Here is a 52,502-nt window from a genome sequence, read left to right on the forward strand (position 1 = left end):
CAGGGATCCGGCTGACGGCGGACTGCCGCGACGGGCAGAGGGCTCGGCGACGGGCGGCACGGCGCGCATCGACTCCGCGGGGGATACGGGAGCGGCTGCGGCGACGGACCGCTCCGCGACTCCGGACCGTTCCGCCTCCTCGGACCGTTCCGCCTCGACGGACCGCTCCGACTCCGCGCACTCGGTCCCCGAGCACCGCGCGCCCGTCGACCCCGACTCCGCCGAGGCGAAGCAGGCCCGTGCGGCCGCGCGCAAGGACATCCACCAGCGCGAGCGCGACCGCTTCGGCGGCTTCAAGATCGGCTGCGCCTTCTTCGGCTGGCTCGCCGCCACCGGACTCGCCGTCCTCCTGACCGCCCTCGTCACCGCGATCGGGGCCGCCGTCATCGGCACCCAGGACGTCACCGGCGACCTCGCGGCCGACCCCGCCGCGTTCGGCTGGGCGGGCGCGATCGCACTGCTGGTCATCCTCCTCGTCGCCTACTACTGCGGCGGCTACGTGGCAGGCCGCATGGCCCGCTTCAGCGGAGCGAAGCAGGGCGTCGGAGTGTGGGCCTGGGCGGTCGTCGTCGCGATCGTCGTGGGCATCGTCTCGGCGATCACCGGCGGCAGCCAGGCGCTCTCCGCGGTGAGCGGCTTCCCGACGATCCCCCTGGACGCCGGCGACGCCACGGCCGCGGCGGTCGTGACGGCGCTCGCCGCCCTGGTCGTCGCGCTGGTCGGCGCCGTGCTCGGCGGTCTCGCCGGCATGCGCTTCCACCGCCGCGTCGACCGCGAGGGCCTCTCCGGCCTCTCCGTCTGACGCTCCCGTCCCTCCTCCCTCCGCGAGACGCCGCTCCGGTACGCCACGCACGCCGTGCCGCGCACCGGAGTGGCAGCTCGCGGAGGGGGGTAGGGTCCTTCGCGTGACGGGGGAGCGAGGGACGCGGCTGGCGGGCGAGCTGCGGGAGTGGGACGCGGGCGCGCTCGCGGACCTGCGGGACGAGTACCTGGCGTTCCTCGAGCAGCGCGGCGAGTCGGCGCTCGAGCGCGACGGCGGCCCCGAGCACGTCACGGCGAGCTGCTTCGTGCTCTCGCCGAATCTGGCGCAGGTGCTGCTCTGCTTCCACCGCAAGGGCCGGTTCTGGGTGCAGCTCGGCGGTCATGTCGAGCCCGGCGACGACTCCACGGCCGACGCGGCCCTCCGCGAGGCGCGGGAGGAGAGCGGAGCGGCACGGCTGCAGCCGCTCGGCGTCCTGCCCCTCGACCTCGACCGGCACGCGCTCGGCGACGGCTTCGGCCGCTGCTCCCGCCACTGGGACGTGGGCTACGGTGCGATCGCCGACCCGGACGCTCCCGTGAGCGTCAGCGACGAGAGCGACGACGTGGCCTGGTGGCCGGTCGACGCGCTGCCCGCCGAGGTGCCGCCGGGGTTCGCCGAGCGGCTGGCCGGGGCGCTCGCCGCGGCGCGTCTCCTCCGCGGTGCAGGATCGCTCGGCGGCTGATCGAGGCCCGCCTCCACCCACTCCGCGTCCCGGCAGCGCGCCTGCGACGAGTCCTCCCCGTGACTCCGGCGCCGTGCGGCACGATGGGGCGATGAGCAGCACCGCTGACCCCGTCGTCGTCCTCGCCGGTGCGAGCGGATTCCTCGGGACGGACCTCGCCCGCCGCTTCACCGCCGACGGCTGGACGGTGCGGAGGATCGGCCGCTCCGGGCCGGACGCGCGCTGGGGCGACACCGCCGGCATCACCCGGGTGCTCGACGGTGCGCGCCTCCTGGTGAACCTGGCCGGCAAGAGCGTCGACTGCCGGTACACCGCGGCGAACCGCGCCGAGATCCTCCGCTCGCGCGTGGCGACCACCGGGGAGCTGCACCGGGCGGTCGCGGCGGCCGCGACTCCTCCGCCGGTCTGGATGAACGCGAGCACGGCCACGATCTACCGGCACGAGGAGGAGCGGGCGAACACCGAGGACGAGGGCGTGCTCGGCGAGGGCTTCTCGGTCGACGTGGCGCGGGCGTGGGAGTCGGAGTTCTTCGCCGGGGAGACGCCCGGCGTGCGGCGCGTGGCGCTGCGGATGTCCATCGTGCTCGGAGACGGTCCGGCGACGGCGATCCTGCTGCGGCTGGCGCGGCTCGGCCTCGGCGGTCCGCAGTTCGACGGGCCGTGGCCCTCGACGCGCGCGCGCCGCGAGGCCGGTGTGCACCACGAGCACCGGCGCACCCGCGGCCGTCAGCACTTCAGCTGGATCCACGTGGAGGACGTCCACCGGTCGATCCGCTTCCTCGAGGAGTCGACCCTCGACGGGCCGGTGAACCTCGCGTCGCCGAATCCGAGCGACAACACCGAGCTCTCCCGGCTGCTCCGCGCCGCCGTCGGCCGCCGGATCGGCGTGCCGGCTCCGCGCTTCGTCCTCGAGCCCGCGACGCTCCTGCTCCGCACCGAGTCCGAGCTCCTGCTCAAGTCCCGCTGGGTCGTGCCCGCCCGCCTCGAGGACGCCGGCTTCACCTTCGCGCACCCCCACCTCGCCGAGGCCCTCCGCACCCTGGCCTGACCCGCCCCCCGCGAGACGACCGACCTCCGCCGCGAGCCCGTGTCGCGGAGGTCCGAGTCCGAGCGCGGATCCTCACACCCCCGGCCACCCTCGAGGCGTCGACCGGAACGCGTGCCGAGCGTTTCGGACGCGCCGAACGTGACCGGCTCTACGAGACCCGGCCACTTTCCCAGCCGACCGCGCCACGCCGCGCAGGGATCGGCGTGGCCGACATCACGTCGGAGGTCGCGCTACTGCGCGACCTTCGCCGCGATGTCGCTCCGATACACCCCGCCGTCGAGGTGGATCAGGTCGAGCGCGCGGTACGCCCGCTCCCGCGCCTCGGCGAAGTCGGCGCCGCGTGCGACGACGTTGAGCACGCGGCCGCCGGTGGCGACGAAGCTCCCGTCGACCAGCTGGGTCGCCGCGTGGGCGATGGTGACGCCGGGGACGTCCGCCGCCGCGTCGAGTCCGGTGATGGTCCGTCCGGTGACGGCGTTCTCGGGGTAGCCCTCGCTCGCGAGGACGACGGTGACGGCGACCTCGTCCGTGAACGCGGGCCACGGGACGGAGGCGAGCGCGCCGGTGGCCGCCGCGTGCAGCAGCGCGGACAGCGGGGAGGCGAGGCGGGGGAGGACGACCTGGGTCTCGGGGTCTCCGAAGCGGGCGTTGAACTCGATCACGCGCAGGCCCGCGTCGGTCACGATGAGGCCGCAGTAGAGGAGTCCGACGAAGGGGGTGCGCTCGCGCTCGAGCTGGCGGATGGTCGGGATGGCGACCGTGTCGATCACCTCGTCGACGAAGGCGCGCTCGCTCTCCCAGCGGTCGGCGAGCCAGGGGAGCGGGGAGTAGGCGCCCATGCCGCCGGTGTTCGGCCCTTCGTCGCCGTCGCCCAGGCGCTTGAAGTCCTGCGCGGGGGAGAGAGGGACGACGTCGTGGCCGTCGGAGAGGAGGAAGAGGGAGACCTCCTGGCCGGCGAGGAACTCCTCGATGAGGACGTCGCCGGACTGCAGCCAGAACTCGGCGTGCGCGATCGCGGCGCTGCGCGACTCCGTCACCAGGACGCCCTTGCCCGCGGCGAGGCCGTCGGCCTTGACGACCGAGGGGAGTCCGTACTCGTCGATGGCGCGGGTGGCGTCGACCAGGGTGGAGACGCGGGTCGCGCGGCCGGTGGGCACGCGGGCCATGTCCATCACGCGCTTCGCGAAGGTCTTCGAGCCCTCGAGTGCGGCGGCGGCCCGGTCGGGGCCGAAGGTGGGGATGCGGCGCTTGCGCAGCGCGTCGGCGACTCCGGCGACCAGGGGCGCCTCGGGGCCGATGACGACGAGCTCGATGCCCTGCTCCACGGCGAAGTCGCTGACCAGCCGGGGGCTGTTCGTGTCGAAGTGGATGACCTCGACGTCGCGCGCGATGCCGGCGTTGCCGGGCGCCGCGATGATCTCGTGGTGCTCCTCCTCCGCGAGGAGAGCCGTGATGATGGCGTGCTCACGGGCACCGGAACCGAGGACGAGGATCTTCACCCTGACAGGATAGGGCGCCCCGCCCCGGGGCTGGTCCCTGTGACGTCCTCCTCCGCAGGGCGGCGCTGCGGACGCCGACACGCCGGGTAGGGCCCCGCGGGAGGCCTCCGGGAGCGAGCGGCGGCGGCAGGATGGATGCATGGCCAAGGGCAGGATCGACGAGGCGAGCGGGCAGTCCGCGGTGCGGGCGGCGCTCGCCGGAGGAGCGGACCGGAACACGACGGCGACGGCGGTGCGGTTCCTCCTGCAGATCATCGAGACGAACGTCCCCGGGCGCAGCGTCGAGGTGCGCGTTCCGCCGTTCGGCGCGGCCCAGTGCGTCGAGGGCCCGGGCCACACCCGCGGGACGCCGCCGAACGTGATCGAGATGGACGCGGCGACCTGGCTGCCGCTCGCGACCGGCTCGCTGCCGTGGAGCGAGGGTCTCGCGAGCGGGCGGATCCACGCCTCCGGAGTGCGCGCGGACCTCACGCCGTTCCTCCCCATCCTGCGCGTCGGCTGAGCGTCGGCGAGTTAACTTCTCGTAAACGCGGCGGCGAGCCGTCGTCAGAACGTTTGACCTGGGCTCCGCCGTCGGGTTGTCTGGGAATAACCCCCTCACGCGGCACGAATCCTCTCCGGATCCACCGCTCGATGCTTGGAGTCCCCTTCACGATGCGCAGTACTTCCCCGGGCCGACGCGGCCTCACCCGACTCCTCTCCGCGACCGCCGTCGGCGCCGTCGCCGGAGCGGCCCTCCTCGGCGCCACGCCCGCCGCGGCGGCCGAGGGCGATGTCGCCATCGACATCCTCTCGATCAACGACTTCCACGGGCGGCTCGCCGCCGACCGCGCCGTCGCCGGAGCCGCCGTGCTCGCCGGCGCCGTCGACTCCTACCGCGCCGCCAACCCGAACACGCTGTTCGTCTCGGCCGGCGACAACATCGGCGCCTCGACCTTCGTGTCGAAGGTGCAGGGCGACATCCCCACGCTCGACTCGCTCAACGCGATGGGCCTCGACGTCAGCACGCTGGGCAACCACGAGTTCGATCAGGGCCGCGCCGATGTCGACGGCCGCGTCGTGGACGCCTCGGCGTTCCCCTACGTGAACGCGAACCTCTACGACACCGCGACCGGCGAGCGCGCCTACTCCCCGTACGTGATCACCGAGCAGGACGGCGTCTCCGTCGCCTTCATCGGCGCGATCACCGAGGACCTCGGCAAGCTCGTCAGCCCTGCCACGATCTCGACGCTCTCCATCGAGCCCATCGCCGAGAACGTCAACGAGGTCGCCGCGCAGCTCCAGGACGGCGACGCCGCCAACGACGAGGCCGACGTGGTCGTCCTGCTCCTGCACGAGGGAGCCGACGCCGACGCGGCCGAGCTGAACACTCCGGAGGCGGACCCCAAGTTCGGCGCGATCGTCAACGCGGTCGCCCCGAACGTCGACGCGATCGTCTCGGGCCACAGCCACCAGGAGTACGACGCGGGCATCGACGCCGGCCGGGCCTTCCCGACCGTCGTGTCGCAGACCGGCAGCTACGCCGAGAACATCGGCCGCATGTCCCTGACCGTCGACCCGGCGACCAAGCAGCTCACCTCGCTCACCAGCGAGGTCGTGCCGATGACGAAGGTCGTCGACGACCCGGCCTCGGACGACCCGGCCAAGACGATCGTCGTCGGCGCCTTCGAGACCGACCCCGAGGTCGAGACCATCGTCGCCGACGCCCAGGCCGTCGCCGTCCGCGAGGGCAGCGTGAAGGTCGGCACCATCACCGAGGACATCTCGCGCGCCTACCGCCCGGACGGCACCACGACCAACCGCGGCTCGGAGTCGACCCTCGGCAACCTCGTCTCGGACGCCCAGCTGTGGGCCACCCGTGAGCTCGGCACGCAGATCGCCTTCTCGAACGCGGGCGGCCTGCGCGACGACCTCTCCTACACCGCGACTCCGGACCAGCCCGGCGACGCGGACGGCGTGGTCACCTACGCCGAGGCCTCCGACGCCCAGCCCTTCGCGAACACCCTGGTGACCCTGCAGCTGACCGGCGAGCAGATCTCCGACCTGCTCGAGGAGCAGTGGGTGGGCAGCTCCAGCCACCCGCAGCTGAACCTCTCCACCTCGAAGGACCTCACCTACGTCTTCGACGCCACGGCACCCGAGGGCTCGCGCATCTCGCAGGTGTTCTTCCAGAACGAGCCGATCGACCCGGCCGCGACCTTCACCGTCGTGACCAGCAGCTTCCTCGCGAGCGGCGGCGACGGCTTCAGCACCTTCACCGAGGGCACCGGCACGGCCGACTCCGGCCGCATCGACCTGGACGCCTTCGTCGGCTACATCCAGGACCTCGGCACCGTCAGCCCCGACCCCGTGCAGCGCACGATCGGCCTGACCGACAACGTCCCGGACTCGGGCGAGTACGCGGTCGGCGACACGATGACCGTCGACCTCTCCTCGCTCCTGTTCAGCACCGGAGCCGCGGCTGACACCACCGTGACCGCGAGCGTCGACGGCACCGTCGTCGGCACCGCGACGATCGACCCGACCCGGGCCGTCACCGACGACTCGACCGGTCGCGCCTCGTTCTCGGTCCCGATCGACGAGAGCCTGGCGGGCGGCGCGCACACCGCGACGTTCGTGCTCGACACCACCGGCACCGAGATCAGCGTCGGCTTCGCCGTCGCGGCCGGCGCCGGAGCGGGCACCCCGACTCCCGGACCGACCACGGAGCCGACGCCCGCGCCGACCACGCCGCCCACCACGGGCCCCGCGCCGACGCCGACCACTGCTCCGGTCGCCGGCTCGCACCACCTCGCCGAGACCGGAGTGGACGCGACCCCCGCGTTCGCCGCCGGGATCGCCGCTCTGCTGCTCGGTCTGGGCATGACGGTCGCGCGCCTGCGTCGCCGCACCGCCGCGAAGTAGCCGCACCGCACACGACGACGGGCCCTCGACTCCGGTCGGGGGCCCGTCGTCGTGTGCGGGGCGAGCCGATGGTCGACCCCCGGGAGCCGCGGCGGGGAGGCGCTCCCCGAGGAGCGGCACCAGCCCCCGGAGACGCGAGAACGCCGCCTCCCGGTCGGGAGACGGCGTTGGAACGCGATGAGGTGCTGTCGCGGAGCGGCGGGGCTCAGTGCTGCGCGGGGACCTGACGGTAGCCGTCGCGGCTGGCGACGAGCACCGTCGACACCGTGCCCCATGCGGCGAGGCCACTGAGGACGACGAGGATTGCGATGCTCATGAGTGTTCTGCCTTTCGTTGCGGCGGCTTCTGATCCATCCGCCGGGATGCTGTGTACAACGTCCAGTGTCCGGCCCCGTGTTCCGTAGGACAATCGAACTGTTCTTGCCTTGACATGTAGTTTCTCTACATGGACGTGCGACGGCTGGAACTGCTCCGCGAGCTCTCGATGCGCCGCTCGATCACGGCCGTGGCGGAGGCGACGCACCGCACGCCCTCCGCGGTCTCGCAGCAGCTCAAGGTGCTCGAGCGCGAGGCCGGCGTGCCGCTGATCGAGCGCTCCGGCCGCGGCGTGGTGCTCACGGCGGCGGGACGCGAGCTCGCCCGGAGCGCCACCGAGATCGCGATCGCGCTCGAGCGGGCCGACGCCGTCTGGCAGACGTTCAAGAACAACCCGATCGGCGAGGTCACCATCGCGACCTTCCCCACTGCGGGCCAGATGCTCCTCCCGAACGCGCTGGTCGCGCTCCGCAGCGTCGAGGGACTCGTCGTGCAGTGCGAGGACGCGGACCCCGGCACCGACGAGTTCGCCGACCTGACCGCCGACTTCGACATCGTGCTCGCCCACTCGCCCACCGGCAGAAGCGCCTGGGCCGGTCGCGGCCTCGCGATGGCGGAGCTGATGATCGAGCCCCTCGACATCGGCCTGCCGGCCGGGCACCGCCTCGCGGACCGGGCGACGGTGTCGGCGGCGGATCTGGTCGGCGAGACCTGGATCGGCGTCCCGGACGGGTTCCCGTTCGAGCGCGTGATGCAGGACATCGAGACCGCGTCCGGCGAGGCGGTGCGGGTGGAGCAGCGCTTCGCGTCGACCCGCGTGACGGAGGCGTTCGTCGCGGCGGGCCTGGGCATCGCGGTGCTCCCGCGCTACACGGCGGGCGGCGCGGGAGTGGTGGTGAAGCCGCTCCGCGGGGTGAACTCCGTGCGGCACATCGTCGCGCTGATGCGGCCGGACCGGGCGGAGCGGCTCTCGGTCCGCACCGTCGTCCGCGAGCTGCGCGCGCAGGCGGGCCGGCTCGTGCACGCGCTCTGAGCGATCACGGTGCCGTGCCCTCGCCCGCGCGGGGGAGAATGGAGACATGAGCTATCCCGCCCGCCCCGAGGTCACCCGCGAAGAGGTCGACGTCCGCCGCTCCCCGCGCGTCTGGCGCATCCTGACCCTCGGCGTCGGGCTCGGAGCGATCGCGGCCTTCGTGCTGACCTTCGCGCTGCCCGAGACGCAGGGCTTCTCCCGCGGGCAGGTCTTTGGCTTCAGCCTGCTGCTCTTCGTGACGCTGTTCGGCGCTCTCGCGGGGCTCGTCGTGGTGCTGCTCGACCGGGTCGTCGGCCGGAAGGTCGTCCGGACCACCGCCGAGCGGATCGTCGAGCGCGAGGACGCGGCCGAGGAGCCCGTGGCCGAGGAGGTCCTGCCCGACGCGCGGACGACGTCCGACGAGGACGACCCGCGGACGGGGTCCGACCGGGTCTAGCCGGCGGAGGCGGGCCGCCCTGCGGCCGCTGCACTCCGCCCTGCGCTGAGGGTCCCGCCCGCGGCTGGCGCTCGCGGACGGGACCGCGGCGTCAGCGTCCCCGGCGCGACGAGGAGCGGCGGCTGCTGCTCGCGCTGGACGTCGGGCGCTTGGCGGCGGCGCGCTTGGCCTTCTGCGACTTCGAGATCTTCTTGGCCACGAAGGTGAGCAGGAACGGAAGGATTCGGTAGATCACGGGGGACTCCTCGGGTGCATGCGCGCGGGGCCGCGCACCCTCCGATCATGGAGGGGCGCACGGATCCGCGGCACCCGTTGCGCCGCGCCCGGCGCTGTGCAGAGCTCAGCTCAGCTGCGTGCGCTCCACCCAGTCGAGGTACTCCGGGGTGACGGTGCCCGTGACGTACTCGCCGGTGAAGCAGCTGGTCTCGAGGTCGGTGACGTCCGAGCCCTCGAGGATCGCCGCCTTCATGTCGGCGACCTCCTGGTAGATCAGCTGGTCGGCGCCGATCGCCTCCGAGATCTCGGGGATGCGGCGGTTGTGGGCCACGAGCTCCTGGCGCGAGGGCATGTTGATCCCGTACACGTGCGGGTAGCGCACGGGAGGCGCGGCGGATGCGAAGGTGACCGTGTTCGCGCCGGCCGCGCGGGCCATGTCGACGATCTCCTTGGAGGTGGTGCCGCGGACGATCGAGTCGTCGACGATCAGGACGTTCTTGCCCTTGAATTCGCTCGACATCGCGTTGAGCTTCTGCCGCACCGACTTCTTGCGGACCGCCTGCCCGGGCATGATGAACGTCCGGCCGACGTAGCGGTTCTTGTAGAAGCCCTCGCGGTACTCGATCCCGAGCTTCTGCGCGACCTGCATCGCGGCGGGGCGGGAGGAGTCGGGGATCGGCATGACGACGTCGATCGCTCCGCCCGGGGTGTACTGCGCGATGGTGTCGGCGAGGCGGTCGCCCAGGCGCAGGCGCGCCTCGTAGACCGAGATGCCGGACATCACGGAGTCGGGGCGGGCGAGGTAGACGTACTCGAACGAGCACGGGATGAGTCGCGGGTCCTTCGCGCACTGGCGGCTGGTCATCCGGCCGTCGGGGGTGATGAAGACCGCCTCGCCGGGAGCGACGTCGCGGACGATCTCGAAGCCCTGCGCCTCGAGCACGAGCGACTCGGAGGCGACGACCCAGTCGTCCGGCGCCCCGGTGTTGCTGCGGCGGCCGACGATGAGCGGGCGGATCCCGAAGGGGTCGCGGAACGCCAGCAGCCCGACGCCGGCGATCAGCGCGATGGTGGCGTAGGAGCCCTCGACGCGCTCGTGCACGCGGGCGACGGCGTCGAACACCTCGTCGGCGTCGAGGTCGCGGCCCGACATCGAGGCCTGCAGCTCGTTCGCCAGCACGTTGACCAGCAGCTCCGTGTCGGAGGTGGTGTTGAGGTGGCGGCGGTCGATGCGGAAGAGCTCCTCGGTGAGCTCGCGCGTGTTCGTGAGGTTGCCGTTGTGGACGAGGATGATGCCGTACGGCGCGTTCACGTAGAACGGCTGGGCCTCCTCCTCGCGCTCGGCGTTGCCCTTCGTCGCGTAGCGCACGTGGCCGAGGCCCATGGATCCGAGCAGCGAGCGCATGTCGCGGGTGCGGAACGCCTCGCGGACCTGTCCCGCGGCCTTCTTGATGTGCAGGGTGCTGCCGTCGGCGGTCGCGATGCCGGTCGAGTCCTGGCCGCGGTGCTGCAGGAGGGAGAGGCTGTCGTAGATGGACTGGTTGACCGGTCCGGAGGACACGATCCCAACGATTCCGCACATGCCGGAGGGGCTCCCAAGGGGATAGCAGGGGGGTTTGACGGTCCATCCTGGCACGCGGGGGACTCATCCCCTAATGGTTCGCCGTGGGCGGATCCGTGGTCGCGGGAGTGCTCGGGGCGGCGCCGACCGGCGGATCGGCCGGGCCGTCGTCGCCATCCGACCGGAGCGCGCGCGACCAGGCGACCTCGCGGCCGAGCTGCCCCGACTCGGTGAACAGCCGCACCTGATGGGTGGCGGCCAGGGCGGCCGCGAGCTCGTCGCGATCGGCGGGCTCGAATCCGAGCGACCGCCAGAAGGGGCCGGATCTGCGGGAGAAGAGCCAGGCGCGTCGGGCACCGCTCCGAGCGGCGTCGGCGAGAGCGTGGCGGGCGAGGCGGCTCCCCGCGCCGGACGCTCGGCGGTCCGAGGCCACCGCCACGCTGCGGATCAGAGCGTGGCTTCCGTCGGTACTCGGCTCCCAGCCGGTGCTGCCGACGACGCGACCGCTCCGGTCGCGCTCGAGCCAGAGGCGCACGGAGGGGGAGTCGATCCCGGCGAGCGTGAGGTCGGCGGCCGCGAGGAAGGCGCGCGCTGCGTCGACGTCCGCCGGTCCCGCACGCTGCAGCTCCACCCGTCCGATGCTGCCGCAGAGGGGCCCTCGGAGGAGTGCGCGGCTGCGGAGAGGCGGAGATCCCGGGCCGGGATCCGGATCCGCGCCGCGGCGGGAGAGGGCAGTCGGTAGGGTCGTCGCGTGAGTGATGAGACGAGCAGCTACGCCCGCGCAGGAGTCGACACGGCGGCGGGGGACCTCGCCGTCGAGCTGATGAAGTCGGCGGTGTCGGCGACGCACGACAGCCGGGTCCTCGGCGGGGTCGGCGGCTTCGCGGGCCTCTACGACGTCTCCTTCCTCCGCGACTTCCGAGCCCCCCTCCTCGCGACCTCGACCGACGGCGTCGGCACCAAGGTCGCGCTCGCCCAGGCGATCGACAAGCACGACACCATCGGGCAGGACCTCGTCGGCATGGTCGTCGACGACATCGTCGTGGTCGGCGCCCGCCCCTTCTTCATGACCGACTACATCGCGTGCGGCAAGGTCGTCCCGGCCCGCATCGCCGACATCGTCGCCGGCATCGCGCGCGCCTGCTCCGAGACGGGCACCGCGCTCGTCGGCGGCGAGACGGCCGAGCACCCGGGCCTGCTCGGACCCGACGACTACGACGTGGCGGGCGCGGCGGTCGGCGCGATCGAGGCCGACCAGGTGCGCGGCGCCGACCGCGTGCGCGACGGCGACGTCGTGGTGGCGATGGCCTCCTCCGGACTGCACTCGAACGGCTACTCGCTCGTGCGCCACATCCTCGCCGAGCGCGGCATCGGCTTCACCGACCGCTCCGAGGAGCTGGGCGGCGTGGTCGGCGAGGTGCTGCTGGAGCCGACCCGCCTCTACACCCGGCCCCTCCTCGACCTGCTCGACGACGCCGAGCTCGGCCCGGCCGTCCACTCCATCAGCCACGTCACCGGCGGCGGGATCGCGGCGAACCTCGCCCGGGTGCTGCCGCGCAGCTCCTGGGTCGAGGTCGAGCGGGCGAGCTGGAGCCCGTCCGACGTGTTCCGCGCGCTCGCCGGGATGTCCGGCGCGACGCTCGAGAGCACCGAGGGCACCTGGAACCTCGGCATCGGCATGTTCGCCGTGGTCGCGGCGGAGGCGGCCGACGGCGTGATCGCACGCCTCGAGCGCTCGGGCGTCCCGTCGTGGGTCGCGGGCCGCGTCTCGACGGCCACGCGCGGGTTCGAGGGCTTCGAGCAGGGCGCGAAGGGCGTCGACGGCGGAGCGGTCCGCCTGGTCGGGTCCTACGCGGGCTGACCTCCGGAGGCGCCGCGGATCAGCGCGGTACGGCGTGCGCGCGCTCCCAGGAGTGCTCGTGCCGGGTCAGCAGCCACGAGCCCGCCGCGCAGAGGGCGCAGGCGGCCGCGGTGGCGAGCAGGGCGGTCGCCCAGGTCGGGGCGTCGCGGCTGACGAGCAGGTTCGCGCAGGCGACCAGCACGCCGAGGCCGGCGCCCGCGCTGGTGCCGAGCACGAACGGGCCGTCGCGGCGGCTCGCGACGCGCACCGCGACCATGCCGGCGACCGCTCCCGCGCCTCCGACGACTCCGATGCCCGCGCCGGAGGCCGCTCCCATGAGCAGACCGAAGCTCACCAGCCCGGGCGGGCCGTCGGCGGCGAGGACGCCGGGCAGGTAGAGGACCAGGGCGACGGCGGCGCCGACCGCGCCGCCCACCAGGATCGCGCCGACCAGCAGGGCGGCGGTGACGTAGCCGACCCGCGCGACAGGCCGCGCGGATCCTCCGGGTTCGAACATTCGCGACTCCATCGACGCGGGCCCGCGGGGCAGCGGGCGGTCCTCGGACAGTACGCCCGAACGCCCCTCGGCGGAACCGCCGTCGGGGATCGGCGGGACTAGCGCCGGAGGGTCTCGCTCGGGAGCTCGCCGAACCGCGTCGCGTAGTGCTGGGCGAAGCGGCCGCCGCTGATGAACCCCCAGCGTGCGGCGACGTCGCCGACCACCAGCGAGCCGACCGATCCGGCCGAGAGCTCCTCGTGCGCGCGCTCGAGGCGGACGTCGCGCAGGTAGTGCCGCGGGGTCTCGCCGAAGGCGCGCTGGAACGCCAGCTGCACGCCGCGGACCGTGAGCCCGGCCGCGTCGGCGATGTCGGCCACTCCGAGGGGCAGGTCGGCGTTGGCCTGCACGAACTCCACGGCCCTGCGGAGGCGCCGCGCGCTGACCGAGGGCGGCACGGCCGGCAGCGGGGCGATTCGGTGGGTGAAGGTCTGCAGGGCGGCGAGCGCGGCGATGCGGGCGACGCCGTCGCGCTGCAGCACGGTGGGCGTGTGCGGGGAGGCGAGGGTGTCGCGCAGGAGCCGGATCGCGGCCCACCAGGCGGTCGTGTCGCGCGCCACGGGGGCGAACCGCAGCGGGCCGGGCTCGGTGCCGTGCAGCTCGGCGGCGATCGCCTCGAGGTGGGCGGCCTCGAAGTGCACGAGCGCGTCGCGGTACTCGAGGGCCTCGAAGCCGAAGGGCCGGCCGCTCGGGAACATGGCCGGGCGTCCGACGACGAGGCGGTGCTCGTCGCGCCCCAGGTCGAGGGAGGCGCGCCCCGCGGTCAGCCAGAGGGCGACGTAGACGTCGCTCGGGGCCACCGTGCCGCGCACCCGGCCGAGGAAGGAGGCGGAGTGGAGGCTCACGGGCCCGGGCCCGGTCGTCGTGTAGCGGAACGCGAACGGCACGACCGAGCGCTCGGCCCGGAAGCCGGAGCCGTTGTACGAGCCGGCGTAGAAGTCGCGCGCCTCGTCGAGGTCGCTCCCGCGACGCTCCGACTGCCACACGGGCAGCCGTGCGGGCGGGGAAGTGCTCATCGGGTCAGTGTCCCAGGGGGCACCGACATTCTGCACTCAGTGGCGGAAAGCGGGAGAACGTGCTCAGCCGAGCGACCCGCGCTCCAGGTCGGGTTCCTCACCCGCCGGATCCCCGCCCGCACGAGAAACGGGGCCGCCCCGAGGGAGCGGCCCCGATTCACGGGAGGAGTCACGCACGCTTCTGGTGCGGCTCCTCGACGAGGTCTGTGTCGTCGCCGTCGTCCTCGGCGTCGATCCACTTCGAGTAGTCCGGCTCGTCCGGGTGGCTGAGCTCGCGCTCGAGCGCGCTGTAATCGACCGCCGGGCTGAACGACTTCAGCTCACGGGCGATCTTGGTGTTCTTCGCCTTCTGACGGCCGCGCCCCATGGGTGACCCCCTCACGATGACAGGCCAGACGGGCAGTGAGCCGGCTGGGGAAAAGAGCAGACAGGGAAAGTTGAAATCTACGCGGTAGTTTAGCAGACGGGGGACACGCCACCCCGGGCCTCGATCTGCCGGACGGCCGCCCATCCTCGACCGCGTCAGGAGCACCGTGGACAGCGTCGCCCCACCGCGTCCCGTCGTGGTGATCGGCGCGGGCCAGGCGGGTCTGTCCGTGGCCTACTACCTGCGCCGTCTCGGCCTCGTCCCCGGGCGCGACCTGATCGTCCTCGACCGCGGTCCGGAGCCCGGCGGGGCCTGGCAGTTCCGCTGGGAGGCCCTGCGGCTCGGCTCCGCGCACCGCGTGCACGATCTCCCGGGCATGGAGCGGATGGGGCTCTCGTTCCGCACGGCCGATCACCGGCGACCGGCACGGGACGTGGTCCGCGAGTACTACGGGCGCTACGAGGAGGAGCTCGGTCTCGAGATCCGCCGTCCGGAGTCGGTGCGGCGCGTCACGAGTGCGACGCCGCACGACACGGGGTCGCCGCTCGTCGTCGAGTCCGACCGCGCGGTCGAGCGCGCGAGTCTGCTCGTCAACGCGACCGGCACCTGGGGGTCGCCCTTCGTCCCGCACTACCCCGGGCGCGACCGCTTCCGCGGCGTGCAGATCGACCCGACCGAGTACGTCCGCGCCGAGGACTTCGCCGGGAAGCAGGTGCTCGTGGTCGGCGGCGGCACCTCGGCGATCGGCTTCCTGCTGGAGCTCGAGCGGGTGGCGCGCTCGCTGACGTGGGCGACGCGGCGACCGGTGGTCTACCACGACGGCGAGCAGCTGGCGATGGAGTCGGCGGTGGAGGCGGTGGCCGAGCAGGACCGCGCCGCCCGCGCCGGCCTGCCCCTCCCGAGCATCGTCGGCGGCACGGGCGTGCAGCGCACCCGCCGGGTGGTCGCCGGGATCGAGCGCGGGCTCCTGCACGAGCGGGGGATGTTCTCGTCGATCGAGGAGGAGGGCGTGCGCTGGCCGGACGGCTCCTTCACGCGCGCCGACGCGATCATCTGGGCGACGGGCTTCCGGCCGGAGCTGCGCCACCTCGCTCCGCTCGGGCTGCGCGAGCGCGAGGGCGGCATCGCGGTCGCCGACGGAGCCTCGCTGACGGATCCGCGCGTCTTCTTCGCCGGCTACGGCCCGACGGCCTCGACCATCGGGGCGAACCGCTCGGGCCGGCGCATCGCGCGCGCGGTCGTGGCGCGCCTGCCCTGAGCGCGCCTGCCCTGAGCCGGCCTGATCTGAGCCGGTCCGCCCTGAGCGGCGCGGCGCCTCAGATCCTGCCGTCCCAGTCCACCGGCACCACGGAGCCGCGGTAGCGGATCCCGTCCACGCGGATCGGCCCGGCGAGCGCGGGCGAGAGCGGCGCGACGACCAGGGTGTCGCCTCCGGGAGCGAGGCCCAGCGCCGCCGACAGCACGGCGACGGAGGCGGCCGCCGACCAGGCCTGCGGTCGGCAGGCCGCCGGGTACGGCACCGGCGCGTGCACCTCGGCGGCGGGGTCGCCCGAGTGCAGCTCGGGCATCCGGTAGCCGAAGCCCTCGGCCGCGGCGATCAGTCCGCGCGAGAGGGTCGTCGCCGCCGCCCCGAAGCCCTCCCGGGCGAGCCCGGTGACGGCGATCGCGGTGTCGTGGGCCCAGACCGAGCCGCCGTGGTACGACAGCGGCCAGTAGCCGCCCGAGCCGGTGTCCAGGGTGCGCAGGCCGAAGCCCGAGTCGAGCCCGGGGGAGACCAGCAGCTCGGCGACCCGGGCGGCGTGCTCGGGGGAGAGGATGCCGGTGCCGAGGAGGTGGCCGAGGTTGCTGGTGATCGTGTCGACCGGGCGCCCGGCCGCGTCGAGCGCGATCGCCGGGTAGCCGCCGTCGGCGTCGTCGATCCAGAACGCCTCCGCGAAGCGCGCCTTCAGCGTCGATGCCGCCTCGCGCCACTCCGAGCCGTCACGGCCGAGGTGCTCGAGCAGCGCCGCTCCGCCGACCATGGCCTCGTGGGCGTAGGCCTGCACCTCGCAGAGCGCGATCGGACCCTCCGCGAGCGTGCCGTCGCGCCACTGGATCGAGTCGCCCGAGTCCTTCCAGCCCTGGTTGGCGAGGCCGTGCCCCGTGGTGTCGACGTACTCGAGGAACCCGTCGCCGTCGGAGTCGCCGTCGTCGCGGAGCCAGCGCAGCGCCGCCTCCAGAGCGGGCAGCAGCTCCTCGACCTCGTCGTCCGGGAGCCCCCAGCGCCAGGCGTCGTGGAGGAGGCAGACCCAGAGCGCGGTGGCGTCGACCGTGCCGAAGTAGAGCGGGGGCAGCGAGACGCCCTCGCCGGGGATCTCGAGGGTCGTGGCGCGCAGCTCGTGCATGATCCTGCCCGGCTGCTCGGCGGTGTCCGCGACGTGGCGGGTGCCCTGCAGGCCGGCCAGGACGCGGAGGGTGGAGGCGGCGATCCCGGTCCCGAGGGGGAGGAGCATCCGCGCCGCCCAGATCGAGTCGCGGCCGAAGAGGGTGAAGAACCACGGCGCTCCCGCGGCGAGGAAGGGCTCGCCGGGGCGCTCCACGGTGACCATGCGCAGGGCGTCGAGGTCGTCGAGCGCGGCGCGGCACCAGGAGGCGAGGCGGGAGTCGCCGGTCTCGAGCGCGGTCCCCGCCCATTCGGCCGGTCCGGACGCGGCGGCGACCACGGCGGAGGCGTCCTCCGCGGCGACGCGCCACACGACCTCGACGCTCCCGCGGGCCGGGACCACGACGCTCCAGGTGAGCACCGTGCCCGAGATCGAGGCGCCGGGCGCGCGCAGCTCGGCGCGGACCGGGCCGTGGGTCCAGTCGAGGCCGCCGTCCACCGGAGCGGTCGCGAAGGAGGGCTCGTCGCGGAGCCCCGCCTTCACCACGTGCACGAGCGAGAAGTCGGGGTCGAGGGTCAGCTCGACGGTGGTCGCGACCTCGTCGGGGAGCGCCGACTCGAGGCGGATGCTCTCGCGGACGCCGCCGGCGGAGACCTCCCGCGAGCGGACCACGCGGATCCGCGGGTCCGCGGCGGCGTCGTCGAGATGGCGGGCGAGCGCGGTGAAGCGGGCGGAGGAGGCGCCGTCGCGGCCGGTCGCGATCGCCTCGAGCGCCGCGCCGCCCACGCGGAGCGAGGCGCCCGCGAGCACGCGCACGTCGCCGAGGTAGAGCCCGTGCACGGGGCGGGAGCCGACCTCGCCCGCCTCGTCCGACCACAGCTGCACGGGTGCGCGGAGCAGGACGAGGGAGTCGTGGAGGAGGGGCTGGCGGGGCGGGGTCTGTCGGTCGTCGCGCTCGGTCGTCATGGTCGACTCCTCACTGGATCGTCGGTGCTGGGGGCGTGCCGCCGATCGTCCTCCGCCGGCCCCGGGAGTGCCGGAGCGTGGCGGACGGTTGACAGCGGCGTCGTCGGAGGTAACCTTACCGAAGGATTTGATCGATCAAACCGGTGGATCCCGCCGGGTTGGAACGATCAAGAGCACGTCGAGGAGGACGCATGGCACTGCCGACCGTCGAGGACGTCGCCCGTGCCGCCGGCGTCTCGCGCCAGACCGTGTCGAACGTGCTCAACAGCCCGCACATCGTCCGCGACAGCACCCGCGAGCGCGTCGAGAAGGCGATCGGTGACCTCAACTACCGGCCGCACGCCTCGGCCCGCCGCCTCCGCACCCGCAAGTCCGGCACCATCGGCGTCCGGATGGACCGCGTGCTCGACGGCATCTCCGGCAGCCTGCTCGACCGCTTCCTCCACGCCGTCACCGAGCAGGCCGACGCGCGCGGCATGCGCATCCTCCTCTACACGGCGAAGAGCCCGGAGGAGGAGATCGAGCGGATCGGGCGCCTCCGCGACGGAGCCGACGTCGACGCCTTCGTGCTCACCTCCACCTTCTACGGCGACCCCCGGACCGCCTGGCTGATCGAGCAGGCCGTGCCCTTCGTCACCTTCGGCCGTCCCTGGGGCGTCGACGACCGCAACGACCCGCAGCACCTCTGGGTCGACGTCGACGGCGCCGCCGGGCTCGCCCAGGCCACGGCGCACCTCGCCGACAGCGGCTGCTCGCGCATCGGCTTCCTCGGCTGGCCGAGCGGATCCGCGACCGGCGACGACCGCCGCAGCGGCTGGGAGCGGGTGCACCGCGAGCGGTTCCGCGACGCGCCACTGCTCGCCGCCTCCTCCGAGGACGACGTCCAGCAGGCCCGGATCGCGGCCATCGAGTTCCTCCGCGCGACCCCGGAGCTCGACGGGCTGGTCTGCGTATCCGACTCGCTCGCGCTCGGCGCCTCGATGGCCGCCGTGGCCGTCGGTCGGCCCTCCCTCCCGATCGTCGGCTTCGACAACACTCCCGTCGCCGCGGCCGTCGGCCTGCCGAGCATCGAGCAGGACCTCGACGCGGTGGCCGCGGGCGCGCTCGAGCTCCTGCTGGGCGAGCGCGGCGACGACGTCGTCCACCGCTCGCTCGCTCCGGGCGAGGCCCACCGTCTGATCGAGCCCCACCTCGTGCTCCGCACACCCCTCCACCACCCCGCCGACTGAGGCGCCGTCACTCCGACCGGCGCCCCTCCCCACGAAAGGCCAGACCATGACCCCCACCCACCGCGCGGCACGCTGGGGTGCCGCGATCCTCGCCGGAGGCCTGCTGCTCCCGCTCGCCGCCTGCTCGAGCGGCTCCGACTCCGGTGACGCGGGCGGCGACTCCGCCCTCACCGTGATGATCGGCTCGTCCGGTGACGCCGAGACGACCGCCGTCACCGACGCCGTGAACGCCTGGGGCGAGCAGAACAGCACGACGGTCGACGTGGTCGCCGCCAGCGACCTGACGCAGCAGCTCGGCCAGGGCTTCTCCGGCGGCAACCCGCCCGATCTCTTCTACATGAGCTGGGACCAGTTCCAGACCTACGCGAGCAACCGCTACCTGGAGCCGTACGCCCAGGACGCCGGGAACGCCGGCGCCTTCTACCCGGCGCTGCGCGACGCGTTCAGCTACGACGACCGGTTCTACTGCGAGCCGAAGGACTTCTCCACGCTCGGCCTCGTGATCAACACGGACCTCTGGGCGGCGGCCGGCCTCACCGACGCGGACGTCCCCACCGACTGGGCCTCGCTCGAGGCGGCGGCGACGAAGCTGACCGCGAACGGAGTGACCGGGCTCTCCTTCGGCGCCGAGTACGCGCGCATCGGCACCTTCATGAACCAGGCCGGCGGATCGCTCCTCTCGGAGGACGGCACCACCGTCACCGCGGACACCCCCGAGAACGTCGCGGGCCTGACCGAGGTGAAGACGCTGCTCACCGACGGCGTGCTGAAGTTCCCGGCCGCGCTCGACTCCGGCTGGTCCGGCGAGGCGTTCGGCAAGGGCGCGGCGGCGATGGTCATCGAGGGCCCGTGGATCAACGGAGCGCTCGCGGCCGACTACCCCGACGTGAACTACCGCGTCGCCGAGCTCCCCGCCGGCCCCGGCGGGAAGTCGACCTTCACCTTCAGCAACTGCTGGGGCATCCCCGTCGGCAGCGCCACGGCCGAGAAGACGGAGTCGCTCGTGTCGGCCCTGACCTCGGACGAGCAGCAGCTCGCCTTCTCGGACGCCTTCGGAGTCATCCCCTCCACCGAGACCGGAGCCGCCGAGTACGCGACGAAGTACCCCGAGAACGCCGCCTTCGTCTCCGGCAACGACTACGCGGTGAGCCCCGTGGCCTTCGCCGGCGCGGCGACCGTCATCACCGACTTCAACTCGGCGCTCGAGGGCCTCGCGACCGGCGACCCGGAGTCGATCCTCGGCGACCTGCAGACCAACCTGCAGGACGCGCTCGACACCGCGAACGCGAAGTAGCCCGGCCGGGAGGCGGCGGACCCGACCGCCGCCTCCCCGTGCCCGACCGGCACGCCCCACCCCGCGCACGTGAGTCGAAGGAGACGCATCGATGAGCACCACCGCCGCCCCCCGGAGCCGCCGCTCCGGCATCCGCGGGCACGAGGCCCGCTACGGCTGGCTCTTCACCCTCCCGGCGATCGTCGTGATCGGCGTGTTCCTCGTCGTCCCGATCGGCCTCGCCCTCTGGGTCAGCGTGAGCAACTGGAACGGGCTCGGCTCGCCCCTCGGGCCGACCGCGCAGTTCGTCGGAGCCGACAACTACCGCGCGGTGCTCACCGACTCCGGCCTGGCGCAGAAGGACTTCGGCACCGCGATCCGCAACAACGTCTACTACGTGCTGCTCGTGGTGCCGCTGCAGACCGCGCTCGCGCTCTTCCTCGCCGTGCAGGTGAACCGGCGGATCCTGCGGGGCCGGGGCTTCTTCCGCACCGCCTTCTACTTCCCCTCCGTCACCTCCTCGATCGCGATCACCGTGATCTTCCTGTTCCTCTTCTCCGCCTCCGGCGTCGTCAACGCGGTGCTCGGCTGGTTCGGCGCCGACGGGCCGACCTGGATGGCCGACCCGACCGGCGTCCTGCACTCGCTCCTGGGCGCCGTCGGCGTCGACGGCTCCGGGCCGCTGGCCGCGGGCGCCCCGCTCGGCCTCACCTGGTGGGACTGGCTGTCCGGCCCGTCCGTCGCGATGTGCGTGCTGATCACGATGGCGATCTTCACCACCTCGGGCACGTTCATGCTGCTGTTCCTCGCGGCGCTGCAGAACATCGGCGCCGAGATCGACGAGGCGGCGCTCATGGACGGCGCCGGCCCGCTCCGGAAGTTCTTCTCGGTCACCCTGCCGATGCTCAAGCCCACGCTCTTCACCGTGCTGACCCTCGGACTGATCGGCACCTGGCAGGTGTTCGACCAGATCTACCTCACCGGAGGAGGGGCGCCGGGCAAGACGCTGCTCACGCCGGCGTACCTCGCCTACGAGTCCTCGTTCACGGACCTCCGCTGGGGTCAGGGCGCCGCGATCGCCTTCATCCTCTTCTTCATCATCGTCGTGCTGACGCTCCTGCAGCGGGCGCTCCTCCGCGAGAAGGGGGAGCCGCGCCGGCGCCCCCGCCGCGCCGCCCGCGCCGACGCCGCGACGACCCTCACCGCGGGAGGCATCCGATGAGCGCGCTGACCGAGCCCGGCACCCGCGCCCCCGAGAGCCCCGAGCCCGCCGCGCCGGTCCCGCACCGCCGCATCCGCCTCGGCGCCCGCGGCCGCGCGTCGCTGATCGGCGGCTACCTGCTGCTGATCGCGCTGGCGCTGGTGTACATCTACCCGTTCCTGATCTCGGTCGCCTCGTCGTTCAAGTCGGACGCCGACGCCACCGCGAACCCGCTGTCGCTGCTGCCCGCGACCTGGTCGTTCGCCTCCTACGAGCGTCTGTTCACCGACGTGCCGCTGCCGCTGTGGACGCTCAACTCGGTGATCGTCACCGTGTTCGTCACGGTCGGCCGGGTCTTCTTCGACTCGCTGGCCGGCTACGCGCTGTCGCGGCTGCGCTTCCGCGGACGGGGCCTGCTGTTCGCGCTGTTCATCGGAGTGATGAGCGTGCCCGCGGTGGTGCTGCTGATCCCGCGGTTCCTGATCCTCAAGCAGCTCGGCCTCTACGACAGCTACGCGGGGATGATCGTCCCGCTGATCGTGGACGCGGCGGGGATCTTCATCATGAAGCAGTTCTTCGACTCGATCCCGCTCTCCATCGAGGAGGCCGCGCGGATCGACGGGGCCGGGGTGTTCCGGACCTTCCGCTCGATCGTGGTGCCGATGGCGCGTCCGGCGATCGTGACGCTGTTCATCCTGTCGTTCCAGGGCTCGTGGAACGAGTTCTCGCACTTCGTGGTGTCTCGGCAGTCGCCGGAGCTCAACACGCTGACGACCGGAGTCGCGTCGCTCGTGTCGGGGCAGCTGGGCACCGGCAACCAGTACCCGCTGCAGCTCGCGGCCGCGGTGCTGATGTCGATCCCGGTGGCCGTCCTGTTCTTCGTCTTCCAGCGGCGGATCATGAACACGACCGAGGGCGCGGAGAAGGGCTGACGCGGGGGCTCCGGCTCCTGCTGAGCGAGCATCGCGCGTGGGTGACCGGTTCCTGCTGATCGAGCAGCGCACAGGGCGCGTATCGAGATCCGTGTCCGTGCGACGGGCCTCGATACGCCCCTGCGGGGCTGCTCGACCAGCATGCGGGAGTGCCGCCGCTACTTCGCGAGGAACTCCAGGACGACGCGGTTCCACTCCTCCGGGTGGCTCACGGTCACTCCGTGCGGGGCGCCGTGGACGACGTGCAGCTCGGAGCCGGGGATCGCCGCGTGGGTGCGGGCGCCGGAGCCCTCGAACGGAACCGTGCCGTCGCCGTCGCCGTGGATGACGAGCGCGGGCACCGACACGTTGGGCAGGTCCTCGCGGAAGTCGGTGGTCGCGAACGCCGTCATGCAGGCGAGGGCCGCGTGCTTGGCCGACTGCTTCGCCAGAGCGATCGCCTCCTGGCGCTGCTCCTCCGTCACCTTCAGCACGCCGTCGACCGAGAAGAAGTCGGTGGTGAACTGGTCGTAGAAGTCGTCCTCGCTCTTCGTGAGGCCCGCGGTCATCTGCGCGGCCTGCGCCTTCTCGAGCGGGCCGTCCGGGTTGTCGTCCGTCTTCATCAGGTACGGCGGGACGGCCGAGGCGAAGACGACGCTGTGCAGGCGATCGGCGCCGTACTTCGTGAAGTAGCGGGCGACCTCGCCGCCGCCCATCGAGAAGCCGACCAGGGTGACGTCCTGCAGGTCGAGCTCGGTGAGGAGGGTGTGCAGGTCCTCGGTGAGCGTGTCGTAGCTGTAGCCGGTGAGCGGCTTGTCGCTGCGCCCGAAGCCGCGGCGGTCGTAGGTGACGACGCGGTAGCCGGCCTCGGCGAACGCAGGGACCTGCTCCTTCCACGACTCGCCCGAGAGGGGCCAGCCGTGGATGAGGACCACGGGGCGGCCCGATCCGCCGGTGTCGTCGACGTGCAGGTCCGTGTCCTTGAAGAGTCCGTGGTGGGCGGTGATCTCGGCCATGGCGAGTGCTCCTTCCGGCGCCGACGATCGGCGTCACTCGATGTTCGAGGACGTCCCTGCGAGTGGATGGCCGGGGCGGGGAGGGTTGACAGCTCCCGTCAGTCCGCGACGACGGCCGCGGCGAGGCCCCGCAGCGCGGTGTGCAGCCCGGGGCTCATGGGCAGCCCGGCGTCGAGCACGGCGTTCGCGGCGGCGACCAGCAGCGGTGCCGCGGGGGAGGAGACCACGGTGAGGCCGACGGGCGGATCCGTGTCGCCCGAGGGCCGCACGACCAGGACGAGCCGGGAGCTGGGAGCGCTCGTGCTGATCGTCGCTCCCGATCGGGCGGGCAGCACCGCGAGGGTGCCGCGGCCGACGAACTCGCGCTCCTCCCGACTGGCGACGGTGAACGCGCCCTCGAGCGGGAGCAGGAGCACCACCGACCCCGGGTCGGCGCGGGGGCTCGGGCGGAAGTCGATCGTGCCGGCCGTGTGCCAGATCCGCCGGAGGAGCACGCCCTCGGCGGCCGCCTCCTGCCCGGTGACGGCGAACGCGGGGTCGGGCCCGGCCTCGGCGTGGCGGGCCCGCAGCCAGTGCCGGGCGGAGTCGCCGCGGAGGGGCATCGGGCGGATCAGCGGATCGGACACGGCGGCTCCCGAGGAACGCGGACCTGAATCGGCCGAGACAGTGAGGAACCATCATCCTAGGAGCGGCGGGAGGCGTGGTCTCCGGAGTGGCGCGTCCTCACATGCCGATGCCGCCCCGGCCGCGCTGAGCGCGACGCCGGAGCGGCATCCGAAGGGTGGTGCGGACTACTGGAATCCGCCGCCACGGTCCTCCGGGTCCTCGATCGGGTCGGAGTCGGGCGTGTCGATCGAGTAGGTCACGTGGACCGCCTCGCCGACCTCCTTGGCGGAGACGGCGTTGTAGACGAGGTGCGTCTCCTGGCCGTCGACGGCGGCGTAGACGTCGACCTCCTTCTCGTAGCCCCCCTCGGTGCTGACGCGGTTCTCGGTCTGGCCGTCGAACGGCCCGCCCTGGAAGAAGGCGAGGTAGCTCTCGCCCTCGGCGAGTGCGCGGATGTCGTTGCTCATGCCCCCAGGTCTACCACTCGGCGCCTCCCCGCCGCTCGGCCTTGCGCTCGGCGGGCGGAGGAGGGCCGGGAGCGGCGGCGGCCGTGCCGCGAGGTGGCACTGCTCGACGGGATCTCTCCGCACGCGCCGTCAGGGCACGAGCCGCTGCGTGATCGAGGCCGTCGGCCCGCTCAGCGCGATCTCGGCGAGCGCGCCGTTGACCAGGGGCATCTGCGGCGGCTGGTGCCCGGTGTCGACGTCGAGGATCACCGGCACGCCGAGATCGCCGAGAGCGCGCCGCACCGCGTCCTCCTGGCTCAGCTCGGGCAGGGACGCGCCCTCGGTCCGGCCGATCAGGACGCCGGTCGCCTGCTCGAACCACCCCGCGAGGCGGAGGGAGGTGAGCATCCGGAGCACCGAGACGGAGTCGGACCCGGCCGCCTCCAGGTAGACGACGGTGCCCTCCGGCGCGTGCCGGCGAGCGAAGCCCGGAACGTCGCCGTAGGGCGTGCCCGCGAGCAGGGACACCGTCTCGAGGCATCCGCCGATCAAGCGGCCGGACATCGCCGCGTCCGCTGACCCGTCGAGCGAGCGCCAGCGGGTCGGCTCCTCGTAGGCCCGATCGCGGTCGAGCGGCTCGTCCGCCCACGCACCCCACGGACGGCTCCGGCGTCGCGGCGCGGCGTGCTGCGTGAACGCGGCTCCGGGCTCGAGGCCGGCGACCTCCGTCCAGCGGTGGAACCCGACCGGCAGCTCCCACGGCTCGTCCATCAGATTGGCGCCGTGGATCGTCGCGAGCCCGGTCGTCGTCGTCAGGGGCAGGAGCAGCGTCGAGACGTCCGACCAGCCGACGAACCAGGGCCGGGCCTCCGCGAGGGCGTGCCAGTCGAGCCTCTCCAGCAGCTCGACGGCGAGCTCGCCGCCCCATGGAGGAAGGACCGCGTCCCCGCTCCGGAAGGCGTCGTGCAGGTCGGCCGCCCGATCCGCGGCGGACGCCGGAGCGAGTCCGCCGAGGAGGGCGTGCGGCCGGACCCGGACGTCGTATCCCGCCGAGCCGAGTCGGCGCGCAGCGTCCTGCAGCCGGTCGTGCAGGTGCGCGGGGACTCCCATCGAGGGCGCGGGCACCTCCACCCGGCCTCCGACGCGAAGGGGCGCGGGGTACGTGATGCTCGCCATCCGACGACGCTAACGCGCCTCGCGGTGACGGGCCGCGGATGCACCGCGGCGTGAGGGCCTACGCGCCCTTCCCGCCCGGTTTCGCCAGCCGACCGCCGAGCGCGATCGCGAGGAGGGTCAGCGCGAGTGCCGAGCCGCCCACCCACCCACTCGCGCGCAGCGCCGCCCGCCGGGAAGAAAGATGGGGACGGGAGGCGCATCGGAACGTGACGTCGCGGTCTCGCCCAGGCGTCTCGGCTCCGCTGCTGCCGGCGGAAATCAGCGCCACGCGGCGCCCCTCAGCTCGTGAGGCGGCCGATCTCGTCCTCGGAGAGGAGGCGGTCGGAGGAGAGCACGATGCGAGCCGCGGGGTCGGGGCTGTGCGCGTCGGGCCCCGCCCACCTCCGTTCGAGACCGAGTCGAGCGACCGTGCGGTGCGATCGCTCGTTCCGTTCCGCGACGACCGCGGTCACGGGGAGCTCGGGTCGGAGCCGCCGCGCCCGCGCGATGCCTGCGGAGGCGACCTCCTGGGCGTACCCCCCTGCCCCAGTGGTCCGGATGGACGGTGAACGCGACGTTCCAGGCCGTGTCGGCGAGGAGGGTGCATCCGCCGATCCCGATCGCGCCGTCCGCGCCGCCCTCGGGACCCCGCAGCCGGACGACCCAGCTGCTGAGGTCGTCCCGTGCCCACTGCGCCGTCCGGCGGGCGAGCACCGCCCGGTCTGCTCGACGGAGCCGTGTCGGAGGAGGGGGTCGCCCGCCGCGATCCGCTCGTCGGAGTACAGCCGCCACAGCTCGTCCAGATCGCCCTCGGCGGGACGGAACAGCCGGAGCCGCTCGGTCGTCTCGTCGGGGCGGTCACCGGCTCCGATGCTGCTGCCGCTCGCTCGGGGAGGGACTCGGGACCATCGGGGCGGTCGCCGAGGAGTGAGGCGAGCGCGGTGACCACGCCAGGACGTCCACCCGTTCAGCTCGTGATCAGGCCGGTGAGGCGGTCGGCGGCGGCTCCGACGGTCGAGACCGCGCTGACCGTGACGAGGCAGGCGACGCCCCAGAACCAGGTGCGGCCGGGTGCCCCGGCGCTGCGCCGCTCGAAGGCGAGCCACCAGGCGCCGACCACCGAGACGCACGCCGCGACCACCGAGCCGAGCGCCATGCGGACGTACTCCTCCGGTCCGGGGGAGGACCAGGCCGTGGTCGCGAGGACGATGAGCAGCGGGACCACGATCATGCCCAGCGCGCCGAGCAGCACCGCGTGGAGGTGACCGCGGGGAGGGGCCCCGGCCGTCGTCGTCGCGGTCCGCGTCCGTGTCGTGTCCATGCCGCGTCCCCCGTCGCCGCGGCCCGGTCCGCGCTGCCCCGACGCTATCCGCTCGCCGTCCCGCCGTCCCGCCGTCACCCCGCACCTCGAAGCGGGCCGCGTGCCAGGGTGGCGTCAGCACCACGCCGCCCGCGCCGCCCCGGCCGAACGCCGAGAACGTAGGATGTCCGGGATGACGATCGGACGCCGCCTCTTCCTCTCGGGAGCCGCCACGGGAGTCGGGCTCCTGGCCCTCGCGGGCTGCACGCCGTCGCGTCCGACGCCGACCCGCTCCGTCACGAAGGCCCCCGTGCCCACGCCGAGCACCACTGCCGTCCCCGCGCCGGCCGCCTTCGTGCGCTCCGCCTGGGCCGAGGATCCGTACGCGCTCGGCTCCGTCTCGTACCTGCCCGTCGGCGCGACGCCGCAGCACCGCACCGACCTGGGCACCGCGGTCCTCGACCGCGTCTTCCTCGCGGGCGAGGCCACCGACACGGAGGCGCCCGGCACGCTCCAGGGCGCCTGGAGCTCCGGGGTCCGCGCGGCCGCCGAGATCAGCGCCGTCGCCGACGAGGGCGAGCGGATCGCGATCGTCGGGGCCGGCCTCGCCGGAGCGGTCGCCGCGCGGCGCCTGGCCGACGCGGGCTTCGACGTCACCGTGGTCGAGGCGCGCGAGCGCACCGGCGGCCGCATCGCCACCGCGACTCCGGACGGCTGGCCGATCGCCGTCGAGACCGGAGCCTGGGCGCTCACCGGCGCGGGAGCCGCCCTGCGCGAGAGCATCGCGGACGCGGGCGTCGTCACGACCGCGGTCGACCTCGCCGACGTCCGCTCGAGCGACGCCGACGGCGCGGCTCTCGACACCGGCACCACGGGTGCCGACGCCCTGACCCGTGCTCTCGAGTGGGGAGCGGAGCAGCCGGAGGACCTGGCGCTCGCCGAGTCGTTCGCCGGCTCCGGAGCGCCCGATCCCGCCGAGGCCGAGCCGGGCTCCGGCGACGGCGACGCCGCCCGCGTGGCGGCGCACCTCGCCGGGACGACCGCGCTGCGCACCGGCGCCGCTCCCGAGGAGCTCTCCTCCTGGTACGGACTGGGCGACGCCTCCGCCGCCACGACCGCGGAGGAGCTGAGCGACGACTCCGGCGACGCGCTGCTGACCGACGGGCTCGCGCCTCTGGTCGACACGCTGCTCGCCGACGTCGAGGTCTCGCTGCGCGCCGTGGTGAGCGGCATCGGCTACACGGACACCGGCGTCAGCATCCGCCTGGGCACCGGCGAGTCGTTCACAGCCGACCGGGTGCTGGTCACCGTGCCGATCGGGGTGCTCCAGACCGACGCGATCGCCTTCGACCCGCCGCTCCCGTTCGCGCAGCGCGCGGCCGTCGCGGCCCTCGGCTCCGGCGTCGTCGAGACGCTGTGGCTGCGCTTCGACGAGGCGTTCTGGGAGGCCGACGCCCCCGCGCGCTGGTCGCTCGTCGGCTCCGAGGCGGGCATCACCGAGTGGCTCAATCTTCAGCCGTCGACCGGCGAGGCGGTGCTCGTCGGGCTGGTCGGAGCGGATCAGGCCCTCTCGCTGCAGGATCTCAGCGACGACGAGCTGGTCACCCTCGCGCAGACGGCGCTCGAGCCGTTCGCCGTCGTCCCCGGCTGACGAGCTCGCGGAGCCGCGCCAGCGGCCCCCTCCACTCCGACGCGTGCGCCGCCCCGAGCGGCCGCACCCGGCTGAGCGCGAGGACGAACGCGGCGATGCCGGAGATCAGGCTCAGCACGATCACGTCGTAGAGCACGAACATCACGGGTCCGTCGACCTGGCCGGGGTCGAGGAAGAAGTACGGGTACCAGCCGATGAGGGCCCCGCGGACCAGGGTGATGACGCCCCAGACGATCGGGAAGCCGAGCACGGTCAGCGCCCCGCGCCAGGCGACCGGGCGGCGGCCGGGTCCGAGGATCCAGTCGAGGATCGCGAGCGTCGGGATCACGAAGTGCAGGAGCGCGCTCGACCAGGGCACGTCGACCCGCACGCCGCGGTTGTTGGCCTCGACCGCGATCAGCCCGAAGACGATCCCCGACACGACAATGTAGGTGAGCACGAGCGCCCGCACGGTGCTGAGCCAGCGCGGCTCCCGCTCGCGCGCGAGGGCGACCAGGCCGGACAGGCCGAGCACCACGACCCCGGCCATGTTCGACTGCGTCGTGAAGTAGGCGAAGAAGTTGTCGATCTGGAACGCGCGGAAGCCCAGCGTGTAGAAGAAGTCGCCGACGAGTCCGACCGCGCCCAGCCCGGCGAGGGCCAGGCGGAGGATCGCGAACGCCTTCCGCACACCCGCTCCGATCCGTCGCCGCTGGGCCCGGAGGGCCGGACTTCCGGACGATTCTACGGTCGCCGCGCTCGGAGCTCCCCGAGCGCGCGGCTCCGCCGGACGGGGGAGGCGGGCCCCGCGGAGGCGATCTAGCGTGGAGGGATGGCGCGCGCACAGGACGGGAAGGGTTCGGGTCGGATGTCGTCGGAGGAGGCGTCCCGGCGCTGGAACGCGGTCACGGGTCCGCTGTTCCTCGCGGCGGGAGCGGTCTTCGCGGTCCTCGGGAATCCGGTCTGGCCGGTGTTCCTCGTCCTGGGGATCACGTTCCTCGGGCTGACCGCCGGCCCCGGGAGACCGACGAGCCGGAGCGGAGCGCAGGAGCCGGACCGCGATCGGTGACCCGCGCTTCGCGACGCGGACACTCGCCGGTCGCGTTGCCGGGATAGCGTGCGTGTCATGCCCTTCACGCCGAGCCACGCCGTCGTCGCGCTCGCGTTCTCGAACGGCCGGATCCCCGCCGCGGCCGTGGCCATCGGCGCGATGGTCCCGGACATCGGCATGTACCTCCCGATCGCCGTCGCCCGCGAGTCCACCCACTCCCTCCTCGGCGTCGTCACCGTCGACCTGCTGCTCGGGATGCTCGGCCTCGCGCTGTGGAGCGCGGTCGTCGCTCCGGCCTGGCGCGACCTCGCGCCCGCGCTGGTCCGCTCGCGCCTGCGTCCCCGGCGCACGCCGCCCCGCGGGGCCGCCGCGTGGATCCGCGTGCTCGTCTTCGCGGCCGCCGGCATCGCGATCGGAGCCGCCAGCCACGTGATGTGGGACGGCTTCACTCACCGGGGCGGCCTCTTCGTCTCGGCGATCCCGCTGCTGCAGAAGGAGCTCGGGCCCTTCCCCGGCTTCCGATGGGCGCAGTACGCGAGCGGTGTGCTCGGGCTGCTCGGGCTCGGGATCGGCGCGGTGGTCTGGTACGTCGGTCGCCGTCCCCGGAAGCTCCGCTCCGACGGCCGGCAGCCGGTGCGCATCGCGGCCGCGGCCGTGGTGCTCGCGGCCGCGGTGGTGCCCGCCGGGATCGTGCTGGCGGGTACGGGCATCGATCCGCTCGACGCCGCCTACCGGGCCCACGTGGTGCGGGCGGCGATCCTGCTCGTGGGCGGCGGCGCGGCGGCCGCGGTCGCCGTCGCGGCGGTCTGGTGGCTCACCGGCCGACGGGTGCGCGGGGCCGTCGTCTGAGACGACGGAGGACGAGCCTGTCGTCTCAAGGGAGCACGGGCATCCGTCGCGAGGAGGATGCGCCGGTGCATAGCCCACCGATAGCGTCGGACACGGCCCGTTGGGGCGGGCCGCCTTCGGGGGAAGGCACTAAGGGGAAATCGGGGGCTCGCGGCACACGCCGCGGGCCCTCTACCCGTTTCCGGGCCCCCGCCGGCTCGGAGTTCCCGCCGCCTCAGCGCCGCTTCGAGCGCGGCCGGTTCTGCGCGGCCGGGCGCTGCGGGATGCGCGGAGCGCCCTCGCCGGCGGCACCCTGGGGGAGCGAGGACGCGGGCGGGATCGGGCGGCGGGTCACCGGGCGCACCGGCTCGCCGCGGCGCGTCTGGCCGGGGATCGGCCGGGAGCGGCGTCCGTAGATCAGCTCGGACGAGTCGAGCAGCCACGGCACCAGCGCCACCGTCACTCCGTGCACCAGCAGGAGCTTCTGGCGGATCCGCCGCGACTTGTGGTTGTGGAGGAACGCCTCCCACCAGTGCCCGACGATGTACTGCGGCATGTAGACGGTGGTGATCTCGGAGCCGTGCTCGAGGCGGTGGGCCTTGATGTACTTGATCAGCGGGTACGAGATGTCGCGATAGGGAGAGGCCACGCAGCGCAGCGGCACCTCGATGTCCATCTGCGCCCAGTCGGCCTTCAGCTGCGCGGTCTGCGCGTCGTCGATGGAGGAGTGCACCGCCTCCAGCGTCTCGTGCCGCGCCGCGATGGCGTAGTCGAGCGCCTTCAGCGTGGGCTTGTTCATCCGGCCCACCAGCACGATCGCGTGGTCGCCGTTGGCGCCGAAGGTCGTGGTCGGGTCGACCTCGATCTCCTTCTCGACGTCGCGGTAGTAGCGGTAGACGCCGGCCATCAGGACGCCGAGGATCGGCATCACCAGGTAGACGAGCCAGGCGCCGTGGGTGAACTTCGTGATCGTGACGACGACGAGCACCGCGAACGTCAGCGTCGCGCCGAACAGGTTGATGGCCAGGCTCGTGTAGACGGTGCGCGAGCCCTCGCCGTTGCGGATCATCCGCACCCAGTGCTTGACCATGCCCGACTGCCCGAGCGTGAACGAGACGAAGACGCCGATGATGTACAGCTGCACGAGGCTCGTGAGCGAGGCCTGGTAGACGAGCAGGATGATCGCGGCGACGAGCGCCAGGATGATCACTCCGTTGGAGTAGATGAGGCGGTCGCCGCGGGTGTTCAGCGACTTGGGCGCGTAGCCGTCGCGGGCCAGCACGGAGCCCAGCAGCGGGAAGCCGTTGAACGCGGTGTTCGCCGCGAGGAGAAGGACGGCGGCGGTCGCGGCCTGGATGATGAAGAACAGGATCGTGTTGTTGCCGAACGTGGCGGCGGCGACCTGCGCGATCACGGAGCGCTGCGGGGTCGTGGCGCAGTCGGCGAAGCCCACCAGATGGCAGGCGTTCTCGGCGTAGTGCACGTTCGAGAGCAGGGCGAGGGCGGTCAGGCCGACGAAGAGCACGATCGCGATCGTGCCCATCGCGACGAGGGTGCGCTGGGCGTTCTTGACCTTCGGGGCGCGGAACGCGGGCACACCGTTCGAGATGGCCTCGACGCCCGTGAGTGCCGCGCAGCCGCTGGCGAAGGAGCGCAGCAGCAGGAGGACGACGGCCGCCTGCGTGAGCTGCTCGCCCTGCACGGTGAAGCCCGCCGACTCCGCGACCGGGGTGTCGCCGAAGGCGGTGCGGACCAGGCCGACGACGACCATGACGAAGACGCTCGCGACGAAGAGGTACGTCGGGACGGCGAAGGCGCGGCTCGACTCCGAGACGCCGCGGAGGTTCACGGCCGCCAGCAGCACCACGAAGAGGATGGCCAGCTCGACCCGCAGCGGCGCCAGCTCGGGTACTGCGGAGATGATGTTGTCGACTCCGGAGGCGACCGACACGGCCACGGTGAGCACGTAGTCCACGAGGAGGGCGGCGGCGACCGTGAGGCCCGCGGTCTCGCCCAGGTTGGTGCGGGCGACCTCGTAGTCGCCGCCGCCGGACGGGTAGGCCCGGATCAGCTGGCGGTAGCTCAGCACCACCACGACGAGGAGGACGACCACGCACGCGGCCACCCAGGGGGCGAAGGTGAGGAAGGAGAGTCCGCCGAGCAGCAGGATCATCAGCAGCTCCTGCGGCGCGTAGGCCACGGAGGAGAGCGGGTCGCTGGCGAAGATGGGGAGCGCGAGCCGCTTCTGCAGCAGCTGTCCCTCGAGCTTGTCGCTGGGGAGCGGCTCGCCGATGAAGAAGTGCTTGGCGGTACGCAGCTCGGTCGCGTCGGCCGATGATCCGTCCGCGGCGGACGGGGGGCCCTCGTGTGTCACGAGCGATGACACTACTCCGTGCGAGGGGGCAGTCAAGACGGCCGGGAGCAGGCCGAGCGGAGGCTGATCCCGCGCTGTGACCGGGAGTTTCCCGGTGCGGCGGGGAGCGACGGCCGGCGTCCTCGCGGCCGGCGCCCCGAGCGGGGGGTCAGCGGCCGTCGCGGGTCGCGGCTCCGATCAGGCCGGTGAGGCTGTCGCGGAGCGCGGTGAGCTCCTCGAGGGGGACGTCGAGCCGCTCCACGATCTGCGGAGGAACCTGCAGGGCCTGCTCGCGGAGGGCCGCCCCGGAGGGGGTCAGCGCGACGTCGAGTCGGCGCTCGTCGTCGCTGCTCCGGGCGCGCGTGACGTGGCCGCTCGCCTCCAGGCGCTTCACGAGCGGGCTGAGCGTGGCCGGCTCGAGGCGAAGGGCGGAGCCGAGGTCGGCGAGCGAGCGGGGGCTGCGCTCCCAGAGCGCGAGCATCACGAGGTACTGCGGATGCGTGAGTCCGAGCGGCTCGAGCACGGGGCGGTACAGCCCGATGACGGTGCGCGCCGCGACGGCGAGGGAGAAGCAGACCTGGTTCTGGAGGGCGAGCGGGTCGGATTCCACGACGTCATCCTCTCATCGTGCCCTGATGGTTAGTACACTAAGGATATGACGCGGAAGAAGACCGGCTCCCTCTACCAGCGCTTCAACGCGCGGCTGTTCCCCTGGATCGGCCCGCCGCCGCTCGGCCCGTACGACCAGCCCGAGCAGGAGGCGCCCGCGGGGCAGGCATGCCCGCTCTGCGGCCGGCCGATGTCCGAGCACGTCATCGACCGCTCCGGTCCGCGCACCCAGCTGTACTGCCCGAGCGACCCCTCCTGAGTCGCACGCCCCCGTTCGGGGGTCAGGGGCTTCGGGCGGCGGGGGCGGATGATGAGCGCATGTCCCGTCTGAGCCCCACCGCCGCCCGCGTCGTCCAGTACAGCCGTTTCGGCGACGCGGACGTCCTCGAGATCGCCGAGGTCGAGCGGCCGAAGCCCGGGGCGGGCGAGGTGCTGGTCGAGGTGCTCTCCGCCGGGGTGAACCACATGGAGGCGTTCATCCGGCAGGGCCAGTTCGACTCCGACCACTCCGCGGCCTTCCCGATGCGCCAGGGCACCGACTTCTCGGGCGTCGTCGTCGCCCTCGGCGAGGGCGTCACCGACATCAAGCTCCGCAGCGACGTGGTCGGCCACGCGCTCGTCGGCTCCCACGCGACCCACGTCGTGGTGCCGCGCCGCAACCTCGTCGCCAAGCCCGCCTCCGTGAGCTGGGAGGTCGGCGGCGCGCTGTTCCTCGCCGGAGTGACCGCGTGGCGCGCGCTCGAGGCCACGCACGTCGGACCGGACGACACCGTCCTCGTCTCCGCCGCGGCCGGAGGAGTGGGCAGCCTCGAGATCCAGCTGGCGAAGCTCCGCGGCGCGACCGTGATCGGCACCTGCGGCGAGCGCAACTTCGACTACCTCCGCCAGATCGGCGTGAAGCCGGTGGTCTACGGCGACGGGATCGCCGACCGCATCCGGGCCGCGGCGCCCGGCGGGGTCACGGTGTTCCTCGACAACTTCGGCGGGGAGAACGACGCCCTCGCCGACGAGCTCGGCATCGCGGCGGGCCGCTTCCACTCCAGCGACGACCGCAAGGAGATCGAGCTGCGCGCCGTCTGGCCCGACGCCGAGACCGCCCAGCGCGACACCGAGATCCTCGGCGAGCTGGTCGGCCTCGTCGGCGAGCAGAAGCTGCGGGTGCTCGTCTCGGGCTTCTACCCCTTCGACCAGGTGCAGGACGCCTTCGACGACCTCGAGAAGCGCCACTCGCGCGGCAAGATCGTCCTCGGCATGAACCCAGTGGACCCGGCGAAGGTCACCAAGGCGCGCGACATCCACGAGGCCGGCCGCTAGCCGCACCCTCCCGGCGGCTGTCCGGGCTGCTCTCCGGGCGGCCACAATGGGGCCGTGGCGCGCGGACGCCCGGGAGGAGTGACGCGATGGAGGAGCCCGTCGTCGCGATCGTCTGGATCGTCTCGTTCGTGGTGGTGACCGTCCTGGTCACCGGGCTGTCGGGGCGGGTGAACTGGTCCGCTCCCGTGGCGCTCGTCGCCGTCGGAGCCCTCGCCTCCTTCGTCCCCGGGATCCCGGAGGTGGTGGTCGAGCCGGACGTGGTGCTGTTCGGGATCCTGCCGCCGCTGCTCTACGCGGCTGCGATCCGCACCTCCGTCCTCGACGTCCGCGCTCGTGGCGACAGCATCCTCCTGCTGTCGGTCGGGCTCGTCGTCTTCACGGTCGCGGTGGTCGGCGCGGTGGCCTGGATGGTCGTCCCGGCGATCACGGTCGCCGCGGCCCTCGCGTTCGGCGCGATCGTGGCGCCCACGGACGCGGTGGCGGTCACGGCGATCGCGGGGCGGCTCCGCCTGCCGCGGCGCATGCTCACGGTGCTCGAGGGCGAGAGCCTCCTCAACGACGCGACCGCGCTGGTGGCGCTGAACGCCTCCCTCCTGGCGATCGTCAGCACGGTGACTCCCGGGCGCATCGCGCTCGACTTCGTGCTGGCCGTGGCGGTGGGCGGCGGGGTCGGGATCGGCATCGCCGTGCTGCTCGGGTTCGTGCGCAAGCAGGTGCAGTCGTCCGTCCTGGACACGAGCCTCTCGCTGGTGACGCCCTACGTCGCGTTCATCCCGGCGCAGCTGCTGCACGGCTCCGGTGTGCTGGCGGTCGTGGTCGCGGGGCTCTACCTGGGCTACCGGGCGCCGGTCATCCAGTCGGCGCAGGCGCGGATCGCGGAGTCGCTCAACTGGCGGACGATCCAGTTCCTGCTCGAGAACGCGGTGTTCCTCTTCATCGGGCTCAGCCTGTCGTCGGTGGTGGGGGCGACGGCCGACTCGGGCATCGGGGTCTGGCAGACGGTCGGCATCGGCGCGGCCGTGCTCGCGGCGCTGGTCGGGAGCCGCGTGGCCTGGATGTGCATGACGACGCTGCTGTTCCGGCACGGTCCGCGCCGGCTGCAGCAGCGCGGGTGGACCTGGCCGACCGCGATCGGGGTGTCGTTCGCGGGCATCCGCGGCGTGGTCACCCTCGCCGCCGCGTTCCTCCTGCCCGCGGAGACGCCGCAGCGCGCGTTCCTGCAGTTCCTCGCCTTCATCGTGGTGGCGGGGACGCTCGTCGAGGGGCTCGCGCTCCCGCGGCTCGTCCGCGCCCTGAAGCTCCCGGCCCCGAACGAGATGCAGGAGCACGTCGAGAAGCAGATGCTGCTCGCCGAGGCGCAGGCCGCCGGCCTCGCCCGGCTCGACGCGGAGCCGCAGGACGGAGTGGAGGACCGCGTGCTCGACCGGCTGCGGCGGAACGCGACGTTCCTCGCCGACGCCCTGGAGAACCCGCCGGAGGGCGAGGGCGTGGAGCCGCTCCCGCAGGCCTACAACCGGCTCCGGCGCGTGATGATCGCGGCCGAGCGGGAGGCGGTGCTCCGCGCGCGCTCCGAGGGGCGGTACCAGGAGCCGGCGGTGGTGAGCGCTCTGGCGTTCCTCGACGTGGAGGAGGAGGCGCTGGCGGTCGGGCGGCAGTAGCGCCGGGAGGGCGGGGACCCCGGGCTGGATCCCCGCCCTCCCGGCGGTACGGTGTCCGGGCTCAGTCCAGGGTGGAGCGGACCGAGGCGCGGGCCTCGTCGAGCGCGGCGCGCAGGGCGTCGACGCTCGCGGTCGTCACGGATCCCGAGGAGGCGGCGGTGCGCAGCTCCGCGCGCAGCTCGTCGCGGAACTCGGTGAGCAGCACCTCGGCGTCGCGCAGGGCGATCCGCGAGGCGGTGCGCGCGTCGGGCGAGGCGGGCGCGGCCTGCTCCGGCGCGGGCTGCTCGGAGGGGGTGCCGGACGTGTCCTGCGGGCGCGGCTCCTCGGCGGAGTGCTCCGGTCGGCGTCCGGGCTCCCGCGAGTCGCGCGCGGCGCTGGCCAGGTCGGCGCGGAGGCTCTTCATCGCCTCCGCGACGCCGAGGCGGACCTCGTCGGCGAGCCGGCGGACGGAGTCGGTGAGCTCCTCCTCGATGTCGCCCAGGTCGGTCGCGCGGTTCGCGAGCTCGGCGCGGCCGGCGTCGGTGATGGAGTAGACCGTCTTGCGGCCGTCGGCCTCCTTCGTGACGAGTCCTTCCTCCTCCAGCTTCGCGAGGCGCGGGTAGACGGTGCCGGCGCTGGGCGCGTAGGTGCCGCCGAAGCGCTCGCTGAGGGCCTGGATCAGCTCGTAGCCGTGGCGCGGCGACTCGGCGAGGAGGTTGAGCAGGTAGAGGCGCAGGCGGCCGTGCGCGAAGACGGGGCTCACAGCGAGCTCCCGTCCATCGGGCGGCGGTCGTCGGCCGGGCCGGTGCCGGGGGAGCCCCAGCCCTCGCCCACCGAGGCGGAGGACGCGGCGACGGACCGGCGGACGACGACCACGTCTCCCGAGACGGAGTTGGCGGCGACGTCGACCCACTTCGAGTCGAGCGAGCCCGTGGTCGAGGTGAAGCCCCGGCCGAAGGTGCCCTTGACGACGGAGCCGTCGAGCTGGAGCGTGCCCGAGACGGTGTTGATGCGGTAGCGGGCGCCGAGCCCCTCGTCGACGCGGATCGTGAGGTCGCCGCTGACGGTGTTGGCCTGGATCCGGTCGGGGGTGCCCTCGGCGTCGACGAACACGCTGCCCGAGACGCCGTCGACGGTGAAGCGGGTGAGCTCGCCGGTCGCGGTGACGTCGCCGGAGACGGTGCGCGCGGTGACGCGGCCGGTGTGGCTGCGGACCGAGAGCTCGCCGTGGACGGTGTTCACCTCGATGTCGCCGTGCAGGCCGTCGACGACGATGTCGCCGCCGACCGTCGAGACGCGGGCGTCGCTGTGGAGGCCCGAGACCAGGCCGTCGGCCGAGACGGTGTCGAACTTCAGGTCGACGCCGCGGGGGACGAGGAGGCTGATGTCGGCGCGGTCGCCGCGGCGGCCGAGGCCCTTCACGACGTCGACGATGGTGTCCCAGCGGAGCTGGACGTGGTCGATCTCGAGGCGGTCGCCGTCCATCGAGACCTTGAGCGGGCGGCCGTCGACGCTGTGGACCTCCACGCGGGCGGTCGGCTCGTCGTGGGCGATGACGTCGATCTGGCCGCCGACGAGGGCGACCTTGACCGAGCGGACGACGTCGAGGTCGATGACCTTCGTCTCGCCGGCCTGTACGAGCCATTTCTCGAGGGACATGAGCTCCTCCTCCTGCACCGGGGTGCCTTTCTGAAACGCGATACATCGCGAGTGGACGAGAGTCACGATATATCTCGATCGTTGCGGTCGGCAACGGGGCTCGGCCGGTTCCCAGCGTCGAGCGGCCGGGACCGGGGGCGGGGCCGCGGCGCGGCGAGGCCGGGGGCCGGAGCCGGCGCCGCCGTCGAGGGGGTGAGGGCGCGGCGGGCGCCGTGGTAGACCGGGCGCATGGACCCGATAGCGGCACTCGAGGAGATCGCGGCACTGCTCGAGCGGGAGCGGGCCTCCCGCTACCGGGCGAAGGCGTTCCGCCGCGCGGCCGCGGTGCTGGAGGGGATGGCGTCCGCCGAGCGGGACGACCTCGCCCTCGTGCGGCGGGCCTCCGGGATCGGCGACACGACCTTCACGGTGATCGAGCAGGCGCGGTCGGGCCGGGTGCCCGACTACCTCGCGGAGCTGCGCGGCTCGGCTCCTCCGCCCGCGAGCGCGCTGCGGGGACGGCTGCGCGGCGACCTCCACAGCCACAGCGAGTGGTCCGACGGGGCGACGCCCGTCCTCGCGATGGCGGACGCGGCCCGCGCGCTCGGCCACGAGTACCTGGCGCTCACCGATCACTCGCCGCGGCTCCGGGTCGCCCACGGTCTCAGCGCGGAGCGGCTGGAGGAGCAGCTGGCCCATCTCGCGGGCCTCGACACCGGGCCCCTGCGGCTGCTCAGCGGGATCGAGGTGGACGTCCTCGAGGACGGCGCGCTCGACCAGACGGACGAGCTGCTGGACCGCCTCGACGTGGTCGTCGCGAGCGCCCACTCGAAGCTTCGGCTGCCCTCCCGTGAGATGACGGCCCGGCTGGTCGCGGCTGCCTCGGATCCGCGGACCGACGTCCTCGGCCACGTCACGGGGCGGCTGGTGTCGGGCGAGCGCGGCACCCGCCCGCCGTCGACCTTCGACGCCCGGGCCGTGTTCCGCGCGTGCGCCGACCACTCCACCGCGGTCGAGATCAACGCCCGCCCCGAGCGCGAGGACCCGCCGGACGAGCTGATCGCGCTCGCGCTCGAGGAGGGCTGCCTGTTCTCGATCGACAGCGACGCGCACGCTCCGGGCCAGCTGGGCCTGCTCGACTACGGGGCCGAGCGGGCGGAGCGGCTCGGCGTCCCGGAGGAGCGGATCGTGACCACCTGGCCGGTCGAGCGGCTCCTGGAGTGGACCCGCGGCTGAGGATCCTCGCGCGTTGCGCAAACGAACTGCGGCCATCACCCCCTTGACAGGAAGCCGTACCGCGGGAGGAGATCCGACGCAAGTGGCGAAATCCCAGCCGCCCACGCGGCATGCTCGGTACCGGTCCGCTCCTCCTGGGCCGCTCCAGCGGTCGGGAGTCGCGCTCCGTCGCACTCTCCGCTCCGACAGACCAGGTGAACCATGGCCACGCAGACCGCTCTCGACGCCGTGCGCGCCGCTCCCACTCTGCTCGAGGCAGTCCGGATGGCCGACGAGCTGACGGTCGCCGCAGTGAGCGACGGCGGCGGCCGCGCGGTGCGCCTGCTCACCCGCGCAGCCCTGGACCCCTCGGACCAGCTCACCGCGATCGCGGCCGTGCACTCGCTCGCGCAGGTCTTCGACGAGGAGGCCGACCTCGCGCTGCTGATGCTGCTCGAGGACGAGCGCCCGTACCTCCGCGAGCACGCCGCCTGGGCCTTCGGCGGGCGCCTGCCCCGCCCCGCCGCGCTCGGGCCGCTGCTGCGCCTGGTCCGCGACGGCGGCTTCTCCGGCATGCTCGCGCAGCGCACCGTCCTGCTCTGGGCCTCCTCGACCCCCGACCTCGTCGCCGTCGCGCTCGAGGGCGCGCTGCTCGGCGAGCGCGAAGCGGCGGCCCGGGCGCGGCTCGTCGAGACCCTGGGCCTCGTGCCCGGTGCGATCGCCGAGCGCACCCTCCTGCACGTGGCCGCCGATCGCGCGGAGGGGCTGGAGGCGCGGGCCGCCGCGACGGACGCGCTCGGCGAGCGCGGCTCCGACGACGCCGAGCTCCTGCTCACCGGCCTGGCCGAGGAGGCGGCGCCCATCGGGCCCCTCGCCCGGCTCGCCCTCGGCGACCTCGCCCCCGCACCGGCCGTGGAGGCAGGGCCGACGGTCGCGCAGCTCTTCGTCCACGCCGACATCGACGGCACCCTGACGCGGGTGGGCGCCGGCGACAACGGCGGCATCGCGACCCTGCTGGTGCGCCTGGGCGACTCGCTCGTCGAACAGGAGGGCATCGACCGGGTGCTCACGCTCTCGCGCGGGACTCCGGCCGAGGCCGAGCGCGCGCTCGGCGAGCTGCCCGACTCCGGCCACGGCTTCGCTCCGGTCCCGTTCGTGGGGCCGCCCGTGGCCATGCCCCAGGCGTGGAGCCGCCGCATCGCCGCCGAGCGCGGCATCCGCCGGATCCTGCGCGCGGCCGGCCGGGTCGACGTGCTGCACCTGCGCATGGCGGACGTCGGATCCCTCGCGGCGGCCGCGGTCGCCCGGGAGCTGGAGATCCCCGTCGTGTTCACCCTCGCTCCGGACCCGCACGCCCTGATCGCGGGCCTGGACGCGTCCGGCGCCCTCACCCGCGCGGACTTCGGCGAGCGCGACGCCGCCGAGCACTTCTGGTTCCGCGTGCGCCTGGTGCAGCGCCTGGCCGCCGACGCCGCGCACACCGTCCTGTTCCCGCGGGAGGAGCTGGCGGCGACCATCCGCGAGCTGATCGGCGTCGACATCACCGCGCACCCGGAGCGGCACACGATCGTCCCGGAGGGGATCGACGTCGGCCTGGTCGAGCGCGGCGAGTCGGCCGCACGGGCCTCCGCCGCCGGTGAGCCGGTCGCGCTGGACGAGGGCGGCGACCTGGCCTCGCTCGACCTCCTGCTGGAGGAGCTGCCCGAGCACCGCCGCGGCCTCCCGTTGCTGCTCAGCGTGGGCCGCCTGCACCGGGTGAAGGGGATGGCGGCGCTCGCCGGGGCCTGGGCGTCCGACCCCTCGCTCCGGGAGCGCGCCAACCTGCTCCTGGTCGGCGGCGACCTCGCCGACCCGAGTCCCGACGAGCGCGAGCAGCTCGACCGCATCCGCGCCGTCGCGTCCGACGGGCTGCTCCTGGCCGGCCACCGCCCGAACGGGACCGTGGCCCGCTGGCTCGGCGCGATCCGGCACGGCCGACCGGGGCTCTCTGCTCCGGGAGGCGCCTACGTCTGCGCGAGCGTCAAGGAGGAGTTCGGCATCGCCCTCCTCGAGGCGCTCTCCGCAGGACTGGTCGTCGTCGCTCCGGCGACAGGCGGGCCCGCGACCTACGTCGAGGAGGGGGAGACCGGCTTCCTGGTCGACACCGCCGACCCCGCGGCGCTCGCCGCCGGCGCCGCCGCCGCACTGGATCTCGCAGGAGGGCCTCTCGGCGAGCACGCCGCGGCCCGCGGGCACGCGATGGTCGCCGAGCGCTACACGGTGCAGGCCATGGCTCATGCCCTCTCGGGCGTCTACGCGCACGCGACCGCGGACCAGGAGCGTCCTCTCCGCTCGCCGCTCGTGCTGGGGGCCTCGTGACCCTGCTGATCATCAGCCCCGACTACGCGTCGCACCTGCTGCCGCTGGCGACCCTCGGCACAGCGTGGCAGGAGGCGGGCGAGCGCGTCGTCGTGGCCACCGGCGACGCGACGCGCTCCATCGTCGACGGCTTCGGATTCGAGCACATCGCGCTCCGGCTGGGGCGCGGCTCCAACCCGGGCACGATCCGCGCGGAGGAGCAGGCGCCCGACGAGGGCGCGTCCCTCCGCGGCTTCTTCGACGCCACCCGGCGCGGGATGGTCCCGACCCTCGCCTACCAGGCGCGGGAACGGCTCACCGACCTGCTCTGGGATCCGTCCGGCGTCGCCGCGCTCCTGCGCGTGATCCTCGACGAGGTGCAGCCCGACGCGATCGTGGTCGACCACCTCGCCTTCACCGCGCGCGTGGCGCTGAAGGCACTCCGCGTGCCCTACGGCGACGTCGTGCTCGGCCACCCCAGCGCACTCACGGTGCCCGGCGAGGTCTACGGCTTCCCTCCGGTCTGGCCGGACGCCTTCGCTCCGGAGCCGGACGACCTCGATGCGCTCCGCGCCCTCTGCGAGCAGGTGCGCGACTCCTTCACGGCGGAGTGGAACGCCGCCCTCACCACCCTCGACCCCGGGGCGGCGCCCAGCGCCGACGCCTTCGCCGAGAGCGGCGACGTCCTGCTGCTCAACTATCCGGGCGAGCTCCACGACTCGGCCCGCACCGCTCAGCTGCCGCCGCACGCGTTCCTCGGCTCCGCCGTCCGCGAGGAGCCCGACGACGCGGAGGTCGAGGAGTGGCTCGCCGCGTCCGAGGATCCGGTCGTCTACGTGAGCTTCGGCAGTTTCCTCTCGGTGCGCGACGACGTGCTCGCCCGGGTCGTCGAGGCCCTGGCCGGCGTCGAGGCCGGGGGCAGGCCCGTCCGCGTGGCTCTCGCCTCCGGCGCGACCGAGCGCGCGGCCCTGGGCGAGATCCCCGAGGGCTGGCTGGTCCGCGGCTTCCTGCCGCAGGTCGCGCTCCTGCGCCGGGCCGTGCTCGCGGTCAGCCACGGCGGCAACAACAGCGTCACGGAGGCGATGACCGCGGGCGTGCCGCTCGTCGTCCTGCCGTTCTCGACCGACCAGTTCGCGGGGGCGGCCGCGCTCGAGGACGCCGGGTTCGCCGCCGTGCTCGACCCCAACGCCGCCTCCGCGAGACAGCTCGCGGAGGCTGCGCGGCGGATGCTCGCACTCGACGCTCCCGCCCGGGAACGGCTGACGGCGCTCGCCGAGGGCCTCGCCCGCGAGACGGGGCCGCAACGGGCCCTCTCCGCCCTGAGCGGAGCGACCGTCCAGCGCTAGCCTGGGCCGATGGTCGAGCCGACACCCCGGGACGCGCCCCTGCGCGCCGAGCGGGACGCTGGGCGGGCGGAGCCGATGCTGGGCGCTCTCGGCGCCTTCGGGCGCTTCGAGGGGATCGTCCCGCCGCTGTTCGAGGCGGCCGTGCGGATCCTGCACCCCTCCGACGACCCGCCCCGGCGCTGGCGCGAGGTCGCCGAGCGGGAGGGGACGCTCCTGCATCCGCTCGCGCAGTGGTACTCGCTCACCGGCGAGCATCCCGACGAGTACGCGGAGCCCCGCCTCGGAGTGCTCCCGCTCGACGAGCTCGCGGCCGTCGCCGCCGTGCTCGCGGAGCACACGAGCACCCCCGACGACTGCCTCGCCGTGTTCTGGGAGGGGTTCGGCGTGCTGAGCGGCGGGTCGCGGATCCTGATCTCCCGCTCGGACGCCTCGGAGGAGCTGCCCGAGTGGATGAGCGACACCCGGCCGACCGGCTGGGAGCACCCCGAGACCGCTGCCGCGGCGACGGTCGAGCTGCCGGGGCGGGAGGGGCCTCTGCTCTCGCTCGACGTCAGGGTGCTCGAGGACACCGCGTGGGCGCGCGCGGCGGGCTTCGCCGACGCCTCCGGGCTCGTCGTGCAGACTCCGCTCGCGCTCTGGCCGGAGGACCGGGCCTGGTACCTCGCGAGCGAGGTCGACTTCGACTCGACGCTGATCGGCGGCTCGCGCGCCCTCGTCGACGACCTGCTGCGGCTCTCCGCCGCGGGGCGCATCGAGGTGCTCCTCCTGCCGGATCAGGTGGACCTGACGAGCACCGGTGACCGGCTCAACCCGAGGCGGCGGTGACGGGGTGAGCGACGAGGACGACGAGCGCTGGCTCGTGGTGAAGGGCCGCCGGTGGCGGCGCACCGACCCCTCGCTGCCGGAGGACGTGGTCGCCGGCCTCACCTCGCACCTCGGGCGCGGGCGCTCGGGAGTGCGCTCCGCCAGGCTGCACGAGGACGCGGAGGCGGAGGCGCTGGCGCGCAGGAGGGTCGGGCTCGCCAAGCACGGGCTGGGCGAGCGCGGACCGGCATGGTGGGACGAGCCCGAGGCCGATCGGCTCGAGCGCGCCCGCGAGGCGCTGCGGGCGCTCGAGGAGCTCGACGCTCCGGAGGACTGACTCGGCTTCTGCATCCCCCGAGCGTGCTCGTCGGGTGAGGCGGGCGGGGAGTGCCCGAGCGGATCCGGGGAGAGCGCGCGGAACCGCGGCCTGTGGAGGACGACCGCCCCCGCGGAGGCCGCCGACCGAGGCCGCCCGCCGAGGCCGCGAGCCGAGCCCGCCCGCCCCTAGCGGAACCTCACCACGAAGCCGTCCTCCGGCCCGGTCGGGAAGCTCTGCAGGCTCACGCGCAGGTCCTGCCCGTCCTCGACGTCGTACGGGTGCCCCGCGGCCAGGAGCTCCAGCGCCGCGGACAGCAGGTCGACGGTCGCCGGCTCGCCCGGGCACCGGTGGTCGCCTCCGTAGTGCCCGCCGCCCTGGGCGATGAAGCCGTTGCGGTCGACGGGCGACCGGAACCGCTCCGGATCGAAGCGGCCCGGCGCCTCCCAGTGCGAGCCGTGGTCCGTCGCGTAGAGGTCGAGCAGCATCCACTGCCCCGCGGGAAGCGTCTCGCCGCGGAAGTCCAGCTCCAGGCGGGCCCTTCCTCCGACCATCGGGAAACACGGGTAGAAGCGCCGCACCTCGTTCGCGAACGCGACGCGCTCCTCCTGGTCGGCGAGCCGCTCCCGCCACTCCGGATGCCGGTGCAGCGCGAGCGCCGCCAGCACCACGAAGCGCCCCACCGCGACCGTGGGCCGCAGCACGTTGATCAGCTCCACCGCGGCGACCTCGACGGGCAGGAGGCCGCCGTCCTCCTTCTCGTGCGCGATCCGGTGCAGGGGAGTCGGGGAGGGTCCGGCCGTCCGGCTCGCCTCGATCAGTGCGAGGGCTTGTCGACGCCCGCGTCGTCGACGTGGTCGTGGTTCTGCGGGTTCTCCTGCGGCTGCTCGGTCCGGTCGGTCATGGTGCTCCTCTCGCGTCGGCGCGGTGCGCGCCTCGCGGCCACGGTAGGAAGAGCGCGGCGGAGCCGGGTACCCCGTTGACTCGCGGGGGAGGGGCGGGCAGACTCCGCCGCCCTCAGCGCCTCCGCAGGAGGACCGGCGCGGTCGCCCAGACCACGGCGAGCAGCAGCAGCACGCCTCCGCCCGCCCAGAGGCCTGCCGGCCCGCCCAGCACGACGTCGAACACGAAGCCCACGACTCCGACGAACAGCAGCGATCCCGCCGCGAGGCACACCGTGACCACCCGGTTGCCGAACCGCACCAGCTCGGCCTTCCTCCGCCGCTGGAACAGCAGCCGGTGGGCGATGACGGGCGCCAGCGCCAGGATCGTGACGCACGCGGCGAGCAGGACGAGCACGAGGTAGAGCGCCACGTCGGGCGGCGCGAGGTCGGCGAAGCGCTGCTGGAAGCACAGCGTCAGCAGGAAGCCGCCCAGGATCTGCGTGCCGGTCTGCACGACCCGCAGCTCCTGCAGGATCTCGTTCCAGTTGCGGTCGGATCGCTCCTCCACCGTCTCGTCGCGACCGGAGTCGGGGGCGGAGGGGTCGACGGGTCGGTCGCTCATGGGACGAGGGTAGAGCTCACGCGAGCAGGGACTCCGCCAGCGAGATCGCCCCGCGCACCCCGGACTCGTCGCCGAGGGCCGGGCGCACGATGCGGATCCGCCCGCCGCCCGTCCCCGTCGCTCCGGGCGCGCCCATCAGCCGCTCGACCTCGGCCTCGACCGCGGGGACGAGCCCCGGCGTCTTCGACACGCCTCCGCCGACGACCGCGAGCCGCACGCCCGCGACGTAGGCGAGCGTCGTGACCAGCTGCGCGAGGTAGTAGGAGCTGAAGCGGAGGTTCGCGGCCGCCTCCTCGGTGCCGAGGCGGGAGCCGTCGACGCCCCAGCGCGCCGAGATCGCGGGACCGGCGACCAGGCCCTCGAGGCAGTCGCCGTGGAACGGGCAGGTGCCGGCGAAGCCGTCCTCGGGGTGGCGGCGGGGCAGCAGGTGCGCGACCTCGGGCCAGCCGCTGCCGGCGAGGAGCCGTCCGCCCGCGATCACGCCGCCGCCGACTCCGGTGCCGACGGTCAGGTAGACGAAGTCGTCGACTCCGGCCCCGGCGCCCCAGCGGGCCTCGCCCAGGGCGGCTCCGTTGACGTCGGTGACCAGCGCGAGCCGGGCGCCCGGTGCGGCCGCGCCGATCGGGCCGAGGACGTCGGTGCCCTCCCAGCCGAGCTTCGGCGTGGAGGTGAGGTGCCCGTAGGTCGGCGAGCCGGGGTCGATGTCGAGCGGGCCGAAGGAGGCGACGCCGACCGCGGCGACGGTGCCGTCGACTCCGTGGCCGCTGACGAAGCCGGCCAGATCGGCGAGAGTCTCGGCGGGCCCGCGGGTCGGCAGGGTCGTCGTCGCGAGGATCCGCTCGGGATCAGCGGCGTCGGCGACCGCCGCGACGACCTTCGTGCCCCCGGTCTCGATGCCGACGAGGAGGGGACGGTCGGCGGTGGCGCTCATGGATCTCCAGGGCTCGTGCGGTGCGTCTCGGGTCTCAGCAGGCGGACAGCGAGCGCACCTGCGCCGACAGGGTCAGGGGGCTGCCGAGGAGCAGCACCTGATCGAGGTCGTGGCCCTGCATCTTCACACGGGTGCTGCGCGGCAGGCAGGTCGGCTCGCTGAGGTAGAGCGGGGCGCCCTGCTTCGCGGCGACCGGGCCGACGGCCAGCGCGTCGGCGAAGCCGGTGGCGGTCGCGAGGTAGACGGTGTCGCCCAGCTCGGACGGCGGGAAGACGTCGTTGATGCGTCGGCTGGTGTCGTGGCGGTCCGTCCCGGCGATGCGCGACACGGTGTCGGCGATCTTCGCGGCGCGGAGGTCGGCCTCCACGGCGGTCGAGATCGACGGCGCACCGCCGAGCAGCTGCACGGAGGAGGGGTCGAGTCCGGCGAGGGTGTCGCGGGTCGGCTGGTCGAGGCGCGAGCGGGCGCCGTCGACGAGGAGGACGGGCTCGGCGCGGCGGCCGGCGATCGGCGCGACCGAGAGGGCGTCCGGGAAGTTGGTGCCGGTCGCGACGAAGACGTTCTCGTAGCTGCCGTCCGGGAAGGCGTCCTCGACGATCCGGCGCGAGGTGTCGTAGCGGTCGATGCCCTCGATGCGCTCGGTCGGGATCCCGAGGGCCTTCACCTGCTGGAGCACCGAGTCGCTCACGGAGAGGGCGCTGCCGACCACGACGATCCGCTGCGGGGCGAGGCGGCGCAGCTCGGCCGCCACCACGGCGGGCAGGACGCTCGGGTCGGTGAGCAGGAGGGCGCCGCCGTGCTTCGCGGCGGCGGGGCCGGCGCTCAGCGCGTCCGGCCAGTTCGCTCCGCTGGCGAGGTAGACGACGGGGGCGCCGTCGGCGAATCCGGAGGCGGTCACCGCGACGGCGGTCGCGTACCGGTCGGTCCCGGCGAGGCGGGCGACGTCGGAGGAGTAGGCGGACGGGAAGAAGTCGATGCCGCTGCGGCCGCCCGGCGGCACGGAGACGACCGCGCGCTCGTCGAGGCGGGCCAGGCGCGAGAAGTACTGGTCGTCGTAGGCGGGGTACCCCGGCTCCACGAGGCGCAGGAGGTAGTCGCCGGCGGGCAGGGCGAGGTCGCCCGTGTCCCACGCGCGGGCGGCGCCGGGGGCTGCGGTGACGGGGACGGTGTCGAGCAGCGAGTACGTCCCTCCGTCGACCCACCAGGCCTGCACGTCGAAGGAGGGGGAGGAGACGCCCGGGACCGCGTCGGCGGTGACCGATCCGGACAGCTCGGCGCTGCGCAGGAGGGAGATGGCGACGGACTCGTCGGTCCCCCGGGTCGTCCTCGCGGCCTCGGCGACCGGGGTGTCGCCGAACCAGGTCGGGTACCAGTCGTCGCTGCCGATCAGGTTCGCGCGGACGGTGAGGGGCTCGCCGCCGGGAACGGGGAGGGAGAAGTCCGCGCCCGTGTCGGCCTCGGCGACCACGTCCCCCTCGGCGTTCTGGACCTGGACGTAGAAGGACGGGTTCGCGGGGGCGGGGTGCTCCTCGTCGGCGTCGCGGAGCGCGATGGTGCCGGAGAGGACGACCTCGGCGGACGCCTCCTGCGCGGCGCTCGCGCTCGGGAGATCGGGGGCGGCGACGGCCGGACCGGCAGCGAGGCCGGCCAGCAGGAGAGCGGAGACGCCGATCGCGGCGAGGGGGCGTGCGGGCACGGCGGGCCTTTCGGCAGGATCCGCGGGAGGCCGCGGCGGACACGGTGTCTGAATGCTAGCCGCCGCCCGCCTCCGGGCGAGGGCGGGTGTCGGCGGGATGGGCCCCCGTCCGGGGGACGATGGTGGTGGATTCCCGGGCCGCCGGAGGAGTCCGCGCGAGCAGGCTCGCCCCGGCGACCCGCGTCGGATCCCCTACTTGACGACCGCTGCGGTGGCGGCGGAGGTGCGCGTCGCCGTCGTGTAGTCGGCCTTCTTGCCGGTGACGGTCACCGTGATCTTCTTCCCCACCGTGGCGCTGGTCGGCTTGTAGGTGGCGGAGGTCGCCCCGGAGATCGCGGTGCCGTTCGCCTTCCACTGGTAGGTGAGGGCCACCGGCGAGGGACCCCAGGTGCCCGGCTTGGCGGTCAGGGTGGAGCCGACCTTCGCGGTGCCGGTGATCGTCGGGGTCGCGGCGGAGAGGGTGCCCGCCACCACGGCGCTCGTCTTCGCGGAGGTCTTCGTCACAGCGGTGAATCCGGACTTCGACCCCGTGACCGTCACGGTGATCGTCTTGCCGAGAGTGGCGCCGGTCGGCGTGTACGTCGCAGACGTCGCCCCGCTCAGAGCGGTGCCGTTCGCCTTCCACTGGTAGGCGAGGGCGACGGGGGAGGGGCCCCAGGTGCCGGGCTTCGCGGTGAGGGTCGAGCCGACCTTCGCGGTGCCGCCGATGGTCGGCGTCGCGGCGGTGATCGCGCCGCCGGTCACGGCAGCGGTCCCGGAGGAGACGCGTGTCGTCGAGACGTAGCCCGACTTCGAGCCCGTGACGGCGACGGTGATCACCCTGCCCGCGTCGCCCGCGACCGGACGGTACGTGGTGCCGGTCGCCCCGCTGATCGCGGTGCCGTTCGCGCGCCACTGGTACGCGAGGGCCACGGGGGAGGGGCCCCAGGTGCCGGCGCTCGCCGTGAGCGTCGAGCCGACCGCGGCGGTGCCGGTGACGGTCGGGGTCGCGGCGGTGAGGGCGGTGCCGCCGATGCGCACGACCGTCGATGCCGCCCCGCTGTCGCCTCCGGCGTTGATCGCGCTGACGCTCATCGTGTAGGTGGCGCCTGCCGCCAGGTGCGTGAACGTGAAGGAGCGGGCGGTGGCGGCGACCGTCGTCGACCACGGACCGGCGCCCGCGTTGTCGACGCCGTTGCGCGAGACGCGGTAGCCGGTGATCGCCGGGTTGCCGGCCGACTCCGGAGGCGCCCAGGAGATCGTCGCGGATCGCACGCTGTCGTTCGTGGTGCCGGTGACGCGCGTGGGGACGGAGGGGGCGAAGTAGGCGTCGGCGGTGCGGGTGACGGACGCGGTCTCGCCCGCACCGATCTCGTTGATCGCCCTCACCGTGAAGGTGTACGAGGTGTTCGGGCGGAGGTTCGTGAACGTCTGCGAGCGGCGATCGGCGGAGACGACGGTCGACCAGGGGCCGCCACCTGCGGCATCGGTGCCGTCGCGGGCCACTCGGTAGCCGGTGACGGGACTGCCGCCGCCGTTGGACGGCTCGCTCCACGACACAGTGATGGAGCTGCCCGAGGATTCGGCATGGACCTGTTCCGGTGCCGACGGCATGGAGAAGTCGGTGCTGAAACCGGCGCACGTCTTGAGAGAGTCGGTGAAAGTGCGACGATTCTTCGCTCCATAAGTAGTCGATGCCGACCAAATGCAGAACTCGTAAAAGGCTCCCTGCTCGAGACTGAAATCCGCACTGGTGGTATCGCTCGTGTAGACGTCGTCGTAACCCGGGTAACCCGCGTCGTCCTCGTCCGGAGCGAAGATCAGCTCACTGCGGGCGTGGTACTCGTCGAAATTGCAGGGCTGCCCGTTGCGGGTCGGGGCCTTCCATCGTGCAGACGCGACCTTGGTCGAGGGGTCGACCGTCACGGTGAGGTCCACGGGGCCGGGAGCGCCTGACTGGCGGTGAACATCCGCGGATGCTGCGGTGCTCTGCGTATCTGAAGGCTGAAACTGCTCGTTCTCTGAGCCGCCGGTGGGTGGGACCGAAAGGTCGGACACGCTGACGACCTCGACGCCGATCGAATCGGTGATGTGCGGTACGGCAACGGTGGTCGAGGTGCCGTTCCTCACCTCGACGGATGCCAGCGTGACGGCTTCGTAGAAGATATAACCGGGGTACCAGTACGACTTTTGAAAGACATGGACTCGATAGCCCGCGACCGCTGGCTGGGGGGCGCTCCACGAGACTGTGACGGCGTCTGAGCATCCGTCCTGCACGGCGACGACGTTCGTCGGCGCAGCCGGCGATCCCGCGGCCTGAGCCGGGGTCGCGACGAAGAGGGAGAGGAGCAGGGCGAGGAAAAGGGAGACGCTGAGGGTCTTCGTTCGCATGGAGGAGGGCATCCGGATTCGTCGGAGCGAGAAGGCCGACGACTGTCGGGCCGGAGGGATCGTCCCATGCCGCTTATCGCTGCCCTAAGTCCCCCATTCAGGGCGGAATTCGACGGATTCCACAGATGTCATCAGCGCGATGACAAGAGAGAGGGATAAGGCCTTCTCGCCGAGAGGCGCAACGTCGTCCCTCCGAAAGCCCCTGCCTCAGGGCGAGGAGGAGTAGTCGCGGCCGCAATACAACGCCCCGCGCGAGAGCCGCGGCGGTTTCCCGCGCCGCACCCGGTGTCCACGCGCGTTCCGTGCGCCTCACGGCGAAAACCGCACGATCGGCGCGTGCAAGACTGGGCGCGAGCGTGCTCCATCCCGCTGCGTCATGCGCGGGGCACGGAGCCACTGGACCCGGTCCGCTCATCCGCATCCTTTCGCAGGAGGACTCGAATGACCGATACCGCCGTGCTCGCAGAGGCACCCGCCCGAACTCCCGTCGCGAAGACGATCCTGATGTGCCGTCCCGAGCACTTCACCGTCGTCTACCGCATCAATCCGTGGATGGACCCGCAGGTCCCCACCGACACCTCCCTCGCCGTCCGGCAGTGGCAGACCCTCTACGACACCTACGCCGATCTGGGCTTCACCATCGAGCTGATCGAGCCCGAGGCCGGACTGCCGGACATGGTCTACGCGGCCAACGGCGGATTCGTGATCGACGGCATCGCCTACGGCGCCTCCTTCACCTACCCCGAGCGCCAGCCCGAGGGCCCGGCGTACATGGACTGGTTCCGCTCGGCCGGCTTCGACGTCCGCGTCCCCGAGGAGGTCAACGAGGGCGAGGGCGACTTCCTCCTCGTCGGCGAGCGGATCCTCGCCGGCACGGGCTTCCGCTCCGCCTCCGACTCGCACGCCGAGGTCGCCCGCGTCTTCGGCCGCGAGGTCGTCACGCTCGAGCTCGTGAACCCGTCGTTCTACCACCTCGACACCGCGATCGCCGTGCTCGACGACACGAACATCGCCTACCTACCGAGCGCGTTCAGCGAGGAGGGCAACCGCACCCTCCGCGAGCTCTACCCCGACGCGATCCTCGTCTCGGAGGAGGACGCGTCCGTGCTCGGGCTGAACTCCTTCTCCGACGGCCTCAATGTCGTCATCGCGTCCCGTGCGACGGGCTTCGAGCGCCAGCTGCGCGAGCGCGGCTACAACCCGATCGGCGTCGACCTGTCCGAGCTGCTGCTCGGCGGCGGCGGCGTGAAGTGCTGCACCCTCGAGCTGCGCCGCTGACCCACTCCCCGTGGTCGGCGACCAGCAGCGCCGACCCACCCTCCACTGTCCACGATCCGTCGCACTCGACGCCGAGTGCGACGACTCCTGGAGAGTCGATCGTCCCCTCAGGAGGAACGACATGAGCATCACCGACACCGACACCGCCCGCTCCGCCGCCCTCATCGCCGCGGAGGAGGAGCACGCCGCCCACAACTACCACCCGCTGCCCGTCGTCGCGGCCACCGGCGAGGGCGCCTGGATCACCGACGTCGAGGGCGTCCGCTACCTCGACTGCCTCGCCGCCTACTCCGCCGTGAACTTCGGCCACTCGCACCCGGTGCTGCTGGAGGCGGCCCGCGAGCAGCTCGGCCGCGTCACCCTGACCAGCCGCGCGTTCCACAACGACCGCCTCGGCCCGTTCGTCACGGCGCTCGCCGCGCTCGCCGGCAAGGACATGGTCCTGCCGATGAACACGGGCGCGGAGGCGGTCGAGTCGGGCATCAAGGTCGCCCGCGCCTGGGGCTACCGGGTCAAGGGCGTCGCTCCGGGCCGGGCGAACATCATCGTCGCGGCGGGCAACTTCCACGGTCGCACGACCACGATCATCTCGTTCAGCGACGACGCGGAGGCGCGCGACGGCTTCGCTCCGTTCACGCCCGGATTCCGCACGGTCCCGTTCGGCGACGCGGAAGCCCTCGAGGCCGCGATCGACGACGACACCGTGGCGGTGCTGATCGAGCCGATCCAGGGCGAGGCGGGCATCGTCGTGCCGCCGGCCGACTACCTCCCGGCCGTCCGCGAGATCACCGCGCGCCGCAACGTCCTCTTCATCGCCGACGAGATCCAGTCCGGCCTCGGCCGCACCGGCGCCACCTTCGCCTGCGACCTGGTCGGAGTCGTCCCCGACGTCTACCTGCTCG

The 52,502-nt window shown here is 73.4% G+C and carries 50 protein-coding genes; 26 read left to right on the top strand and 24 right to left on the bottom strand.

The genetic code is table 11. The features are described 5' to 3' along the window. From C5C82_RS08980 to C5C82_RS08990, 3 genes are all read left to right on the top strand, one after another. A partial coding sequence (locus tag C5C82_RS08980; protein WP_308471854.1) for a hypothetical protein occupies positions 1 to 802 on the top strand: 802 nt, incomplete at its 5' end. Between the two features lie 103 nt (positions 803 to 905). Beyond that, positions 906 to 1,484 (top strand): NUDIX hydrolase, encoded by a 579-nt coding sequence (locus tag C5C82_RS08985; RefSeq protein ID WP_258064128.1) that lies wholly within the window; start codon positions 906 to 908, stop codon positions 1,482 to 1,484. A 91-nt stretch (positions 1,485 to 1,575) separates the two neighbouring features. Continuing rightward, positions 1,576 to 2,532, top strand: a complete 957-nt coding sequence (locus tag C5C82_RS08990) for an epimerase (protein WP_104354925.1) — start codon at positions 1,576 to 1,578, stop codon at positions 2,530 to 2,532. Positions 2,533 to 2,762: 230 nt separating this feature from the next. Here C5C82_RS08990 and purD read toward each other — a convergent pair whose 3' ends face one another. Next, positions 2,763 to 4,031 carry a phosphoribosylamine--glycine ligase gene (gene purD / locus C5C82_RS08995; RefSeq protein ID WP_104238724.1) on the bottom strand — a complete coding sequence of 423 codons (1,269 nt, stop codon included), beginning with the start codon at positions 4,029 to 4,031 and terminating at the stop codon, positions 2,763 to 2,765. Between the two features lie 139 nt (positions 4,032 to 4,170). On the opposite strand from purD, the gene C5C82_RS09000 reads away from it, so the two are divergent. The 4 genes from C5C82_RS09000 (at position 4,171) to C5C82_RS09015 (ending at position 8,719) form a co-directional block, all read left to right on the top strand. Continuing rightward, positions 4,171 to 4,533, top strand: coding sequence for a sterol carrier family protein (locus C5C82_RS09000; RefSeq protein WP_104223770.1), 363 nt, complete (start codon positions 4,171 to 4,173; stop codon positions 4,531 to 4,533). Positions 4,534 to 4,685: 152 nt separating this feature from the next. Next, on the top strand, positions 4,686 to 6,935 hold the full coding sequence (locus C5C82_RS09005) for a bifunctional UDP-sugar hydrolase/5'-nucleotidase (protein ID WP_181134424.1): 2,250 nt from the start codon (positions 4,686 to 4,688) through the stop codon (positions 6,933 to 6,935). Positions 6,936 to 7,380: 445 nt separating this feature from the next. After that, positions 7,381 to 8,283 carry a LysR family transcriptional regulator gene (locus C5C82_RS09010; protein ID WP_104223768.1) on the top strand — a complete coding sequence of 301 codons (903 nt, stop codon included), beginning with the start codon at positions 7,381 to 7,383 and terminating at the stop codon, positions 8,281 to 8,283. Positions 8,284 to 8,329: 46 nt separating this feature from the next. Continuing rightward, positions 8,330 to 8,719, top strand: a complete 390-nt coding sequence (locus tag C5C82_RS09015) for a hypothetical protein (protein WP_104354927.1) — start codon at positions 8,330 to 8,332, stop codon at positions 8,717 to 8,719. Positions 8,720 to 8,810: 91 nt separating this feature from the next. Here the strand turns inward: C5C82_RS09015 and C5C82_RS17520 are convergent, their stop codons facing one another. From C5C82_RS17520 to C5C82_RS09025, 3 genes are all read right to left on the bottom strand, one after another. Continuing rightward, a complete protein-coding gene (locus tag C5C82_RS17520; RefSeq protein ID WP_181028791.1) occupies positions 8,811 to 8,954 on the bottom strand; it encodes a hypothetical protein in 144 nt (47 codons plus the stop codon). Between the two features lie 105 nt (positions 8,955 to 9,059). After that, positions 9,060 to 10,517, bottom strand: coding sequence for an amidophosphoribosyltransferase (gene purF, locus C5C82_RS09020; RefSeq protein ID WP_104295679.1), 1,458 nt, complete (start codon positions 10,515 to 10,517; stop codon positions 9,060 to 9,062). 70 nt (positions 10,518 to 10,587) lie between these two features. Beyond that, entirely contained in the window at positions 10,588 to 11,127 is a 540-nt protein-coding gene (locus C5C82_RS09025) for a GNAT family N-acetyltransferase (protein WP_104295678.1), read from the bottom strand. A gap of 120 nt (positions 11,128 to 11,247) precedes the next feature. Here C5C82_RS09025 and purM point away from each other — a divergent pair, with 120 nt between their 5' ends. Further along, the gene (gene purM / locus C5C82_RS09030) at positions 11,248 to 12,357 is read left to right on the top strand and encodes a phosphoribosylformylglycinamidine cyclo-ligase (RefSeq protein WP_104354928.1); all 1,110 of its coding nucleotides are present in this window, start codon (positions 11,248 to 11,250) and stop codon (positions 12,355 to 12,357) included. Between the two features lie 19 nt (positions 12,358 to 12,376). Here purM and C5C82_RS09035 read toward each other — a convergent pair whose 3' ends face one another. From C5C82_RS09035 to C5C82_RS09045, 3 genes are all read right to left on the bottom strand, one after another. Further along, positions 12,377 to 12,853: a hypothetical protein gene (locus C5C82_RS09035; RefSeq protein WP_104354929.1), complete on the bottom strand. Its 477-nt coding sequence runs from the start codon at positions 12,851 to 12,853 to the stop codon at positions 12,377 to 12,379. A 98-nt stretch (positions 12,854 to 12,951) separates the two neighbouring features. Beyond that, positions 12,952 to 13,908, bottom strand: a complete 957-nt coding sequence (locus C5C82_RS09040) for an AraC family transcriptional regulator (RefSeq protein WP_146085971.1) — start codon at positions 13,906 to 13,908, stop codon at positions 12,952 to 12,954. A 169-nt stretch (positions 13,909 to 14,077) separates the two neighbouring features. After that, positions 14,078 to 14,275: a DUF3073 domain-containing protein gene (locus C5C82_RS09045; RefSeq protein ID WP_097167615.1), complete on the bottom strand. Its 198-nt coding sequence runs from the start codon at positions 14,273 to 14,275 to the stop codon at positions 14,078 to 14,080. Positions 14,276 to 14,441: 166 nt separating this feature from the next. Here C5C82_RS09045 and C5C82_RS09050 point away from each other — a divergent pair, with 166 nt between their 5' ends. Further along, positions 14,442 to 15,533 carry an FAD-dependent oxidoreductase gene (locus C5C82_RS09050; RefSeq protein ID WP_104226818.1) on the top strand — a complete coding sequence of 364 codons (1,092 nt, stop codon included), beginning with the start codon at positions 14,442 to 14,444 and terminating at the stop codon, positions 15,531 to 15,533. Between the two features lie 58 nt (positions 15,534 to 15,591). On the opposite strand, the gene C5C82_RS09055 is transcribed toward C5C82_RS09050, so the two are convergent. Further along, a complete protein-coding gene (locus C5C82_RS09055) occupies positions 15,592 to 17,604 on the bottom strand; it encodes a glycogen debranching N-terminal domain-containing protein (protein WP_104354931.1) in 2,013 nt (670 codons plus the stop codon). Between the two features lie 191 nt (positions 17,605 to 17,795). Here C5C82_RS09055 and C5C82_RS09060 point away from each other — a divergent pair, with 191 nt between their 5' ends. From C5C82_RS09060 to C5C82_RS09075, 4 genes are all read left to right on the top strand, one after another. Next, complete coding sequence (locus C5C82_RS09060; RefSeq protein WP_104353583.1) at positions 17,796 to 18,833, top strand: LacI family DNA-binding transcriptional regulator; 1,038 nt, start codon at positions 17,796 to 17,798, stop codon at positions 18,831 to 18,833. 46 nt (positions 18,834 to 18,879) lie between these two features. Beyond that, entirely contained in the window at positions 18,880 to 20,127 is a 1,248-nt protein-coding gene (locus C5C82_RS09065; protein ID WP_104354932.1) for an extracellular solute-binding protein, read from the top strand. Between the two features lie 91 nt (positions 20,128 to 20,218). Next, a complete protein-coding gene (locus tag C5C82_RS09070; RefSeq protein ID WP_104354933.1) occupies positions 20,219 to 21,328 on the top strand; it encodes a carbohydrate ABC transporter permease in 1,110 nt (369 codons plus the stop codon). After that, a complete protein-coding gene (locus C5C82_RS09075) occupies positions 21,325 to 22,239 on the top strand; it encodes a carbohydrate ABC transporter permease (protein WP_104354934.1) in 915 nt (304 codons plus the stop codon). The genes C5C82_RS09070 and C5C82_RS09075 overlap by 4 nt, the downstream gene beginning before the upstream one ends. 158 nt (positions 22,240 to 22,397) lie before the next feature. On the opposite strand, the gene C5C82_RS09080 is transcribed toward C5C82_RS09075, so the two are convergent. The 5 genes from C5C82_RS09080 to C5C82_RS09100 form a co-directional block, all read right to left on the bottom strand. Beyond that, a complete protein-coding gene (locus C5C82_RS09080) occupies positions 22,398 to 23,234 on the bottom strand; it encodes an alpha/beta fold hydrolase (RefSeq protein ID WP_104223760.1) in 837 nt (278 codons plus the stop codon). Positions 23,235 to 23,332: 98 nt separating this feature from the next. Continuing rightward, entirely contained in the window at positions 23,333 to 23,860 is a 528-nt protein-coding gene (locus tag C5C82_RS09085; protein ID WP_104354935.1) for a hypothetical protein, read from the bottom strand. Positions 23,861 to 24,025: 165 nt separating this feature from the next. After that, positions 24,026 to 24,307 carry an oligoribonuclease gene (locus C5C82_RS09090; protein ID WP_104223758.1) on the bottom strand — a complete coding sequence of 94 codons (282 nt, stop codon included), beginning with the start codon at positions 24,305 to 24,307 and terminating at the stop codon, positions 24,026 to 24,028. Between the two features lie 129 nt (positions 24,308 to 24,436). Then, positions 24,437 to 25,462: a S66 peptidase family protein gene (locus C5C82_RS09095; protein ID WP_104354936.1), complete on the bottom strand. Its 1,026-nt coding sequence runs from the start codon at positions 25,460 to 25,462 to the stop codon at positions 24,437 to 24,439. 946 nt (positions 25,463 to 26,408) lie between these two features. Continuing rightward, entirely contained in the window at positions 26,409 to 26,762 is a 354-nt protein-coding gene (locus C5C82_RS09100; RefSeq protein ID WP_104354937.1) for a hypothetical protein, read from the bottom strand. Here C5C82_RS09100 and C5C82_RS09105 point away from each other — a divergent pair. Further along, positions 26,761 to 28,392 carry an NAD(P)/FAD-dependent oxidoreductase gene (locus C5C82_RS09105; protein WP_104354938.1) on the top strand — a complete coding sequence of 544 codons (1,632 nt, stop codon included), beginning with the start codon at positions 26,761 to 26,763 and terminating at the stop codon, positions 28,390 to 28,392. The two genes, C5C82_RS09100 and C5C82_RS09105, sit on opposite strands and share 2 nt — an antisense overlap. On the opposite strand, the gene C5C82_RS09110 is transcribed toward C5C82_RS09105, so the two are convergent. Beyond that, positions 28,343 to 29,062, bottom strand: a complete 720-nt coding sequence (locus C5C82_RS09110; RefSeq protein WP_104354939.1) for a Pr6Pr family membrane protein — start codon at positions 29,060 to 29,062, stop codon at positions 28,343 to 28,345. The genes C5C82_RS09105 and C5C82_RS09110 overlap by 50 nt on opposite strands. A 141-nt stretch (positions 29,063 to 29,203) precedes the next feature. Between C5C82_RS09110 and C5C82_RS09115 the strand changes: the two genes are divergently transcribed. Then, positions 29,204 to 29,440 carry a hypothetical protein gene (locus C5C82_RS09115; RefSeq protein ID WP_146076574.1) on the top strand — a complete coding sequence of 79 codons (237 nt, stop codon included), beginning with the start codon at positions 29,204 to 29,206 and terminating at the stop codon, positions 29,438 to 29,440. 57 nt (positions 29,441 to 29,497) lie between these two features. Next, entirely contained in the window at positions 29,498 to 30,271 is a 774-nt protein-coding gene (locus C5C82_RS09120; RefSeq protein WP_104354940.1) for a DUF4184 family protein, read from the top strand. A gap of 214 nt (positions 30,272 to 30,485) precedes the next feature. On the opposite strand, the gene C5C82_RS09125 is transcribed toward C5C82_RS09120, so the two are convergent. Beyond that, positions 30,486 to 32,624, bottom strand: coding sequence for an APC family permease (locus C5C82_RS09125; protein WP_374952928.1), 2,139 nt, complete (start codon positions 32,622 to 32,624; stop codon positions 30,486 to 30,488). A 148-nt stretch (positions 32,625 to 32,772) separates the two neighbouring features. Then, a complete protein-coding gene (locus tag C5C82_RS09130; RefSeq protein ID WP_104226825.1) occupies positions 32,773 to 33,213 on the bottom strand; it encodes a MarR family winged helix-turn-helix transcriptional regulator in 441 nt (146 codons plus the stop codon). 45 nt (positions 33,214 to 33,258) lie between these two features. Between C5C82_RS09130 and C5C82_RS09135 the strand changes: the two genes are divergently transcribed. From C5C82_RS09135 to C5C82_RS09145, 3 genes are all read left to right on the top strand, one after another. Then, the gene (locus tag C5C82_RS09135) at positions 33,259 to 33,471 is read left to right on the top strand and encodes a hypothetical protein (protein WP_104223750.1); all 213 of its coding nucleotides are present in this window, start codon (positions 33,259 to 33,261) and stop codon (positions 33,469 to 33,471) included. Positions 33,472 to 33,530: 59 nt separating this feature from the next. Beyond that, positions 33,531 to 34,526, top strand: coding sequence for an NADP-dependent oxidoreductase (locus C5C82_RS09140; RefSeq protein ID WP_104238704.1), 996 nt, complete (start codon positions 33,531 to 33,533; stop codon positions 34,524 to 34,526). Positions 34,527 to 34,612: 86 nt separating this feature from the next. After that, a complete protein-coding gene (locus C5C82_RS09145; RefSeq protein ID WP_104292535.1) occupies positions 34,613 to 36,184 on the top strand; it encodes a sodium:proton antiporter in 1,572 nt (523 codons plus the stop codon). A 61-nt stretch (positions 36,185 to 36,245) separates the two neighbouring features. On the opposite strand, the gene C5C82_RS09150 is transcribed toward C5C82_RS09145, so the two are convergent. Both C5C82_RS09150 and C5C82_RS09155 read right to left on the bottom strand, forming a co-directional pair. Next, positions 36,246 to 36,926 carry a PadR family transcriptional regulator gene (locus C5C82_RS09150; RefSeq protein ID WP_104239545.1) on the bottom strand — a complete coding sequence of 227 codons (681 nt, stop codon included), beginning with the start codon at positions 36,924 to 36,926 and terminating at the stop codon, positions 36,246 to 36,248. After that, positions 36,923 to 37,822 carry a hypothetical protein gene (locus C5C82_RS09155; protein WP_244230533.1) on the bottom strand — a complete coding sequence of 300 codons (900 nt, stop codon included), beginning with the start codon at positions 37,820 to 37,822 and terminating at the stop codon, positions 36,923 to 36,925. The genes C5C82_RS09150 and C5C82_RS09155 overlap by 4 nt, the downstream gene beginning before the upstream one ends. Before the next feature lie 228 nt (positions 37,823 to 38,050). On the opposite strand from C5C82_RS09155, the gene C5C82_RS09160 reads away from it, so the two are divergent. The 5 genes from C5C82_RS09160 to C5C82_RS09180 all read left to right on the top strand — a co-directional run bounded on the left by C5C82_RS09160 (position 38,051) and on the right by C5C82_RS09180 (position 43,840). Further along, entirely contained in the window at positions 38,051 to 39,037 is a 987-nt protein-coding gene (locus tag C5C82_RS09160) for a PHP domain-containing protein (RefSeq protein WP_104324295.1), read from the top strand. Positions 39,038 to 39,238: 201 nt separating this feature from the next. Beyond that, positions 39,239 to 41,374 carry a glycosyltransferase gene (locus C5C82_RS09165; RefSeq protein WP_104354941.1) on the top strand — a complete coding sequence of 712 codons (2,136 nt, stop codon included), beginning with the start codon at positions 39,239 to 39,241 and terminating at the stop codon, positions 41,372 to 41,374. Beyond that, entirely contained in the window at positions 41,371 to 42,699 is a 1,329-nt protein-coding gene (locus C5C82_RS09170) for a glycosyltransferase (RefSeq protein ID WP_104354942.1), read from the top strand. Before C5C82_RS09165 ends, C5C82_RS09170 begins: the two co-directional genes overlap by 4 nt. Positions 42,700 to 42,708: 9 nt before the next feature. Beyond that, the gene (locus C5C82_RS09175; protein WP_146085972.1) at positions 42,709 to 43,524 is read left to right on the top strand and encodes a hypothetical protein; all 816 of its coding nucleotides are present in this window, start codon (positions 42,709 to 42,711) and stop codon (positions 43,522 to 43,524) included. Between the two features lie 4 nt (positions 43,525 to 43,528). Then, complete coding sequence (locus tag C5C82_RS09180) at positions 43,529 to 43,840, top strand: biopolymer transporter Tol (protein ID WP_104223799.1); 312 nt, start codon at positions 43,529 to 43,531, stop codon at positions 43,838 to 43,840. A 167-nt stretch (positions 43,841 to 44,007) separates the two neighbouring features. Here the strand turns inward: C5C82_RS09180 and C5C82_RS09185 are convergent, their stop codons facing one another. The 6 genes from C5C82_RS09185 to C5C82_RS09205 all read right to left on the bottom strand — a co-directional run bounded on the left by C5C82_RS09185 (position 44,008) and on the right by C5C82_RS09205 (position 50,322). Further along, entirely contained in the window at positions 44,008 to 44,538 is a 531-nt protein-coding gene (locus tag C5C82_RS09185) for a cytochrome P450 (protein WP_104354944.1), read from the bottom strand. A 98-nt stretch (positions 44,539 to 44,636) separates the two neighbouring features. Further along, positions 44,637 to 44,765: a hypothetical protein gene (locus C5C82_RS18015; RefSeq protein WP_258066047.1), complete on the bottom strand. Its 129-nt coding sequence runs from the start codon at positions 44,763 to 44,765 to the stop codon at positions 44,637 to 44,639. Positions 44,766 to 44,836: 71 nt separating this feature from the next. Beyond that, positions 44,837 to 45,325: a DUF6328 family protein gene (locus C5C82_RS09190; RefSeq protein WP_104223741.1), complete on the bottom strand. Its 489-nt coding sequence runs from the start codon at positions 45,323 to 45,325 to the stop codon at positions 44,837 to 44,839. Between the two features lie 16 nt (positions 45,326 to 45,341). Continuing rightward, positions 45,342 to 46,256: an ROK family protein gene (locus C5C82_RS09195; RefSeq protein WP_104247415.1), complete on the bottom strand. Its 915-nt coding sequence runs from the start codon at positions 46,254 to 46,256 to the stop codon at positions 45,342 to 45,344. Between the two features lie 34 nt (positions 46,257 to 46,290). Then, complete coding sequence (locus C5C82_RS09200) at positions 46,291 to 47,952, bottom strand: cell wall-binding repeat-containing protein (protein ID WP_104354945.1); 1,662 nt, start codon at positions 47,950 to 47,952, stop codon at positions 46,291 to 46,293. A gap of 192 nt (positions 47,953 to 48,144) precedes the next feature. Further along, positions 48,145 to 50,322: a fibronectin type III domain-containing protein gene (locus C5C82_RS09205; RefSeq protein ID WP_181134425.1), complete on the bottom strand. Its 2,178-nt coding sequence runs from the start codon at positions 50,320 to 50,322 to the stop codon at positions 48,145 to 48,147. Positions 50,323 to 50,763: 441 nt separating this feature from the next. Here C5C82_RS09205 and ddaH point away from each other — a divergent pair, with 441 nt between their 5' ends. Together ddaH and C5C82_RS09215 are read left to right on the top strand one after the other, a co-directional pair. Then, positions 50,764 to 51,600 carry a dimethylargininase gene (ddaH, locus tag C5C82_RS09210; RefSeq protein ID WP_104226838.1) on the top strand — a complete coding sequence of 279 codons (837 nt, stop codon included), beginning with the start codon at positions 50,764 to 50,766 and terminating at the stop codon, positions 51,598 to 51,600. 121 nt (positions 51,601 to 51,721) lie between these two features. Beyond that, positions 51,722 to 52,502 (top strand): aminotransferase class III-fold pyridoxal phosphate-dependent enzyme (locus C5C82_RS09215; RefSeq protein WP_181134426.1); only part of this gene is annotated, 781 nt, incomplete at its 3' end.

It is taken from the genome of Rathayibacter sp. AY1D5 (genome assembly GCF_002932515.1).
GTDB lineage: Bacteria > Actinomycetota > Actinomycetes > Actinomycetales > Microbacteriaceae > Rathayibacter.

Excerpts from the sequence above, each read along its gene's own strand:
- C5C82_RS08990 (WP_104354925.1), top strand. The coding sequence starts at position 1,576 with ATGAGCAGCACCGCTGACCCCGTCGTCGTCCTCGCCGGTGCGAGCGGA.
- C5C82_RS09000 (WP_104223770.1), top strand. The coding sequence starts at position 4,171 with ATGGCCAAGGGCAGGATCGACGAGGCGAGCGGGCAGTCCGCGGTGCGG.
- C5C82_RS09005 (WP_181134424.1), top strand. The coding sequence starts at position 4,686 with ATGCGCAGTACTTCCCCGGGCCGACGCGGCCTCACCCGACTCCTCTCC.
- C5C82_RS09010 (WP_104223768.1), top strand. The coding sequence starts at position 7,381 with ATGGACGTGCGACGGCTGGAACTGCTCCGCGAGCTCTCGATGCGCCGC.
- C5C82_RS09015 (WP_104354927.1), top strand. The coding sequence starts at position 8,330 with ATGAGCTATCCCGCCCGCCCCGAGGTCACCCGCGAAGAGGTCGACGTC.
- purF (WP_104295679.1), bottom strand. The coding sequence starts at position 10,517 with ATGTGCGGAATCGTTGGGATCGTGTCCTCCGGACCGGTCAACCAGTCC.
- C5C82_RS09035 (WP_104354929.1), bottom strand. The coding sequence starts at position 12,853 with ATGTTCGAACCCGGAGGATCCGCGCGGCCTGTCGCGCGGGTCGGCTAC.
- C5C82_RS09040 (WP_146085971.1), bottom strand. The coding sequence starts at position 13,908 with ATGAGCACTTCCCCGCCCGCACGGCTGCCCGTGTGGCAGTCGGAGCGT.
- C5C82_RS09045 (WP_097167615.1), bottom strand. The coding sequence starts at position 14,275 with ATGGGGCGCGGCCGTCAGAAGGCGAAGAACACCAAGATCGCCCGTGAG.
- C5C82_RS09055 (WP_104354931.1), bottom strand. The coding sequence starts at position 17,604 with ATGACGACCGAGCGCGACGACCGACAGACCCCGCCCCGCCAGCCCCTC.
- C5C82_RS09060 (WP_104353583.1), top strand. The coding sequence starts at position 17,796 with ATGGCACTGCCGACCGTCGAGGACGTCGCCCGTGCCGCCGGCGTCTCG.
- C5C82_RS09065 (WP_104354932.1), top strand. The coding sequence starts at position 18,880 with ATGACCCCCACCCACCGCGCGGCACGCTGGGGTGCCGCGATCCTCGCC.
- C5C82_RS09070 (WP_104354933.1), top strand. The coding sequence starts at position 20,219 with ATGAGCACCACCGCCGCCCCCCGGAGCCGCCGCTCCGGCATCCGCGGG.
- C5C82_RS09075 (WP_104354934.1), top strand. The coding sequence starts at position 21,325 with ATGAGCGCGCTGACCGAGCCCGGCACCCGCGCCCCCGAGAGCCCCGAG.
- C5C82_RS09080 (WP_104223760.1), bottom strand. The coding sequence starts at position 23,234 with ATGGCCGAGATCACCGCCCACCACGGACTCTTCAAGGACACGGACCTG.
- C5C82_RS09090 (WP_104223758.1), bottom strand. The coding sequence starts at position 24,307 with ATGAGCAACGACATCCGCGCACTCGCCGAGGGCGAGAGCTACCTCGCC.
- C5C82_RS09095 (WP_104354936.1), bottom strand. The coding sequence starts at position 25,462 with ATGGCGAGCATCACGTACCCCGCGCCCCTTCGCGTCGGAGGCCGGGTG.
- C5C82_RS09105 (WP_104354938.1), top strand. The coding sequence starts at position 26,761 with ATGCCGCGTCCCCCGTCGCCGCGGCCCGGTCCGCGCTGCCCCGACGCT.
- C5C82_RS09100 (WP_104354937.1), bottom strand. The coding sequence starts at position 26,762 with ATGGACACGACACGGACGCGGACCGCGACGACGACGGCCGGGGCCCCT.
- C5C82_RS09115 (WP_146076574.1), top strand. The coding sequence starts at position 29,204 with ATGGCGCGCGCACAGGACGGGAAGGGTTCGGGTCGGATGTCGTCGGAG.
- C5C82_RS09120 (WP_104354940.1), top strand. The coding sequence starts at position 29,498 with ATGCCCTTCACGCCGAGCCACGCCGTCGTCGCGCTCGCGTTCTCGAAC.
- C5C82_RS09135 (WP_104223750.1), top strand. The coding sequence starts at position 33,259 with ATGACGCGGAAGAAGACCGGCTCCCTCTACCAGCGCTTCAACGCGCGG.
- C5C82_RS09140 (WP_104238704.1), top strand. The coding sequence starts at position 33,531 with ATGTCCCGTCTGAGCCCCACCGCCGCCCGCGTCGTCCAGTACAGCCGT.
- C5C82_RS09145 (WP_104292535.1), top strand. The coding sequence starts at position 34,613 with ATGGAGGAGCCCGTCGTCGCGATCGTCTGGATCGTCTCGTTCGTGGTG.
- C5C82_RS09155 (WP_244230533.1), bottom strand. The coding sequence starts at position 37,822 with ATGTCCCTCGAGAAATGGCTCGTACAGGCCGGCGAGACGAAGGTCATC.
- C5C82_RS09160 (WP_104324295.1), top strand. The coding sequence starts at position 38,051 with ATGGACCCGATAGCGGCACTCGAGGAGATCGCGGCACTGCTCGAGCGG.
- C5C82_RS09165 (WP_104354941.1), top strand. The coding sequence starts at position 39,239 with ATGGCCACGCAGACCGCTCTCGACGCCGTGCGCGCCGCTCCCACTCTG.
- C5C82_RS09175 (WP_146085972.1), top strand. The coding sequence starts at position 42,709 with ATGGTCGAGCCGACACCCCGGGACGCGCCCCTGCGCGCCGAGCGGGAC.
- C5C82_RS09190 (WP_104223741.1), bottom strand. The coding sequence starts at position 45,325 with ATGAGCGACCGACCCGTCGACCCCTCCGCCCCCGACTCCGGTCGCGAC.
- C5C82_RS09195 (WP_104247415.1), bottom strand. The coding sequence starts at position 46,256 with ATGAGCGCCACCGCCGACCGTCCCCTCCTCGTCGGCATCGAGACCGGG.
- C5C82_RS09205 (WP_181134425.1), bottom strand. The coding sequence starts at position 50,322 with ATGCGAACGAAGACCCTCAGCGTCTCCCTTTTCCTCGCCCTGCTCCTC.
- ddaH (WP_104226838.1), top strand. The coding sequence starts at position 50,764 with ATGACCGATACCGCCGTGCTCGCAGAGGCACCCGCCCGAACTCCCGTC.